At 46.4% G+C, this 57,671-nt stretch carries 49 protein-coding genes and 2 tRNA genes (1 of these 51 running past the window's edge); 13 read left to right on the forward strand and 38 right to left on the reverse strand.

The window, feature by feature from the left end; translation table 11 throughout:
* Window positions 1-118: 118 nt before the first annotated feature.
* A complete protein-coding gene (locus NSB28_RS22445; RefSeq protein ID WP_109625948.1) occupies window positions 119-826 on the reverse strand; it encodes a response regulator transcription factor in 708 nt (235 codons plus the stop codon).
* A gap of 15 nt (window positions 827-841) precedes the next feature.
* Entirely contained in the window at window positions 842-1,768 is a 927-nt protein-coding gene (locus tag NSB28_RS22450) for an alpha/beta fold hydrolase (protein WP_109625949.1), read from the reverse strand.
* 250 nt (window positions 1,769-2,018) lie between these two features.
* On the opposite strand from NSB28_RS22450, the gene NSB28_RS22455 reads away from it, so the two are divergent.
* Window positions 2,019-3,182, forward strand: coding sequence for an ROK family transcriptional regulator (locus NSB28_RS22455; RefSeq protein ID WP_109625950.1), 1,164 nt, complete (start codon window positions 2,019-2,021; stop codon window positions 3,180-3,182).
* Window positions 3,183-3,189: 7 nt separating this feature from the next.
* On the opposite strand, the gene rsmA is transcribed toward NSB28_RS22455, so the two are convergent.
* Together rsmA and NSB28_RS22465 are read right to left on the reverse strand one after the other, a co-directional pair.
* Window positions 3,190-4,053 (reverse strand): 16S rRNA (adenine(1518)-N(6)/adenine(1519)-N(6))-dimethyltransferase RsmA, encoded by an 864-nt coding sequence (rsmA, locus tag NSB28_RS22460; RefSeq protein WP_109625951.1) that lies wholly within the window; start codon window positions 4,051-4,053, stop codon window positions 3,190-3,192.
* A gap of 5 nt (window positions 4,054-4,058) precedes the next feature.
* Window positions 4,059-4,829, reverse strand: coding sequence for a TatD family hydrolase (locus tag NSB28_RS22465; protein ID WP_109626037.1), 771 nt, complete (start codon window positions 4,827-4,829; stop codon window positions 4,059-4,061).
* A gap of 430 nt (window positions 4,830-5,259) precedes the next feature.
* Here NSB28_RS22465 and NSB28_RS22470 point away from each other — a divergent pair, with 430 nt between their 5' ends.
* The gene (locus NSB28_RS22470) at window positions 5,260-7,926 is read left to right on the forward strand and encodes a cation-translocating P-type ATPase (protein ID WP_109625952.1); all 2,667 of its coding nucleotides are present in this window, start codon (window positions 5,260-5,262) and stop codon (window positions 7,924-7,926) included.
* Window positions 7,927-8,034: 108 nt separating this feature from the next.
* Here NSB28_RS22470 and metG read toward each other — a convergent pair whose 3' ends face one another.
* The 5 genes from metG to NSB28_RS22495 all read right to left on the reverse strand — a co-directional run bounded on the left by metG (window position 8,035) and on the right by NSB28_RS22495 (window position 12,829).
* Complete coding sequence (gene metG, locus NSB28_RS22475; RefSeq protein ID WP_109625953.1) at window positions 8,035-10,008, reverse strand: methionine--tRNA ligase; 1,974 nt, start codon at window positions 10,006-10,008, stop codon at window positions 8,035-8,037.
* A gap of 136 nt (window positions 10,009-10,144) precedes the next feature.
* A complete protein-coding gene (locus tag NSB28_RS22480) occupies window positions 10,145-10,387 on the reverse strand; it encodes a hypothetical protein (RefSeq protein WP_257497765.1) in 243 nt (80 codons plus the stop codon).
* A 131-nt stretch (window positions 10,388-10,518) separates the two neighbouring features.
* Window positions 10,519-11,292: a sulfite exporter TauE/SafE family protein gene (locus NSB28_RS22485; protein ID WP_109625955.1), complete on the reverse strand. Its 774-nt coding sequence runs from the start codon at window positions 11,290-11,292 to the stop codon at window positions 10,519-10,521.
* The gene (locus NSB28_RS22490; RefSeq protein WP_109625956.1) at window positions 11,282-11,725 is read right to left on the reverse strand and encodes a MarR family winged helix-turn-helix transcriptional regulator; all 444 of its coding nucleotides are present in this window, start codon (window positions 11,723-11,725) and stop codon (window positions 11,282-11,284) included. Before NSB28_RS22490 ends, NSB28_RS22485 begins: the two co-directional genes overlap by 11 nt.
* Before the next feature lie 123 nt (window positions 11,726-11,848).
* Window positions 11,849-12,829, reverse strand: coding sequence for an ROK family protein (locus NSB28_RS22495; protein WP_109625957.1), 981 nt, complete (start codon window positions 12,827-12,829; stop codon window positions 11,849-11,851).
* A 171-nt stretch (window positions 12,830-13,000) separates the two neighbouring features.
* On the opposite strand from NSB28_RS22495, the gene NSB28_RS22500 reads away from it, so the two are divergent.
* The gene (locus NSB28_RS22500) at window positions 13,001-14,758 is read left to right on the forward strand and encodes a DUF885 domain-containing protein (RefSeq protein ID WP_257497766.1); all 1,758 of its coding nucleotides are present in this window, start codon (window positions 13,001-13,003) and stop codon (window positions 14,756-14,758) included.
* Between the two features lie 128 nt (window positions 14,759-14,886).
* Here the strand turns inward: NSB28_RS22500 and NSB28_RS22505 are convergent, their stop codons facing one another.
* The gene (locus tag NSB28_RS22505) at window positions 14,887-15,327 is read right to left on the reverse strand and encodes a MarR family winged helix-turn-helix transcriptional regulator (RefSeq protein WP_109625959.1); all 441 of its coding nucleotides are present in this window, start codon (window positions 15,325-15,327) and stop codon (window positions 14,887-14,889) included.
* A gap of 394 nt (window positions 15,328-15,721) precedes the next feature.
* Between NSB28_RS22505 and NSB28_RS22510 the strand changes: the two genes are divergently transcribed.
* The 3 genes from NSB28_RS22510 to NSB28_RS22520 all read left to right on the forward strand — a co-directional run bounded on the left by NSB28_RS22510 (window position 15,722) and on the right by NSB28_RS22520 (window position 18,657).
* On the forward strand, window positions 15,722-17,329 hold the full coding sequence (locus tag NSB28_RS22510) for an MFS transporter (protein WP_257497767.1): 1,608 nt from the start codon (window positions 15,722-15,724) through the stop codon (window positions 17,327-17,329).
* Window positions 17,330-17,354: 25 nt separating this feature from the next.
* A complete protein-coding gene (locus NSB28_RS22515) occupies window positions 17,355-18,440 on the forward strand; it encodes a uroporphyrinogen decarboxylase family protein (protein WP_109625961.1) in 1,086 nt (361 codons plus the stop codon).
* A 146-nt stretch (window positions 18,441-18,586) separates the two neighbouring features.
* Window positions 18,587-18,657, forward strand: a tRNA-Gly gene (locus NSB28_RS22520).
* 497 nt (window positions 18,658-19,154) lie between these two features.
* On the opposite strand, the gene NSB28_RS22525 is transcribed toward NSB28_RS22520, so the two are convergent.
* The 7 genes from NSB28_RS22525 to NSB28_RS22555 all read right to left on the reverse strand — a co-directional run bounded on the left by NSB28_RS22525 (window position 19,155) and on the right by NSB28_RS22555 (window position 28,960).
* Window positions 19,155-20,513, reverse strand: coding sequence for an MATE family efflux transporter (locus tag NSB28_RS22525; RefSeq protein WP_257497768.1), 1,359 nt, complete (start codon window positions 20,511-20,513; stop codon window positions 19,155-19,157).
* The gene (locus tag NSB28_RS22530; protein ID WP_109625962.1) at window positions 20,510-21,517 is read right to left on the reverse strand and encodes a phosphotransferase family protein; all 1,008 of its coding nucleotides are present in this window, start codon (window positions 21,515-21,517) and stop codon (window positions 20,510-20,512) included. The genes NSB28_RS22525 and NSB28_RS22530 overlap by 4 nt, the downstream gene beginning before the upstream one ends.
* Window positions 21,518-21,633: 116 nt before the next feature.
* On the reverse strand, window positions 21,634-22,644 hold the full coding sequence (locus NSB28_RS22535; RefSeq protein WP_109625963.1) for an AraC family transcriptional regulator: 1,011 nt from the start codon (window positions 22,642-22,644) through the stop codon (window positions 21,634-21,636).
* Window positions 22,637-22,954 (reverse strand): hypothetical protein, encoded by a 318-nt coding sequence (locus tag NSB28_RS22540; RefSeq protein WP_109625964.1) that lies wholly within the window; start codon window positions 22,952-22,954, stop codon window positions 22,637-22,639. The genes NSB28_RS22535 and NSB28_RS22540 overlap by 8 nt, the downstream gene beginning before the upstream one ends.
* A 157-nt stretch (window positions 22,955-23,111) precedes the next feature.
* Complete coding sequence (locus NSB28_RS22545) at window positions 23,112-23,942, reverse strand: alpha/beta fold hydrolase (RefSeq protein ID WP_109625965.1); 831 nt, start codon at window positions 23,940-23,942, stop codon at window positions 23,112-23,114.
* Between the two features lie 81 nt (window positions 23,943-24,023).
* On the reverse strand, window positions 24,024-27,500 hold the full coding sequence (gene baiCD, locus NSB28_RS25260) for a bile acid Fe-S flavoenzyme BaiCD (protein WP_109625966.1): 3,477 nt from the start codon (window positions 27,498-27,500) through the stop codon (window positions 24,024-24,026).
* 248 nt (window positions 27,501-27,748) lie between these two features.
* The gene (locus NSB28_RS22555) at window positions 27,749-28,960 is read right to left on the reverse strand and encodes an AraC family transcriptional regulator (RefSeq protein ID WP_257497769.1); all 1,212 of its coding nucleotides are present in this window, start codon (window positions 28,958-28,960) and stop codon (window positions 27,749-27,751) included.
* Between the two features lie 390 nt (window positions 28,961-29,350).
* Between NSB28_RS22555 and NSB28_RS22560 the strand changes: the two genes are divergently transcribed.
* The 3 genes from NSB28_RS22560 to NSB28_RS22570 all read left to right on the forward strand — a co-directional run bounded on the left by NSB28_RS22560 (window position 29,351) and on the right by NSB28_RS22570 (window position 30,056).
* Window positions 29,351-29,608 (forward strand): GNAT family acetyltransferase, encoded by a 258-nt coding sequence (locus NSB28_RS22560; protein WP_109625968.1) that lies wholly within the window; start codon window positions 29,351-29,353, stop codon window positions 29,606-29,608.
* Window positions 29,609-29,673: 65 nt separating this feature from the next.
* A tRNA-Val gene (locus tag NSB28_RS22565) sits at window positions 29,674-29,746 on the forward strand.
* A 34-nt stretch (window positions 29,747-29,780) separates the two neighbouring features.
* Window positions 29,781-30,056, forward strand: coding sequence for a GNAT family N-acetyltransferase (locus NSB28_RS22570; RefSeq protein ID WP_109625969.1), 276 nt, complete (start codon window positions 29,781-29,783; stop codon window positions 30,054-30,056).
* A gap of 50 nt (window positions 30,057-30,106) precedes the next feature.
* Here NSB28_RS22570 and NSB28_RS22575 read toward each other — a convergent pair whose 3' ends face one another.
* Entirely contained in the window at window positions 30,107-30,508 is a 402-nt protein-coding gene (locus tag NSB28_RS22575) for a glycosyl hydrolase family 18 protein (protein WP_109625970.1), read from the reverse strand.
* Window positions 30,509-30,541: 33 nt separating this feature from the next.
* A complete protein-coding gene (locus NSB28_RS22580; RefSeq protein WP_109625971.1) occupies window positions 30,542-30,766 on the reverse strand; it encodes a helix-turn-helix domain-containing protein in 225 nt (74 codons plus the stop codon).
* A gap of 122 nt (window positions 30,767-30,888) precedes the next feature.
* Here NSB28_RS22580 and NSB28_RS22585 point away from each other — a divergent pair, with 122 nt between their 5' ends.
* Window positions 30,889-31,833, forward strand: a complete 945-nt coding sequence (locus NSB28_RS22585) for a recombinase family protein (protein WP_109625972.1) — start codon at window positions 30,889-30,891, stop codon at window positions 31,831-31,833.
* 39 nt (window positions 31,834-31,872) lie between these two features.
* Here NSB28_RS22585 and NSB28_RS22590 read toward each other — a convergent pair whose 3' ends face one another.
* The 16 genes from NSB28_RS22590 to NSB28_RS22665 all read right to left on the reverse strand — a co-directional run bounded on the left by NSB28_RS22590 (window position 31,873) and on the right by NSB28_RS22665 (window position 53,191).
* Window positions 31,873-32,742 carry a LysM peptidoglycan-binding domain-containing protein gene (locus tag NSB28_RS22590; RefSeq protein ID WP_109625973.1) on the reverse strand — a complete coding sequence of 290 codons (870 nt, stop codon included), beginning with the start codon at window positions 32,740-32,742 and terminating at the stop codon, window positions 31,873-31,875.
* Window positions 32,743-32,839: 97 nt separating this feature from the next.
* On the reverse strand, window positions 32,840-33,457 hold the full coding sequence (locus NSB28_RS22595) for an HAD family hydrolase (protein ID WP_109625974.1): 618 nt from the start codon (window positions 33,455-33,457) through the stop codon (window positions 32,840-32,842).
* A gap of 97 nt (window positions 33,458-33,554) precedes the next feature.
* On the reverse strand, window positions 33,555-34,751 hold the full coding sequence (locus NSB28_RS22600; protein WP_109625975.1) for an amidohydrolase: 1,197 nt from the start codon (window positions 34,749-34,751) through the stop codon (window positions 33,555-33,557).
* Window positions 34,752-34,814: 63 nt separating this feature from the next.
* A complete protein-coding gene (locus NSB28_RS22605) occupies window positions 34,815-37,586 on the reverse strand; it encodes an AAA family ATPase (protein ID WP_257497770.1) in 2,772 nt (923 codons plus the stop codon).
* Window positions 37,583-38,725: an exonuclease SbcCD subunit D gene (locus NSB28_RS22610; protein WP_109625977.1), complete on the reverse strand. Its 1,143-nt coding sequence runs from the start codon at window positions 38,723-38,725 to the stop codon at window positions 37,583-37,585. Before NSB28_RS22610 ends, NSB28_RS22605 begins: the two co-directional genes overlap by 4 nt.
* 105 nt (window positions 38,726-38,830) lie before the next feature.
* Window positions 38,831-40,159, reverse strand: coding sequence for an MATE family efflux transporter (locus tag NSB28_RS22615; RefSeq protein ID WP_109625978.1), 1,329 nt, complete (start codon window positions 40,157-40,159; stop codon window positions 38,831-38,833).
* Between the two features lie 198 nt (window positions 40,160-40,357).
* Window positions 40,358-41,101: an SDR family NAD(P)-dependent oxidoreductase gene (locus tag NSB28_RS22620; RefSeq protein ID WP_109625979.1), complete on the reverse strand. Its 744-nt coding sequence runs from the start codon at window positions 41,099-41,101 to the stop codon at window positions 40,358-40,360.
* Window positions 41,102-41,233: 132 nt separating this feature from the next.
* A complete protein-coding gene (locus NSB28_RS22625; RefSeq protein ID WP_109625980.1) occupies window positions 41,234-42,034 on the reverse strand; it encodes an ABC transporter permease subunit in 801 nt (266 codons plus the stop codon).
* Window positions 42,027-42,914, reverse strand: a complete 888-nt coding sequence (locus tag NSB28_RS22630; RefSeq protein WP_109625981.1) for an ABC transporter ATP-binding protein — start codon at window positions 42,912-42,914, stop codon at window positions 42,027-42,029. Before NSB28_RS22630 ends, NSB28_RS22625 begins: the two co-directional genes overlap by 8 nt.
* Window positions 42,892-43,533, reverse strand: a complete 642-nt coding sequence (locus tag NSB28_RS22635) for a TetR/AcrR family transcriptional regulator (RefSeq protein WP_109625982.1) — start codon at window positions 43,531-43,533, stop codon at window positions 42,892-42,894. The genes NSB28_RS22630 and NSB28_RS22635 overlap by 23 nt, the downstream gene beginning before the upstream one ends.
* Before the next feature lie 192 nt (window positions 43,534-43,725).
* Window positions 43,726-47,475 carry a diguanylate cyclase domain-containing protein gene (locus NSB28_RS22640; RefSeq protein ID WP_109625983.1) on the reverse strand — a complete coding sequence of 1,250 codons (3,750 nt, stop codon included), beginning with the start codon at window positions 47,473-47,475 and terminating at the stop codon, window positions 43,726-43,728.
* Between the two features lie 117 nt (window positions 47,476-47,592).
* A complete protein-coding gene (locus tag NSB28_RS22645; RefSeq protein ID WP_109626039.1) occupies window positions 47,593-48,123 on the reverse strand; it encodes a spore maturation protein in 531 nt (176 codons plus the stop codon).
* A gap of 187 nt (window positions 48,124-48,310) precedes the next feature.
* Entirely contained in the window at window positions 48,311-49,927 is a 1,617-nt protein-coding gene (locus NSB28_RS22650) for an MBL fold metallo-hydrolase RNA specificity domain-containing protein (RefSeq protein WP_109625984.1), read from the reverse strand.
* A 168-nt stretch (window positions 49,928-50,095) separates the two neighbouring features.
* Window positions 50,096-51,142 (reverse strand): hypothetical protein, encoded by a 1,047-nt coding sequence (locus NSB28_RS22655; RefSeq protein ID WP_109625985.1) that lies wholly within the window; start codon window positions 51,140-51,142, stop codon window positions 50,096-50,098.
* Between the two features lie 460 nt (window positions 51,143-51,602).
* Window positions 51,603-52,094 (reverse strand): DUF6147 family protein, encoded by a 492-nt coding sequence (locus NSB28_RS22660; RefSeq protein WP_109625986.1) that lies wholly within the window; start codon window positions 52,092-52,094, stop codon window positions 51,603-51,605.
* A 92-nt stretch (window positions 52,095-52,186) separates the two neighbouring features.
* Complete coding sequence (locus tag NSB28_RS22665; RefSeq protein ID WP_257497771.1) at window positions 52,187-53,191, reverse strand: DUF4367 domain-containing protein; 1,005 nt, start codon at window positions 53,189-53,191, stop codon at window positions 52,187-52,189.
* Between the two features lie 227 nt (window positions 53,192-53,418).
* On the opposite strand from NSB28_RS22665, the gene NSB28_RS22670 reads away from it, so the two are divergent.
* The gene (locus NSB28_RS22670) at window positions 53,419-54,492 is read left to right on the forward strand and encodes an undecaprenyldiphospho-muramoylpentapeptide beta-N-acetylglucosaminyltransferase (protein WP_109625988.1); all 1,074 of its coding nucleotides are present in this window, start codon (window positions 53,419-53,421) and stop codon (window positions 54,490-54,492) included.
* On the opposite strand, the gene NSB28_RS22675 is transcribed toward NSB28_RS22670, so the two are convergent.
* Both NSB28_RS22675 and NSB28_RS22680 read right to left on the reverse strand, forming a co-directional pair.
* Window positions 54,484-54,999: an RNA polymerase sigma factor gene (locus NSB28_RS22675; protein WP_148411999.1), complete on the reverse strand. Its 516-nt coding sequence runs from the start codon at window positions 54,997-54,999 to the stop codon at window positions 54,484-54,486. The genes NSB28_RS22670 and NSB28_RS22675 overlap by 9 nt on opposite strands.
* A 30-nt stretch (window positions 55,000-55,029) precedes the next feature.
* Complete coding sequence (locus NSB28_RS22680) at window positions 55,030-55,440, reverse strand: HIT family protein (protein WP_109625990.1); 411 nt, start codon at window positions 55,438-55,440, stop codon at window positions 55,030-55,032.
* Window positions 55,441-55,562: 122 nt separating this feature from the next.
* On the opposite strand from NSB28_RS22680, the gene NSB28_RS22685 reads away from it, so the two are divergent.
* Window positions 55,563-56,330: a sensor histidine kinase gene (locus NSB28_RS22685; RefSeq protein WP_109625991.1), complete on the forward strand. Its 768-nt coding sequence runs from the start codon at window positions 55,563-55,565 to the stop codon at window positions 56,328-56,330.
* Entirely contained in the window at window positions 56,323-56,946 is a 624-nt protein-coding gene (locus NSB28_RS22690) for a rhomboid family intramembrane serine protease (protein WP_109625992.1), read from the forward strand. The genes NSB28_RS22685 and NSB28_RS22690 overlap by 8 nt, the downstream gene beginning before the upstream one ends.
* 8 nt (window positions 56,947-56,954) lie before the next feature.
* Here the strand turns inward: NSB28_RS22690 and NSB28_RS22695 are convergent, their stop codons facing one another.
* Window positions 56,955-57,671: the 3' portion of a DUF6382 domain-containing protein gene (locus tag NSB28_RS22695; RefSeq protein ID WP_109625993.1), read on the reverse strand. Its footprint extends 900 nt past the window's final position; the window shows 717 of its 1,617 coding nt (coding positions 901-1,617); the start codon falls outside the window, past its right edge; it ends in the stop codon at window positions 56,955-56,957.

Genomic DNA, 57,671 nt, shown 5'->3' on the forward strand with positions numbered 1-57,671 from the left:
TATGCCGTCTTTGCGCACCGCATAATAAACTACGACGGTGACCAGCAGCAGACATAAGACGCCAACTACATATGTAGCGATTATTGAGGCGGCCTTCACGATCCTGGAATAAAACCATTTATTCATATTTCTCCACCTTATATCCCCAGCCCCAAACCACCTTCAGGTACTGCGGATTCTTTGGATTTACCTCTATTTTTTCCCTTATGTGCCTGATATGGACGGCCACCGTATTATCAGCTCCAAATGCTTCTTCATTCCATATGTTTTCATATATCTCATTGATAGTATATACCTTGCCCTGGTTCTTCACCAGGAACAGCAGAATATTATATTCCAGCGGCGTCAGTCTCACATCCCGGCCATCCACCGTGACTTTCTTTTTGTCATCACTGATCACAAGTCCCCCTGTCCTGTAGGAGTTTGCCTCATCTGCCGGCATAGCGCCCAGCTTAGTATAACGCCGCACCATGGAATTTACCCTTGCCACAAGCTCCCTGGGGTTAAAGGGCTTGGTGATATAATCATCTGCCCCGATCTGCAGCCCCTGTATCTTATCCTCATCCTGCGCCTTTGCACTCATAAAGATAATGGGGATCCCGCTCTGCTCCCGGATCATCTTTGTCACCTCAAGCCCGTCCATTACAGGCATCATTATATCCAGAAGCACAAGGTGGATCTGCTCCTTTTGAATAATATCGAACACCTGCGCTCCATCATATGCTTTATATACACTGTACCCTTCACCGCTCAGATAGATGCCGACCGCATCCACTATGGCTTTATCATCATCACATATCAGTATGTTATATCCCTCATAGCCCATTCCAGTCTGATTCTCCTAAGTCAAATTTAATATCCACTGCGTAATATCCCCATAAACTGTTTCCCTGTCCAGCTCATTTAAGATCTCATGCCTGTCGTCCGGATACAGCTTCATACTGATCTTTTTCATTCCAAGCTCTTCAAACTGCCTGTACACCTTTTTTACTCCCTCTCCAAAGTTCCCAACAGGGTCATCCTCCCCTGAGACAAAAAGAACAGGAAGCTCCTTTGGCATCTTCCCCACATAGTCAGCACATGACAGCTTATACAGGCTCAGAAAAAGATTATAATAGCCATTTAATGTAAACATAAAGGAACACCGTTTTTCCTTTTTATAAGCATCTACATTGGCCTCATTCCTGCTCAGCCAGTCCTTGTCTGTCCTTGCCGGCTCGAATTTTTTATTGTAACCGCCGAATGCCATATTGTCAATCAGTTTACTTCTGTAACGCCATCCCTTAACTGCTGCCATAACCTTTGTCAGGGCCATTCCCGTCATCGTGAGAGCCTTTGGCTGGTATCCCGTACCCATGATGACTGCGCCTGTAAGCCCCTGTCCGTAAACGCTGATATATTGTCTGGCCAGGAAGGAACCCATGCTGTGCCCCAGAAGAAAATAAGGGACATCAGGATACTCCTTCTCAAGCCTTTTTCTCATCTCATTGATATCTCTTAGCAGTCTGGTATTCCCCTGCTCCTCCGCAAAATATCCGAAATCCTCCTCGGTGCCGACAGAATGGCCGTGCCCCAGATGGTCGTGGCCTGCTGTCAGAATTCCATAACCTGTCAGGTGCTCTGCAAACTCCTCATATCTCTCAATATATTCCACCATACCATGAGAAATCTGAAGGATTGCCTTCACCTCCCCCTCCGGTATCCATTTTACAGCATGTATGTCTGTCTTCCCGTCGCTGGATCTAAAACTGAATTCTTCTTTTTTCAAAATAAATCCTCCCCTCTGCAAATATTACATATTTAGTAACTTTCAATACCGTCACAGTTACAATAATAGTACCTTTTTTCTCTATCTATGTCAAATTCTTTGGAAGATTTTAATATTCATTTATGCATATCCATGATATAATTAGTGTATTCATTAAACTAATTGTATCTGTCCTTCCGGCAGCTGCTGCACGGCATACAGCCTGTTCAGGGCTTATTTAAATAAAACAGATCGTATTGGAGGATTTCTTATGGTAACAGGAAGCAAAGAGCTCATCCGGGATATCAATTCCCATCTTGTACTGGAGGCTGTTGTCAATTATGGGCCTATATCCAGAGCTGACCTTGCAAAGCGTCTTGGCCTTACCAAGGCAACTATCTCTGCCATCGTCCAGGTCCTGATAGAGAATGACCTGATCCGGGAAATTGGCAGCAAAGCCACCGACAAAGGCCGCAAACCCATTCTGCTGGACTTAAACCAGGAGGCCGGATATGTATTTTCCCTGGATATCAGCGTAGAGTATGTCACACTTCTTATCTGTGATCTGAAGGGAAGGCACTGCCGTATCAAACAGCGCCCCAACAGCGCCTGCGGCGTTGAAATCCTTCCCATGATAAAGGAACTTCTAAAGGAATCTATAGATGAGCTCCCCAAAAGTGCATACGGGGTAGTGGGCATCAGTGTGGGCATCCACGGAGTTGTACACAATAATGAGGTCGTGTTCACTCCTTATTATTCCCTGGAGGGTGTGGATCTGGCCGGGGAACTGGCCGGCTGTTTTCATGTTCCTGTATATATTGAAAATGAAGCCAACCTTTCAGTGCAGGGCGAGCGGTCCTTTTATTTCCACTACCCAAATATTATCAATATCAGCGTACACTCCGGTATCGGACTGGGCATCCTGATCGATGATAAGCTCTATACGGGCAGCAATGGCTATGCCGGGGAGTTCGGCCACACTATCATCATGCCGGACGGACGTCCCTGCCCCTGTGGGAATCACGGCTGTATTGAGCAGTATGCCTCCGAAAGGTCTCTTATTCTGGAATTTGCACAAAAAAAGAACCGCCGGCGCGTGAGCATCGACGATTTTATGGATTACTACAGAAAAGGAGACAGTGATGCTGCCGATACTATCTCCAATTTTGTAAAGTATATGGGAATCGGAATAAATAATATATTAAATACCTTTAATCCGGACCTGATCGTGATCAACAGTTCCTTTACCATGTATATCCCTGATCTGCCCTCCATGCTCCAGGATTCCCTGAAAAACAGAATGGACAAATACTGCCGCATACTCCCGTCAGGGCTTCAGGATACGGCCATACTCTTAGGCGGCGCCTGTGTGGTCATACAGAATTTCCTGGGCATCAATACACTGCACCTTATCCCCGATGAGACAAAGAGCTGACAATATGTCAGCCCCTGGTGAGATTGTTAGTGAGCGCGGCGAACTGCTCAAGAGTGAGCGCTTCGCCCCTGACACTTGGGGATGTGCCCAGCTTTTCAATTGCAGCCACGATCTGTTCCTTTGTATAAGGCACCTCCGGAGAATTATTCAGACCATTCTGCAGCGTCTTTCTGCGCTGGTTAAATGATGCGCGGATAACAGAAAACATCATAGCCTCATCATCCACCTGCACCCTGGGCGCATCGTATTTAGTAAGCCTGATCACCGCACTGCCCACATTCGGCCTTGGAATAAAACAGTTTGGCGGCACATTTGCCGCAATATACGGCTCTGCATAGTACTGAACTGCAAGGGAGAGGGCGCCGTAGTCCTTTGTGCCCGGCCCTGCCTGCATCCTGGCTGCCACTTCCTTCTGGACCATCACCGTAATACTGTCCAGCGGCACATGTTTCTCAAACAGTCCCATGATGATAGGCGTTGTAATATAGTAAGGAAGATTGGCAACCACCTTGATCGGACGTCCCCCGTTCTTCTCTTCCGCCAGCGCGGCCAGATCTGCCTTCAGCACATCTACATTTATGACTGTGACATTATCATAGCCTGACAGGGTATCCTTCAGTATAGGAAGGAGGGCCTTGTCTATCTCAATAGCAGTCACCTCTCCCGCCGCCTCTGCAAGATACTGGGTCAGCGTTCCGATACCCGGCCCTATCTCAACCACGAAATCTTCTTTTGTTATATCGGCCGCCTTTATGATTTTTTCCAGCACATGGGAATCTATCAGGAAATTCTGTCCGAACTTCTTCTGGAAAGCAAACTCATATTTCTGGATGATCTCTATTGTCTTCTGCGGATTTGATAATTTTTCCATTCTTTCTACCCTTCTATCCTGTACATTTCTTTTGCATTCCTGCAGGTGATATCCTCCACCTCCTGAGGGCTGACCTGCTTGATCCTGGCTATCTCCTCAATTACATAAGGCAGGTTCAGGGATGAATTCCTCTTACCCCTGAAAGGTACCGGGGCCAGATAGGGGCAGTCTGTCTCCACCAGTATACGGTCCAGAGGCACATACTCAACCACCTCTTTCATCGTCTTTGCATTCTTGAAGGTCACCACGCCTCCGATGCCTATATAATACCCCATTTTCAGATATTCACGGGCCATCTCCCTGGAATTTGAAAAACAGTGTATAACTCCCCCTGTCTCACCTCTGTGCTCTGATTTCAGAATATCAAAGGTGTCCCGGGCAGCGTCCCTGCTATGGACCACTACAGGCATTTTAAGCTCTTTAGCCAGTTCCAGCTGCCTTACAAACCACTTCTTCTGGCATGCATGGTTTTCCTTATCCCAGTAATAATCAAGACCGATCTCTCCCACGGCAACAGCCTTTTCTCTCAGGCAGAGCTCCTTTAGTATCTCCATCTTATCATCATCCAGGCATCCTGCATCGTCAGGGTGTATTCCAATGGCTCCATATACAAAAGGCCACTTTTCCATCAGTTTCGCCGTATCCAGGACCCCCTTCATACTGGCTCCCACGTTTACGATATACCCTACATTATTCTCCCGCATTCCTGCAAGCAGGCTGTCCCTGTCCTCATCAAACGCCTCATCATCATAATGGGCATGGCTGTCAAAAATCATATTACTCCCCGGCTTTCTGTTATGATCTGTATTTATATGCAACTATTCAGCATTTGTATATTCCTCTCCCATTCTAACAGACCGGAGCGTATTTGAAAAGTGCTTTCCAGGAGATGTGCGTCACTGATTTTTCAAACACGCTCCGCAGGATTCCGCAAATTTTTTAATTTTCACCTTGACAAACCAGCCTGTTTATTTTATCATGAGGTCACAACATAGTTTTTCTTTCCTATTATAATAAAAGGGAGTAGCTTGCACCGGAAGGTGTGTGCGATGTCGTCAGTACGACAGGGCCTTATGTCTCTGTCCGTATCGCAACTAAGTAGCGAGACTTTTATTGCAGTTTACATATGCAATAAAATGTGTCGTTTTTTTATTGCATAAATTTCATTCATCCCCAGCGGATTGAAATTTTTGAGGAGGTCGCATTATGAAGCAGTTCTATAATCAAACAAGCAGTGAAGTTATCTCTAACCTCATCGGCCAGGCAGAATGCCTGTCATCGTCCGAGGCTGCCAGCCGCCAGGAAAAGTATGGTCTTAACCAGCTGGCTGAAGGCAGGAAAAAATCCCTGATACAGCTCTTTTTAGAGCAGTTCAAAGATTTTCTGGTCATCATCTTAATCATTGCGGCTGTCGTATCCGGTTTCTTAGGAGATATCGAGAGTACCGCAGTCATCCTGATCGTTATCACCATCAATGCAGTTTTAGGCACCGTCCAGACCGTCAAGGCAGAACAGTCCCTGGAAAGCCTCAAGGTATTATCAGCCCCCACAGCAAAGGTTAAAAGAGACGGCGTGGTAAAGGAGATCCCCTCCTCTGAAGTTACCATCGGCGATATTGTGCTTTTGGAAGCCGGAGACTATATACCTGCTGACGGACGCATCATTGAAAATGCCAGCCTGAAAATTAACGAAAGCGCCCTGACAGGCGAGAGCATCAGCGTCGAAAAGTCAACAGATGCCATCTTCCGGGAGGTGCCTCTGGGCGACAGGATCAACATGGTCTTCTCCGGAAGTTTTGTCACCTACGGGCGCGGTTCCTTTATTGTCACAGCCATAGGCATGGAAACGGAAGTTGGCAAGATAGCTTCTCTTCTGAAGACAACATCTGAAAAGAAAACCCCGCTCCAGGTCAATCTGGATAATTTCGGCCAGAAGCTGGCTATCCTTATTCTGGCTGTCTGTGCGCTTGTATTCGGCATAAATGTATTCCGCGGAGGCAATATAGGTGATTCCTTCCTCTTTGCCGTGGCCCTGGCAGTCGCCGCTATACCGGAGGCCTTAAGCTCTATCGTTACTATCGTGCTCTCCTTCGGCACTCAGAAAATGGCTAAGGAACATGCTATCGTCAGAAAGCTGCAGGCGGTGGAAGGCCTTGGAAGTGTCTCCGTCATCTGTTCAGACAAGACAGGCACACTTACACAGAATAAAATGACAGTAGAACACTATTATGTTGACGGCCGTTCCATTCCCGTCAGCCAGATCGATTTAAATAATGCAGCTCAGATGGAGCTTCTCACCTTTTCCATCCTCTGCAATGACTCCACCAATTATGACGGCCAGGAGGTGGGTGATCCCACAGAGACAGCCCTGATCAGTCTGGGAGACAGACTGGGACAGCATTCTCAGGATATCCGCAGGAACTATCCCAGATTGTCCGAGATCCCCTTCGACAGTGACCGAAAATTAATGTCAACTTCACATACCCTTGACGGAAGGACCATTATGATCGTGAAGGGCGCTGCAGATGTTCTCTGTAACCGTGTAAGCTATATCCAGAAAAACGGAAAAGCCTGTCCCTTTACAGGGGATGACGGCCGCACACTTGACAGGATAAATAAGGGCTTCTCTGAGAATGGACTGAGGGTTCTTGCTTTTGCATACAAAGAGGTCGCTCCTGACCATAAGCTGACGCTTGAAGACGAGGATGACCTGACCTTCTTAGGCCTGACAGCCATGATGGATCCGCCCCGTGTGGAATCTGCAGAAGCTGTGGCAAGATGCAAAGCGGCCCATATCAAACCTGTCATGATAACAGGTGACCACAAGATCACTGCTGCTGCCATCGCCAAAAGGATCGGCATCCTGGAAGATATGTCTGAAGCCTGCGAGGGCGCCCAGATCGACCATATGTCTGATGAAGAACTGGAGAAATTCGTTGAGAAGATATCTGTATACGCCAGGGTGTCACCTGAACACAAGATACGTATCGTCCGCGCCTGGCAGAACAAGGGCAATATCGTATCCATGACAGGGGACGGCGTAAATGATGCGCCCGCACTTAAACAGGCAGATATAGGCGTGGCCATGGGCATCACAGGAAGTGAAGTTGCAAAGGATGCAGCCTCCATGGTGCTTACGGACGATAATTTCGCTACAATCGTCAAGGCTGTGGAAAATGGAAGGAATGTGTACGCCAATATTAAAAATGCCATTAAATTTTTGCTCTCAGGCAATTTCGGCGCTATCCTGACTGTTCTCTATGCATCACTGATGGCCCTGCCTGTGCCGTTTGCACCTGTCCATCTTCTTTTCATCAACCTGCTGACAGACAGCCTGCCTGCAATCGCACTTGGCCTTGAGCCTCATACAAGCGCAGTCATGAATGAGCGGCCGAGGCCTAAAAACGAATCTATACTGACTAAAGATTTCCTCCTGGGGATCGGATTTGAGGGCTTGTGCATCGGCGCCACAACTACTATCGCATTTTTAGTTGGAAATATGCAGAGCGGAGCCCTGGCCGGAAGCACTATGGCATTTGGCACTCTCTGCATGGCCAGACTGATCCACGGATTTAACTGCAAGTCAGAAAAGCCGGTGCTCTTTACAAAAAAATTCTTTAATAACCTGTACCTGATTGGCGCTTTTGTACTTGGCATGGTCCTGATAAACGGAGTTCTGCTGATCCCCGCTCTCTCCGGCGTATTCAAAGTGGCCTCTCTTGGGAGCAGCCAGCTGCTTCTCATGTATGCTCTTGCATTTATTAATCTCCCGTTCATTCAGATCATTAAATGGATCAGGGGGAGGGTACATATGAGAAAAGAAAAGGCAGAGGCAAAGAAGCATTCTTATGGAAAAAATAATGTAACTGTTTAGGCCTTTAGAATATAATATTACCCGCAAAAAGTCCGGGCAGCCAATTCAGGCTGTCCGGACTTTTATCACACTATCCGCAGGTTGCTTTTCACTTCGTGACCAGTAACATCAGCATATCTCTGCGCCTGAGGGCATCTTCTTCTCAGGTACCATAAGCGCCAGTTCTCCGTTTTCATCTTCTGCACAGAGCAGCATTCCTTCTGAAAGGACACCTGCCAGCTTCGCAGGTTTTAAGTTGACCAGCACCATCACTTTCTTGCCTACCATCTCTTCTGCACTGTAATTAGCCTTTATACCAGATACGATCTGTTTTACCTGGCTGCCCACACGCACCTGGGAGCAGAGGAGTTTCTTAGATTTTTTCACTTCCTCACAGGCGATGATCTCCCCAACCTGAAACTGCATTTTCATGAAGTCATCGTATGTGATCTCTTCCTTTGCCTCAATATCAATGACAGGCTCCGCCGGCTTCTCTTCCTCAGCCGCACCGCCTGCTGCTTTTACCTGCTCTTCTCTGAGCTTCTCCACCTTTTCCAGTACTTCCTTCAAGTCAAGCCTAGCAAATAAGATCTCCGGCTTTTCTGTCACCTTTGTCCCGGACACGTAAGCTCCGTAGCTGTCCATATGGTCAAATCCACGCTTCTTCGCATTTAGCTGTCCCAGGATCTTTTCTGATGTTTCAGGCATAAATGCTTCCAGCAGCTCTGCACCGATGGAAATACTCTCTACCAGATTATAAAGTACTGTTGAGAGGCGGTCCTGTCTGCTCTCATCCTTAGCCAGGGCCCAGGGCATTGTCTCATCAATATATTTATTGCAGCGTTTAAATAAAGTAAAGATCTCTGTTATAGCGTCTGCCACACGCAGTTCTTCCATCTTGGCTGCCACCTTTTTAGGCGTATCCAGCGCAACTGCCTTAAGCTCCTCGTCAACAGGCTCTGTCACGCCCTTGTCTGCCACCACTCCGCCAAAATACTTGTTTGACATAGAGATCGTCCTGTTTACAAGATTTCCCAGGGTATTTGCCAGATCAGAGTTCATCCTCTCGACCATCAGCTCCCAGGAAATAATACCATCATTTTCAAACGGCATTTCATGGAGTACAAAATAACGCACAGCATCCACACCAAAGAAATCAACGAGATCATCTGCGTAAAGCACATTTCCCTTAGATTTGCTCATCTTGCCGTCTCCCTGAAGCAGCCACGGATGCCCGAATATCTGCTTAGGCAGCGGAAGGTCCAGTGCCATCAGGAAAATAGGCCAGTAAATAGTATGGAAACGGATAATATCCTTTCCAATCAGGTGAAGATCTGCCGGCCAGTCTCTCTTAAACTGCTCTGTACACTCCCCGTCACAGTCATATCCAATTCCGGTAATATAGTTTGTGAGGGCATCCAGCCACACATAAGTCACATGCTTTGGATCAAAGCTCACCGGAATGCCCCATTTAAATGAGGTCCTGGATACACAGAGATCCTGAAGTCCCGGCAGCAGGAAATTATTCATCATCTCATTTTTCCTGGAAACAGGCTGTATGAACTCAGGATGGGTATTAATATGCTCAATAAGCCTGTCGGCATATTTACTCATTTTAAAGAAATAAGCCTCTTCTTTTGCCGGCTGTACCTCCCCACCGCAGTCAGGACATTTGCCGTCCGCCAGCTGGGACTCTGTAAAAAAGGATTCACAGGGTGTACAGTACATCCCCTCATAATGCCCCTTGTAGATATCTCCCTGGTCATAAAGCTTCTTAAATATTTTCTGGACCTGCTTTTCATGATAGTCATCTGTTGTCCTTATAAATTTATCATAAGATGTATTCATAAGGTCCCAGATCCTCCTGACCTCAGAAGCCACATTATCCACAAACTGTTTTGGAGTAATGCCGGCATCCTCAGCCTTGATCTCAATCTTCTGTCCATGCTCATCAGTACCTGTCTGGAAGAAGACATCATATCCCTGCTCCCGCTTAAACCTTGCAATACTGTCTGCCAGCACGATCTCATAAGTATTGCCAATATGAGGCTTGCCTGAAGTATAGGCAATAGCCGTAGTTATATAATATTTTTTCTTGTCCATGGGAATTCCTCCTTTAACCCTTTTACATTCAGAATAAAAAACCTGCCTTCTCAATTTGAGAAGGCAGGATCATCCCGCGTTACCACTTCACTTTATCCATTCCTCACAGAACAGACCTTATCAAGTATACGGCCCGTCATGACTTCCTATCCAGGAACATAACTCCTCCGACAGAACCATTACACTCAGCCGCTATAACAGGCGGCACCTGTTGCAGCCTTGCAGGACCATCCTGTTCGGTGCACCACTCAGAAGCCATCTTCCGTCTGCGCTCACATATCCCTCTCAGCATTGACCCGGGGCCCCGGTAAATCTTCCGGTGTGCTCCGTCCGGCCTTGGGATTTCTCTGTAATGCTCCCGCATACGTACTCTTTTCATCACTGCGTTTTTCTAACCTTAAGGCTAACACAAGGCAGCATTTCTGTCAAGGCTCACCTTCTCTGATTTTGAAGCTTACGCACGAAAACACCTCGCGGGACGGTGACGTGTGAATAGTAACCCGGATTTCGCTACTTTGTCAGCAGATTCACAACAAGCATCACCACTCCAAGCACAAACAGCACAGCTCCTGTGATACGGTTTAAGACCTTGGGGGATGCATCATTTGCGATCCTGGCCGCACCCTGGGCGCCCACAAGCGTTGCGGCAATACAGATCAGCAAGGCCGGAATATCAGGCAGCCCGCCTATTACCATGTGGGATGCCGCCCCAGTAAATGCAGTAAATGACATGATAAATACACTTGTTCCAACTGCTGTTTTTAATTCATAGCCAAGGACGCTTGTGAGTATGAGCAGCATCATCATTCCTCCGCCTGCACCGATAAACCCGCAGACAAAGCCAATCATAATACCGCATACTATTGACTGGATCACTTTAGTCCTGACGCTCTTTCCCTCCTGCACATCCTTTGTGGTCATTACAGGTTTCAGGATAAATTTAACGCCCAGCAGTACTGTCATAATAATTGAAAAATTGCCCATTGACCTGTTTGGCACAAGAGAGGCAATAAAACTCCCCACAAGTGTAAAGACAAGGACTGCACCCATCATAATAAACCCATTCTTAACATCCAGGTTCTTATTTTTTCCATATGTGTACGCTGACGCCGCTGATGCCAGTACATCTGAGGCAAGTGCTATCCCCACTGCCTGATAAGCGGGAAAGCCCAGAAATGTGATCAGCATGGGCGATATGACGGCTGCCGCGGACATCCCTGCAAATCCCGTTCCAATCCCGGCTCCCAAACCTGCAATTATGCAGACAATGATCTTAGTTATCATATGTAACTGCCTCCCTTATATTTTCTGCAAACTTCTTTGTGATCTTCTCAAAAGCCTCCCGTTCCTCAGGCGATACGCCCCTGTATATGATCTCCAGACATCGCTTCTGGGCATTTTGGGCCGCCCGGCAGACCGGCTCTGCTTCCTTTCGCACCTGAATATGCACAAGCCTGCGGTCTTCTTTATCACTTCTGACATCCAGATACTTCTTTTTTACCAGAATGTCAATTCCCTTGGACACACATGACTTTGCAAGTCCCCTGTATTCAACAATATCCTTTGCCGTATCGTATCCGGGGTTATTAACCAGGAACAGAAGTATATCCACCTCATTTCTTCCCAGTCCGTACTCGCTGCAGACCTGGCCGATCACTTTTTCATACAGCCTGCGCAGCCGCTGTCCTGACATAAGAACCTCTGTCATATCCCGCATTTTAAAGCCTCCTTACCGCCCAAAATTAAACCTCCGCTGCCCGTGGAAACAATAGTTCTTCATCGAACTGTTTCTTCACGAACTATATTATCAGACATCCGGCTCAAAAGCAAGTATTAATATTTAACGCGCTGTTACATCCTCATGGCGCAGTCTCGCATACGCCGCTGCCCCTTCCATTCCGGCCGCATCTCCCAGACGGGCAGTAACGATTCTGCACGCATCTCTGGCCAGTTTCAGGGAATGGGCTTCTACTGTTTTCCTGGTGCTGCATAAGAGCCGCTCTCCTGCCTGTGACATCCCGCCCCCGATGATGATCATCTCAGGGTTTAAAAGATTCATAGCTGTTCCCAGGGCAAAGCCCAGCAGCTCTCCTGTCTCCTCAAGCGTTTCAATTGCCGTCCTGTCACCCATATCGTAGGCCTCTGAGAGCATATCTGCCGTCACCTTAGAGTAATCTCCTCCTACCCAATCTGTTATGATGGAGGTCCTGCCTTCCCCTATTTTTTCACGCAGGGTATTTACCATTCCAACGGCGGATACGTACCGCCCCAGGCATCCGGAGCTGCCGCAGTTGCAGGGGCGGCCCTCCCGGAACATATTCATATGGCCGAATTCATTAGCGCTCCCCCCGGCTCCGTACAGCATATGTCCATCCACAATGTACGCTGCCCCAAGTCCTGTTCCCAGTGTCAGCATCATCAGATTTTTCATCCCTTTTCCGGCCCCGAAATACCACTCGCCATACAGGTTCACCCTTGCATCATTGTCTATATAAACCGGTATTCCCAGCCGCTCCCCAAGCCACGAAGAGACAGGCACATCCTCCCAGTCGGGAAAGTTTGGCGAAAACCTGGAAACTCCCGCCTTTATGTCCATAAGCCCGGGTACGCCGATACCCATAGCTTCCACTTCTGAAACACTGATTCCCGTTTCCTCCAGCAGCCCTGTGATACCCTCATACATCCTTTCCAGCACATGCTGCGATCCGTATTCTTTTTCCGTATCCAGGCGCCTTTCCCCTGCCTTGGCCAGCCCTTCATCAAATATGGCCAGTTTAATATTCGTTCCCCCCAGATCCATTCCTACATAATATTTCTTCATATGAGCCCCCTTATTAGATGGATTTTGGCACACTTGTATCATGTTTTCACGGCCTGTGCAGCAATTTCACAGACCTGCTGACTATTTTACAATATTTCAATTGTAATGTAAATGTTACGCATAGGAGTTATTTTTTATGCATATCCTGACTACAAAGGCATAACAGGTGACATGATGCGCAAACCTAAATTATCTACCGTACTAAGGCTGCTGTTGATTCCGGCTGCCGCCTTCCTTATCTTCTCTGTCTGTTTCTACATACATAAAAGGTCTGAAGCCGGAGAGAACGAAAAATTCACTGATTTTACTACTAATATGTTCTGTCAGGAACTGCTGGGAAACACACTTAACCTTCACTACACTGTCTCAGATCCTACCATGTATGGCATACAGGATTACCAGGTCACACTGGGAAGTGCAGAACCGGCAGCCCTGGAGGCTTCCTTTGCAGTCCTGGAAAATTATCAGAACGCCCTGCATGATTTTTCCTACAGCTCTCTCTCAGAAGATAACCAGATCACTTATGACATTCTGGACGCTTACCTGAGCACCCAGGAGACTTCTAAGGATTTTCTTCTCTATGATGAACCCCTCGGTCCTACCATCGGTACCCAGGCACAGCTGCCCGTACTGCTGGCAGAATACAGCTTTCACAGTATAAAGGATATTGAAGACTACCTGGGGCTGCTGGAACAGATGGATGTTTACTATGGATCTCTTTTACACTATGAACAGGCGAAATCAGCTGCAGGGCTTTTTATGAGCAGCCGTGTAGCTGACAATATCATTGCACAGTGCCAGGCATTTATCCAGAATCCTTCTGATAATTTTCTGATAACCACCTTTAATGCCAGGGTGGACGCTCTCTCCGGGCTGTCAGAGGAGCAGAAAGCTGAGTATAAAAAAAGAAACGGGGATATGGTGTTAAACCATGTCATCCCCGCTTATAAAAATCTTATAGAAGGCCTCACCGCCTTAAATGGAACCGGAAAGAATGATAAGGGCCTCTGCTGGCTGCCCGACGGCAAAGCATATTACGAATATCTGGTCCATCAAAGTACTGGCTGCTATGCATCCGTGGATACAATACAACAGCGTATCCAGTCTCAGCTGACTGCTGATTATCAGGCGCTCATGGATCTTGTGGCCCAGAACCCATCCATTTTGAGCACTGCTTCTGCTTATACACAAGGCCCTTCTGACCCGGACGGGATGCTGAAAGACTTAAAGCAGAAAATTGCCCAGGACTTTCCTGACCCTCCTGAAGTAAATTTTGAAGTCAAATATGTCGACAGCTCCCTGGAGGACTACTTAAGCCCGGCGTTCTATCTCACACCGCCAATTGATGATATCACTTCCAATGTTATTTACATTAACAGAGGCTCCGGTTACACACCTCTGGAGCTGTATACTACACTGGCACACGAGGGTTATCCCGGACACCTGTACCAGACTGTCTATTCAGCAGAAAAGACCTCCAATCCCATGCGCAGCCTGCTCAGCTTCGGAGGCTATACGGAGGGCTGGGCCACATATGTGGAAATGTATTCATACGGCCTGGCAGACGTCAAAAAGGATAACGCAGAGCTGTTCCGCCTGAACCGTTCAATCATGCTGGGAGTCTCCTCTCTGCTTGACATTGCCATCCATTATCACGGCTACAGCCGTGAAGACACTGCAGCCTATTTAGAAAAACTGGGACTTAAGAACTCAGATTCATTTTACGACATGATCCTGGAAGCTCCGGCTAACTATCTGAAATATTATGTGGGCTACCTCTGCTTTTCTGATCTGAGAGACAGTGTGAAAAAAGTACAGGGAGAGAACTTTTCCCTCAAAGATTTCCATGAGGAAGTCCTGACGATCGGCCCGGCCCCATTTTCTGTTCTGGAAAAATATATGAAAAAGGCTTATTCTAACGCAGGATAATTACCACTTGCCTGGCGGCGGAAGCCGGACGTATATTGCACAAACCTAAAAACAGGAATCCCAAACACCGGGATTCCTGCCAACATATCATATTTTGCCGGGCTTCAGGCATCTGCCCGCTGTCACGCCTATTTCCCATAATTCCGGAAGAATTCTTTTAAATTAGTCAGAGAGTGTACCAGCACCTCTGTCTCTTCCGGGTCCAAGCCCTGGATCGTAGCCTCTATCATATCCTCATGGAATTTTCTGTGGTGTCCAAAGGCTCTTTTTCCCTTTTCAGTCAGAGATATGAGCACCACCCTTCTGTCTTTTTCACTTCTCTCCCTGTTGACATATCCTTTTTTCACCAGGTTATTGATGGCGATAGTCAGCGTACCAACAGTCACGGAAAGGGCTTTGGCAACTGTAGACATACTCTTAGAGCCATCCCGCCCGATTGCCTCGATAACATGCATATCATTATTTGTGATATCCTTAAATTCATCTATGATGATAGCTTTTTCCTCTATTGCCATTATATCATTAAATAATTTAACCAGTACCTCATTGAGAGTCTCATAAGTATCCACACAACCACCCCTTTCTGACCTTACTTATCCCCATTATACACTACAAAAATAAAAATGTCACCGTATTTTCTTGATTTTCAAACTATTAACAGCAGCTAATGTTAAATACGTATTTTTGCACCCTTGGATCATTTTCTTACGGTCTTTGCATTTACTGCGCAGACCTGCTGAATAGTTACTATTTTTCCATGATACATGTATCATTTTTTGCCGCACCGCCAATTTGCTATTTATTACAATCGAATTTGTTGTTTTTGAAATACTCTTGTATATTTTGTCTATATAAATTTTTATTTCTTAAATTTTATATTGTGATTATATCTTGTTTTTTATTTACTTATTCCATATTTTCTGTTATATTTTATTTATGTATGCGGAGGCCCAAGGACAGGAGGTGAATACTGAAGGTTTTATACATCCTGCAGGATGCGGGATACTTACAAATGATACGTCAAATACCCCGGGCAGACTGCGGGGCACCAAATTTGCATCGCAGAAAGCTGCGGGGTATTTGACCCCCTGCGGCAGCCTCCGGATCAGGCAGGCTGAACTCCGGCTCGCTGCCCGCGGGAAAAAATGGGAGGGGGAATATGTAATGAGTGACACTACCCAAGTCACAATCAAAAAAAATGTACCATGGATGTTTTTTACTGCTTATTTTACAAATCAGATCGGTTCTGCTCTGACCATGCTTTTCCTGACAGTCTTTATCACAGAGTATATGGGGATTTCGCCTGCGCTCATGGCTGTCAGCCTGACTGTGGCCCGAATCGCGGATCTTGCGGTCTCACTATTTGCAGGAGCGATCGTCCAGAAGACCAATATGCGTTTTGGACAGTTCCGTTCCTGGCTGCTTATCATCATGCCAATTGTTCAGGTTGCAACTTTCCTGATCTTTGTAAACCCGAATATTGGCACAACAGGAAAAGCAGTCCTGATCGGTATCGCTTATTTCTTCACAAGCGCGCCAATGAATATCTTTGTAGTCGTTCATAATTCACTTATGGCCAAAATATCCGGCCCCAATATGGCAAACAGGATGGCAATAACCCCCAGGCTCGTGCAGGGAATCCAGCTGGGAAATATTGTAGCATCCATGATAACACTGCCCCTGGTCCAGTTCTTTGGCGGAAGTGAAATGACGAAGGGATTTCCAGTAGTGGCTGTATTATTTGGTGTGATAGCCCTCAGCGGACAGGTCCTGATGTTCATAGGAACTAAAAATTATGATGTTTATAATCCAAATCTCAAAAAGGTGGAGGGCAGTACCCAGTCAGTCAAACTTACCGCAATGTATGGTGAGACTCTGAAAAACGGCCAGCTCTGGATCCTGCTCATAACAGATATCCTGCGCCAGACATCAGTATTCGTGCTTTCCGGCATGCTGGGGTATTTCTTTACCTTTGCCGTGGGCGACTTTACTATGATGAGCAACGGCCTTTTGATCAACAGCCTGGCTGCCTGCGCAGGCGCCTTCTTTGTCGGCCCCTACATAGCGCGCAGGATCGGCAAGAAAAACTCCAGTATACTCTCTGCAGGCATAGCCTGTATTGCTTACCTGATCCTCGCTTTCTTTGCAAAAGACAACTGGATCATCTACATAAGCTGTACTGCATTTGCAGCTCTCGGACTTTCTATCGTAGGTTCTGTGGGCATCAATCTTTACCTGGATGCCGGTGAATATCAGTTCTACAAGACTGGCAAGGATAACCGTCCTTTTGTTATGTCACTGCAGACAGTACCTATGAAGATAGGCATGACTCTCTCCGGCTCTATTGTAGCTGCCATCCTGTATGAGGCAGGCTACGTACAGCATGAGGGTGCTGCCGCAACTATGTCCGACCCGCTGCGCATGGTATTCCTGACCGGTATGCTCGTAGCCATCCTGTATGGCCTGTCTGCAATACTGGTGTCCGCATTTAAGATAAACGAAGAAAAATCTAAGGAGTATGCAGCCGAAAATGACCGCACACTGAAGGAACGCATGCAGAAACGGCCGTAAATTTATAAGAAAAGAGGTTAATGATATGTCAGAAAGAATATATAATGGAATGCTGCCTTTAATGATCGATATGGTGTCTGCCACCGCCGGTCCGGAGGTTGGCCAGATGCTTAAAAATGCTCCCCTTGGCACAAAGCCATACAATCCTGATCTGCCCTGTTCACCGCGTGAGAACATGAAACTTCTGCTGGAGCATAAGATCCCTAAATACCTGCCCATGTCAGGCGATACATACCCCATCACTCCTGATATTGTATGTGAGCGCTCCTATGACAATAAGACAGGTCCTGACTGGTTTGGATGCAAATGGAGCTATGAACCCGGCATAGGCGCCACCATCGTGAAACCTGGTGATGAAATGCTGGATTCTATAGAAGACTGGCAGAATAAGATAACATTTCCTGATATAGATGCACTGGACTGGGAAGAATGTGCCCAGGGTATCGCTAAATACTATGACGATAACCGTATGTCAGACTGGTGGTTCCAGGTAGGCCTCTTTGAAAGGCTCCACTCTCTGCTGGGCATGCAGAACGCTCTGGAATCCCTGATCATTGATGAAGACGAGGTCGCTGAGTTCTTTGACGCCCTGACTGAACATAAGATCCGCGTTATCAGAAAGCTTACCAGCCATTTCCGCGTGGAGATGATCTGTTACCATGATGACTGGGGCTACAACAAAGACGGCTTCATACCTCCGGAGCTCTTCAAGAGGCTGATCGCGCCAAACCTGAAGAAAATCGTGCGCGCAGCGCATGAAGGCGGCGCTTACTTCAACATGCATTCTGACGGACGTATAGAGCGCTACATCCCCTATATGATCGAGGCTGGCGTAGACATGTGGAATCCGGCACAGACCGTAAATGACCTGGCCGCTATCAAGCGTGAGTACGGTGACCGTCTTGTATTAAACGGCGCCATGGATGAAGGCTGGACAAATGACCCTGCCGCAGATGAAGAAAAGCTTCGCGCTTATGTCCGCGACAAAGTAGATCTTCTGGGTGCGGGAGGCGGTTATCTGGCAAGCCCCGGAACTTTCAACGGGCGCAACAAAGCAATCATGACAGATGAACTCCGCAAATATGGAAGACATTTCTACGACGGCAAATAATCATATAAGACCCGTCTGATCAGTCAAAGGCCACCGCAGCCTGCTGCGTGGTCTTTGACTGAAGTCTTTTATTGAGTTTTTTTTTGATTCAATTTTTTACACAATTTTTATTGACTAATCTCCAAAATGAGATATAATAGAAACATGCAGATATAGTTCATCGGTAGAACGCTAGCTTCCCAAGCTGGAGAGACGGGTTCGATTCCCGCTATCTGCTTTTTTTGTTGCCTTCAATACCTATCCGGGTTACGGGAGAACAATAGCTTCGGCTATCGTCCGTTTCCAGACGCCGCCCCAAAACAGCGCACCATCCAGAGTTTCGGTTACCTCGAAGACCAGCAGGGTCTGGATGCCGGAACAGCACCATGACAATAATATACTTATGAAGAATTTATGGTCATCCTGACCGCTGGTATTTTACTGGTCGCAATTCTTACTTATGTGCATAAAAAATAGCCGTCCTGCCCTAGCAAAGCTGACGACTATTTTTTAGTTAACACCTTTCGCCAGAGCGGGTGATGTGCACTCACCTTCCGGCTGTTCTGTTAAGTATATTATAGCAAAATATACATAAATGTCAACACTGTAAAACCGGCCCCTGCGCCAACAGAGACCGGAATGTTACTGTTCACTCCGTGACCAGTAACGTTTGTATAAACTGAGCTGCTGTTTTGACCCCTGATTGGCTCTGATCCGTTCTATAGAAGGGGTATTCTATTGTGCAGCTTTATTTATCTTGAACTGCGTCCCTTTCATAAGCAGGACACAGGACAGGGCAAGTGTGAGTATGGCGGATGACGGAAGTGCGTACCAAACCCCGTCCAACCCGTAAATTTTGGTGAGTACCAACAGAAGGGGAAGAAACCCGATCACATAATTGCATAAGGCCAGCAGCAAGGATGTCCATTTCCTGCCCACTGCCTGAAAGTAGGCGGCCTGTACATACTGAGGCCCACTGAACAAAAGCCCGGAATTTATAATGGTCAGTATTCGTGTCCCTAAGTCAGCGACTTGTGTATCTGACACAAAAATCCGCAGAATTTCATTTGAAAACAAAAAGGTAATGACACACACAGCGATACCGTAGCCAACCGATACACAGGAAGAAAGTTTCAGCGCCTCCCTCACTCTATCCGGTCTCCTAGCGCCTTTATTATACCCTATGACAGGCTGCAGCCCCTGGGTGAGCCCGGTAATGGGGATCAGAAAAAATGTATAGATCTTGCTGGCAATCCCATAAGCGCTTATGGGCAGGGTTCCCCCGTAAGCCTTCAGGAAACGGTTAATTATAATAATAGACAAACTCATCCCTGACATTTGTATGAACGAAGGAATACCAATGAGAAGAATCTCACTGATCAATTTTCTGTCCGGGATAAAATGGCGCAGGGACAAGTGAAGGACACTCTTACCTGAAAGAAAGAAATAGTAAATACTCATCCCCATTGAAATGCACTGGGAGAGTACAGTTGCCGCCGCTGCCCCGGTCACGCCCCAATGAAGCGCCAGAATAAATATAAAATCCAGTACAACATTAGTTACCATTGGAATCAGCCAGATGAGCATTGCATAGGTACTGCTGCCCTCTGCCCGGATCAGGCTGGAAAAACCGGTGCTTGTTACAGCTCCTATCAATATAATCTTCGTATACGCTCCTGCATAGGGCAGAAGCTCTTCTGTGATTCCCATCATAAGCAGAAGATCGTCTAAAAAAAGCAGGCCCATAACCGTAGTGAGGATGGCCATGGTATAAAATACTAAAAAGGTATTTGCAGCCGTCTTGTTGGCTTTCTCGTAATTTTTCTCTCCCAGGGCCCTGGACATGACAGAGGCCCCTCCGCTGCCCAAGGTGGAGGACACTGCTGACAGAAACAGGAACAAGGGAAAGGATACGGACACTCCGCCGATGGCATTGATACCTGCCCCTAACGAAATAAATAAGGTATCAAAAATATTGTATAAATTATATGCCATTACACCAACAATGGACGGTATGGTCATGCTCCGCAGCAGTTTTCCCACGGGTGCTGTCCCCAGATCAGCCTGATGATCCTTTTTCATTGTTCCGGTCATCTTTTATTTTCCAATGCTTTCAAACATTTTTTTATCTGTCTCTTTGCCCATGCACCCTGCAGCCTGGAATACACAAATCCATACCGGAAGGTTTCTGCTGCCATGATCACTGCAATATACAGGCGATAGAGCTGGTATCTTTTTACATCCTCCTGTGTATAGGCTGTCCGGCGGCTGGCTTTTAGATAGCTCTCCAGAAAAGCCTTCTCCCTGCGGATATCATCCACAAAAACAAAGGCCGTGGGAAAATCTGCAAGGGGATCACCCCAAAAGGCACGTTCAAAATCAAGGATCCCCTCAATCTGGTACCCCTTTTCAGTCTCTTTTACAAAAACATTCCCGTCATGGCAGTCATACTCCACAAGGGAGGGTGCCGCCAGATCATGCAGATATTTTTCATTGGCCTTCAGGGCCTTTTCAATCCTTTCGTAAGGAATACGGACTTTGTGTCCCCTGGCATCCTGTAAAAGCTGCCCAAACATATGGAAAAAGGCATCCTTCCAGGTCTGATACTGCTGTTTGGGATCCTGGCTGAAATATCCGTAGTAAGAACCCGTGATCTCATGGATCTGGGCCAGATACTCTGCAAGCCTTCTTTTGATCTGCTCCAGATTCTCTTTATCCATCTTCCTGGATGCCTTTGCTAAGGCAGTTCCTGTAAGGGCAGTCATAAAAAAGTAGTTGCTCTTAATATGTTTCTTGCTGAAATCATACGCAAGGACCGTGGGAACCGGCACACTTGTTTTTTCTTTGATCATTCTGTAACATGCCACCTCTGTTGGCATGATATCTCTTTCATATGTTAACAGAGGGGTTCCGGAAATCACGCCCACCTTTAAAACAATCTTCTCCTTCTCCCCTGCCCGGCTGATGAGATAGATGGCATTGAACATGCCGCCTTTTAATTCTTCAATGTGCGTGACCTGATGGGAATCCTTAAAATTAATTTTCACGAGATTTTTTATTTCCTGGTCCGTGAGCAAATTTTTTGTCCTGCTTTTCATTAGTCCTGATCTCTCCTTGATTTCTCGTAAGCATCATTCTACCTTACGGTATCATAAAGTTTCATTATGTACTATTTTCACAGAGGACATTTTCTTATGCTCATGGGACATATTTCTCATTCATGTGGGCGGGCATATATTTTCCGGTATGCTGCAGGCGTCATATGGAAAACCGCACAAAACCTTTTATAAAATCCAGCTGTACTTTGGTAGCCTACGGTTCTGGCAATCTCTTCAACCTGAATATCGGATTCATTCAAAAGCTCTGCCGCTCTCTCCATCCGTGTTTTCCAGAGAATATCTGTAAATGTACCGCCGGATAACTCCGTGATTTTCCGCCGAAGCTGCCTGCTGCTGTAGCCGAGCAGTTTTGCCGCTTCCTCAAGATTGGCATTGCGGATATTCTTTTGAATGTAAGCAGAAACCTTTTGTAACAGGTTTTCATTTGACTGTTCCGGTATACTGCGGCCCAGGGTGATCAGAAGCAGCTCAACCAAACACTTTACAGCCGGGTTCTGCAGGGCAGTTCCCCAGTAAGCTTCATGAAGAAGATCATACATATATGATTTTATAGAATAACTAACAAGGGAAGTTTTGGCAAAAATATAGATCTTGTTTTTGACTTTTAAATATTCCGTTATAGATTCCTGACTGCTTTTTTCCTGTTCCAGTTCATCTGTAATCTGTTTCATCATGGGATTGGGTATAATGATTTTTAAAATAAGATCTGTTTCAGAACACGGCAGTATGGCATGTACGGTCCCCGGGTTCAAAATACACAAATTCCCTTCTGACATAATCAGTTCCTGCGCTTCTCCGGCTATCCTCTGCCTGCATGTTCCCTGCCATACATAGATCATTTCATAGAAATCATGACTGTGATAATACGGTACCAGGCAGGTGGTATGCTTTCTGATGCTAAACTCTGCCGATACCCGGACAATGGCTTCCCGTATAGAAAAATCATAGGCCTCCGTAATCCCACGCAGTCCATCTCTCTTCATTGTTTCAATAAGATATGCTGGATCACCCAATTCCCGGTTAATGGATGCTTCCAGCCCTTCTGTGATTCTGTAAGCATCCTTTTTTTCCTGTTCTGCAAAAATTTCTTCTAATTTTTTATCCATTGCCGATTACATTCACCTGTTCCCCAACATCATTAATTGTCTGATACATGTTTTTCAGGAAATCCATGTCTCTCACAAATAATCCCTCAATTATTTTAGGAGTTATCATTTCTAACTCTCCTAACTTAGTTATCACCTTAGACAAGAGTACCACTGACATATACTCCGGATTACTAAGTACCCTGGGGGCACGCGCAGCCTCTATCTCATCAGCGGCAGTTGCCAATCTCATTTTTCCGTCCCTGTGGATCTGTCCCCTGTTGTCTATGTATCCTCCCGGCAGTTTAAAATCATATTCTGTTTGAATCATATTATCCCTCCCGTGTCTTTTCTTTCATTATACGTCAAAACTCTCTGTCATTCTACAGCATTTATCCTTCAGCAAAAAGATATACACAGAAAAAAACAGCCATCCAGCCCTTGTAAGCTGATGGCTATTTTCTGAATTTTGTACTGACACATTTTCGTCAGGAAACAGTGGGGACTTCTCCTTTTACAGCGCCAAGAAAGATCCTGTTGAACTTTTCCAGCTCATCATACACAATGCCGTGTCCGCTGTTTGCCAGGTTATACAGCTTTGAACCTTTTATTCCCTTCTGCTGGATCATTGCCAGGTCGTTTGACACGACTGTGTCTTTTGCGCCATGGATGATTACTGTGGGCACATTGACACACGCCAGGTCTGCCCTTCCGTCCTCATCCCTGAGAGAGCAGGCCGCCTTGATCGTCCCCACGCCGGAGGCTTCCATGGCAATATCCTGGAACCAGTCTTTAATCTGCTCGCTCTGGGCAGATGCAAAGAGCTGCTTGTGGCTGAACGTCCAAGCCAGCTTTGCCCTGTCTGTGCGTGCCTGGCAGATCAACTGATCCACATATTCTCTTGTAAGACCGTAAGGAAATCCTTCCCTCCTGGTCCAGGACGGGGCTGCTGCAGAGAGCAGGATTAATTTTTTTACTCCATATCCCCTGCAGCAGTTCATGTACCGAAGCACGATTGCCCCGCCCATGGAAAATCCCACCAGGATAAAATCTTTCAGATCCAGGGCACAGACCACCTCATAGATATCATTTGCCATCCTGTCATAAGAATAACCCCGGGCAGGCGTATCTGAGGCTCCGAAGCCTCTTAGATCTAAAGCTGTCACCCTGTACCCCAGGTCCAGCAGACAGTTGATCTGGTACTCATACATTTTGTGGGAAAGCGGCCATCCGTGAACAAGGAGGACCGTCTGCTTTCCCTTGGGGTTATAATCATATACAGCTACTTTTACACCATCTGACACTTCTACAAAAAACATAATGGAATTTCTCCTTTTAAAAATAAAGTCCTATTCCAATATATGCATTGTGCCCCATGTATTACTAATATTTGCTGATATTTATAATCCCAGTTCTTCCTTCAGTTCGTGATATATCTTGTACGCACTGAATTTCATCGGAATATGATAGTCGTCTTTATCACCATGGGTAGGAGTCCATACCTGTGCATAGAACGGATTTACTTTGGCGATCTCACCATAATGCCATTCATCCTTTAAGCACTCCGGACACCAGTGTCCTCCCTTCAAAACTGCATTTGGCGACATCTCAAATTCATGGCCCAGCCCACATTTCCATTTCAGCGGAGTTGTGAGGTCACCTTTTACCATAGTGTCTGACAGACACTCGCCTCCCCTGAATGCAGCAGCCTTCTTCATGTCCTCCAGATCCAGCTCCGCTTCAGGCTTATTCTCGTCATATCCGTGATCCAGATAAGACGGCTCTTCACTGGGGCGGTACATTTCAAAGCCTTCCTCAAAGCTCTTGATGGCATCATGGTTCTCCCTGGAACCAAAGAATGCTTTGATCCAGTCTTCCTGATCTGTCTCAAACATCCACTTAGGTCCCATCTCCTTGTGAGCAACAGCTTCATTGTCTGCTCTCATTTTTTCTGCATCCGGCATCATCGGCCCGATCATTGGATTAGCTTTCAGAGCCTTTGTATCCTCCTGAGATTCCTTCCAGTATGTCTTGCCGTCCACAAATCTAAAGTGGAGATACTCATCCAGCTTATCTGCATCTGTATACCACTGCCCATGGAAGTTAAACAGAGCCATATCCCTGGAATCCATGGCATCTTCAAACTTGAATCCCAGCGGCTCATACATAATATTCTGGAATTCCCAGCATGTCAGCCTGAAATCCCTGCCGCTGCTTAAGTTATATGCCTTTCTCCAGAAGCTCTCATCCACCCAGTCCTCGCAGAGATTTGCCATACAGCTGCCTGACTCCTGGGATGCACACCACTCCAGCACGTTATTTACCGGCTGGTGGAAGATAATAGGCTGCCCCACAGTTGCCTCATTGCAGGGGAACTGTCCTGTCTGGCGGATAGACACCCAGTGCTTCAGGCCAGACTCAAATACTGCCATCTCTGAGAATACCTTGGATATCCCGTAATAATCATGAATAGACGGATTGATCGGGTCTCCGCACCTGCCCCAGTGGATGGGATCCAGACGGCTTCCGGTCATAGCTACTGTTGCCACATATGCCAGATGTATATCGTCAGGATTCGGCTGTGCCTTGATAGCCTTTATGATCTTAAGGGTTGAACCGATATTTGTCTTCAGTGTTTCCTCCGGGTACAGGTCGGCCGCCGGAGAAACCATAGCTCCTATGTGGAGCACATAGTCCGCCCCTGTGACACATTTCAGTATAGTATCATAGTCATTCATGTCGCCCCAGATAACTTCCAGGTTCGGATGTGCAATTTCTCTCATCTTCTGCCTGTTTTTATCACTTGGACGTGCCAGAGCCCTCACCTTGAACCTGGGGGCACGTGACAGCAGCTTAAGTATTGTCTCTTTGCCCATCGTGCCTGTTCCTCCGGTTACAAATACCACCTTTGGCCGTTTGCAGGCATCCTCATGCATCTCCTTCTCATCAAAATGCAGCGCCACATCAAAAGCTTCCCTCGTGGCATTTATTGCTCTGCGGGCTGCCGCAGCATCTCCCACAGCAAAATATGCAATGCCGTTTTTCCTGCATGCCTCCTCCAGTGCACTGCCGTCCCGTGACCTGGCCCCTATAGCCATAACTGCATAATCACACGGATATTCCACACTCTCTCCGTCTTTCTTTGCAATTACCTTTCCCTGGCAGATCTCAGTTACAGTTACATCTGTGACAGGTGTGATGCCTGCCGCATAGACATTCTCAGTCACGCAGATTTTTCTGGTGGAGCCCATATCCTGACAGAACTCATGAAGCATCTCCAGGTCAGTTACCTTACATCCCTTCTGTGCCAGATATTCTGCTGTCTCCATTCCCACCATGCCGCCGCCGATGACTACTACATTTCCTGTACATCCGGCTTTTCCTGAGAGGACATCATGGGAATCAACCACAAACGGAAGGTCCCTGCCCGGAATATTCGGGATCGCAGGCACAGCGCCGATAGCATTAATAAATGTGTGCGGTTTTATTTCCTCTATCAGCTCCGGTGTCACTTTTGTATTCATGCGGATATCTACGCCCATATTGTGAGCCATCTCTCCCATGTGGATGACAGCTTCCTTCATCTCCGCCTTTCTCGGTGCCTCACCTGCAAGCAGGAACTGGCCGCCCAGCTTATCAGAAGCTTCACAGAGGATCGGGTTGTGCCCCCTCTGCTTCAGAGTAATAGCCGCTTCAAGTCCGCCGATTCCGCCTCCTGCGATCAGCACAGTCTCCGGTTTGTCAGTCTTTGTAATCCTGCATGCTGCCTCACGCCCAAGAGCCGGATTCCTCATACATGTAATGTGAGGGCTTAACTGGTTCTCAAACCCGTCATAGCATCCCTGGTTACATCCTATACAGCGGACAATCTCGTCCGGGCGTCCCTCTGCGGCCTTCCTGACAAATTCAGGATCAGCCAGCTGGCCTCTTCCTATTACAACCATATCCACTTTATCCTTCTCCAGGATATCCTCAGCCAGATCAGGCGTATTTATCCTACCCACGCCAATAGTAAGCATTCCCGTTTCTTTCCTGATCCTGGATGCATTTTCAATGTTAAAGCCCCTTTCCAGGTCGATGGGCGGAACTTCAAACTTCAGCCCTGCGGTGATAATATTTCCTCTGGAAATGTCCAGCACATCCACACCTGCCTCTTTAGCCAACTTACAGAATGCGATGACATCTTCAATTGTGAGGCCGCCCTCCAGATAATCGTCGTGGGCATCTATCCTCATAAGCACCGGCATGTCCTCCGGGATATTCTCCCTGACTGCCCGGATGATCTCCAGCGGAAATCTGGCCCTGTTCTCAAAGCTTCCCCCATACTCATCTGTCCTGTGGTTAATTCCCGGTGACAGGAAGGAATGGGGCAGATAATTGTGGGCTACGTGTACCTCCACACAGTCAAATCCCGCCTCTGTGGCACGTTTGGCTGCTGCCCCGAAGCATTCCACGATCTCATGTATCTGCTCTTTAGATATACCGGGCAGAGTCATCTGGGGTGAGATGGGCATATCACTTGCCACCAGTATCATAGCCGCCTGGTCCATACTCACTGCCAGGCTTCCCTGCCACAGCTGAAGCCCTGCTTTGCCGCCGGCATCATGGATCGCATCTGTCAGAGCTTTAAGCCCCGGTATGTATTTATCCTCCCCTATAGCCAGGAATTTCCTGGGAGAGCTTAACGGATGGACACTGCACACCTCCACAATATTCAAAGCAGTACCGTTTTTTGCCCTTTCCACATGATAATCGATCAGCTGCTGTGACACTGTCCTGTCCTTGTTGGCAAATTTAGTTCCCATTGCCGGCAGGATGATCCTGTTTTTCAGCTCCAGACCTCTGATCTTGACAGGCGTAAATAATTTTTCGTACATAAAATCCTCCTTTTCCCCATTTCAAATACTTGGTATTTGATTGATTTTTTTATCCGCGCCGGATAAATTGTATGTTTTCTTGCCCCTATATATGTTATTATACTAAAACAGCCTGAGGATATATGTGCCTTTTTAGCACAAATATCCTCAGGCTATTGTTCAAAATAAAGCTATATATGTCTGTTTTTATGTGCATATTTCTTTAAATCATTCCCATTTTCACCAGCTATCCATCCGTTCCCATGGTCTTAGGGACTGTCCTGTTCCTGCATAGAACGCCTGTATTCACCTGCCGTTTCTTTCATGTACTCCTTAAAAGCCCTGTTAAAGGTAGATATGTTCTCAAATCCTGTGAGTACGGCGATATCGCATACAGGCATCTGTGTGGCACAGAGCATCACTGAGGCATAGCGGACTCTGACCTCCGCAACCAGCTCACTGAAAGAGCATTTAAAATGACTTTTTATGATCTTCTGCAGAAGACTTACACTGATATGGAAATCCCTGGCGGCCATAGCCCCTGTAAGCTTGTCCCTGTAATTGCTGTGAACATACGCCAGCAGCTCCAGGGCTATGCTCTGGTATGCGGCTCCCGGATGCCGGGCATGCCCCCTGCCCTCATTCCTGTACTCCTCAGGCGTGAGCCCTGTATACTTTTTAAACTCCCTGTAAAATGTATTCATAGAAGAATAGCAGAAGAGCTTTGCTATAAAAGCAATGGAGAGATCCTCAAATTCTAGAAGGGAACAGACATTAAACATTCTGCTCAGATGTATGAGCTGCCTGAAACTGTAGCCTGTGGCTATCCTCAGCTTCTGGTTCAATTCCTGAGGCTCCATACCGTAATCACGGGCCATCTCCTCTAACGAGAGGTTCTGATGTGTTGTCAGCATGATGGTGCCTACAGCCTTCCACTCAGCAGACGGCATCTGGGGTGACTCACATGCATCCATCAGCGAATACCTTTTAAATAGCTCCTCCAGCTCCATAAACTTGTAGCAGCTGATGGACTCATACCCCAGCTCTTTCTCCTCATATTCTCTGAGTATCTCCTCAAACGCTGTTCTGACTTTCTGTGCCCTGCTGCCTGTGCACAATACTACAGGTGCGCCCTCATATAGAAAATCTGATATATTTTCATTCACAAAACCATGCAGGGTGCTTGTGACCGGCAGCGCCAGAGAACCGGACAGTGAATACAGCCGCATTTCCTCATCTACCTTGATGCTGTAGAAATGATACGGATTCAGATTTATAAAGCTTCCTCCCTCAATACCATACGTCAGCCCATTTACCGTGATACTGCCCCGTCCCGAAATAATAAAGATCTGCTCAACTCCCTCATGCTGGTGCAGAGGCACGTTCCTTGTTATCGATTCCCGCCTGGCGGCCATATCCAGCCTGCTTTTACCGAGCTGATAGTATTCACTGGCCGTATACCATTTATCCTGCTTTTTCAAGCCATCCCCTCCTTGTGCTGTCCCACCCTCACGCTCTAGCAGTGTCCCGTCCTGCGCAAAGCCAGTGTGCATTTACGCCTGATCTTATTCTTGATTATACAGCAAACCTGTATTTACGGTCAATTGTAACTGTTCCGTACCTTCACAGACCTTCTAATAGTTACAGTCAGTTTACATTTACTTTATAGAATATTTAATCTTTTACAAACTCTTCAGTTTCCTATCACACTTTCTTCACATTTCTTTTGTATAGTATTACTTGTAAACAACAAGCAGCACTATTAAAAAATTTCTTTTCATAACCCGCCAGCATCAAAAGATGCTGGCTCTCCCTCCCTTTAGGGAGTTTTTTGTGTTTCTATAAATGATGAACCAAGAAGGAGGATCCAAATGGTACAAAAAGAAGATCTGCTGAACCTGAACTTCTATAAAAAAACTGATTACACAGGAAGTATACGCCGTCTCTGCTACAAGATCGAGAAGGACGGTGACAATTTTCTAGTTACCTCATGGCCCGGGCCATACTGCTTTGACAAAACCCCGGGGGAAGTAAAATCTTTCCATACATTTGAATTTACCATGGATGCTCTCCAGGATATAGCCGACTATCTGAACAGGGAATCGGAAAAACTTGATGGCCAGAATTAATGTTACAAATTAATCTCTTTTCTTTTAAAGAGACACATGTTATAATACCAGTAGATTAACTATATGGAGACATAGCTCAGCTGGGAGAGCATTTGCTTGACGTGTAAAGGGTCGCAGGTTCGAGTCCTGTTGTCTCCATTAGGATTATTCTGAGCAGAAAGGAGTTATTATAATGAATTTCGAACATGAGTCAAACAGAATCGTGCTTTATGATGCTAACAAGAAGGTACTCGCCGAGGTTACCTTTCCCAATATCGACCAGACTACAGTAAACATCAACCATACTTTTGTGGATGACTCCCTCAGAGGCCAGGGTGTTGCCGCACAGCTGATGGAGGAAGTGGCCCGGCAGCTCCGTTTTCAGAATAAGAAGGCTATTCCCACATGCTCCTACGCTGTTGGCTGGTTCTCCAAAAGAAAAGAAAATTATAGTGATATACTAAGATAAACAGGGATGCTGCAAATGCAGCACCCCTTATTTTTTTCCGCGCGCCCGTCCTAAGTGTTCCGCAGCTGGTCCAGCAGCATCCAGTTGGCTCTGAATGGCTTCATGAGATTCCAGTAACCCATGCCCTTCAGCCCGTAAAATACTGCCAGCTCTGCCTTTGCAAGAATACTTCTCACATCTTCAAACCATACCTCGTGTGTCACGCCGTTCCTCTGATAAGTAAACCATGGGCTCATTGCTGTCTCATCAAACCTGATCTGTGCCCCTTCATTATCTGCTATCAGGACGGCATCTACATTTCCTATTGTGGTTGCCTTAGATTCCCCCCGGATAAATGGCAGCACCCAGTCGTAAGCATAATTGGGCATCCCCATATATATCTTGTCTGGGCTGATCTCTGAGACACCGTATTCCACTACCTCACGGACCTTATTGAGGGGAGCCACCGCCATTGGAGGGCCATATGTGTAAGGCCGCCCAGCCTGTCATTTACACTTAAAGGAGAACAGTTTTTCTATCGGCACCTCCAGCGCATCAGCTATCTTAAAAATCACATCCAGTGACACCCCAGTCTCAACTCCTATGGCCTCAATATTGCTCATATGAGTCCGGCTGATACCCACATCCTCAGCCAGCTGCTCCTGAGTCTTTCCCTTCAGCTTTCTGTAATAACAGATCAACAGTCCCACCTGTGCATATCTTGTATCCATACTAGCTCCTCCCTTAAAATTCAGCTTTACCAGTTACTTTTATTATAACATAGCATGGCTTTGCCCGCCAGAATCACTGCACCTTTTTCTCCCAAAGCTCATAGAATACACAGGGTGATTTTATGGATTCTGAGGAATATTATATCTATCTGAGAAAGTCCCGGACAGACCGGGAAGCAGAAATGCACGGAGAAGGTGAGACACTTGCCCGCCATGAACGCATACTCATGGAATTGGCCCGCTCTATGAATCTGAATATAACAAAAGTTTTCAGGGAGATCGTGTCAGGAGAGACCATTTCTGCCAGACCCGAGATGCAGAAACTGCTCTCCTGCGCAGAAGAGGGCAGATGTGCCGGGGTCCTGGTTATGGAGATAGAGCGTCTGGCGAGAGGCAATACTAAGGACCAGGGCATCGTGGCAGAGGCTTTTCACTATGGAAAGGTAAAAGTCATCACTCCTCTTAAGACTTACAACCCGGATGATGAATTTGATGAAGAGTACTTCGAATTCGGGCTGTTCATGTCCAGGCGTGAATACAAGACCATCAACCGCCGTCTCCAGCGGGGACGGACTGCTGCCGCATCGGAAGGCAGATATATCGCGGCAGGGGCCCCCTACGGCTACAGAAAGGTCAAGATCCCCAATGACAAAGGCTATACTCTGGAGATCATACCTGAGCAGGCTGATACAGTCAGGCTGATCTTCCAGCTGTATACAGAAGGCTGCCGGCTCCCAGACGGGACACAAAAGCATATGGGAATGCAGAAGATCTGCCGCTATCTGGACAGCTGCCATATCAGGCCTCCGAGAGGGGCGCAGTGGTCACGGTCCACTGTAAAGGATATCCTGCATAACATAACGTACACCGGAAAAGTCCCCTGGCAGCGCAGGATATGTGACAAAAGATATGTAAACGGCCATCTCACAGAGCACCGCTGCCGCTGCAGAAGCCCCCTCATCTCTGACGGGCTGCATCCTCCCATTATATCTGAAGAGATGTTCGCACTGGCTGCCCGCATCATGGAGCAAAACGCACCTCGCAAACTCCCTGCTCCCAAGCCCTGAACGGCGCTGCCTATGCCGGGGATATGCTGCTGCATGGCTTTATGTGTAACCCCACTCATATGTCATGAGCAGCACCGTGTCCGCATATTCTCCCAACAGGTGGTAATCCATCCCCTCATAAAGAAGACCCGGCTGATCTGCCGAGGTCTTCGGGGCCAGGGCCACGCTCACCGTATATCCCATTGGGGCGAGCCTTTCCCTCATATTTCTCACAAAGGCCGCATACAGCTCCCTGTCCTCCGGAAGTATATATTCAAAGTCCACATCAACCCCTGCATACTGCTTCTGCTGCAGCGCTAAGTGCAGGTTCGCGATTAACTGCTCCTGGACATACATATTTTCGGACACCAGCTTCACCAGCTGATTGTTAAATGTCCCTGTCTCACCAAAAGGTGTAAGCACAAGAACAGCCGGGACTCCAAAAGCCCTGGCCTCATTCAGAAGATACTCTTCCCCATCCGGAGGCAGCAGCTGCCCGGATGTAGTAAATCCATAGGAGAAGACAAGCAGTTCATCAATATACAGCAGAGACTCCTGCAGAATATCCCGGCTTATAAAAGGATATGCATAGCCCTCCACCCTCAGGCCGGCAAACCTCTGCCCACCCAGATCATTTTCATATGTGACTGCAACTTCCTCCCCCGCATAGGGGTATGGCTGCTGTAAAAGCCAGGGGTTGTTCCGGAGAAGGCGGCGCACAGTGATCCCATATGCACCTGCTATATCTCCCAGACTTTCCCCTGGCTTTACTATATGAACGGTCTTTGGCCGAAGTATAAGCAGGGACTGCCCGACGGCCAGCCCCACCTGCGAAAAAAGCTGATTATCATAACGGATTTTTTCTACGGAGACACCATACATCTGTGAAATTGAATAAAGTGTCTCACCCTGACTGACAACATGAACCATAACGAAATCCTGTTCGTAACCTCTCAGCAGCTGATCAGTTACTCCTTTTTCAATTATGATATGCCCGGACAGGCAAGAAAGTCCCCACGCCCGCTTCTTACCACAATTCTGTCAGCTGGCCTGCCGTATGGATCACGTAATCCGGTTCTGCGGCCTCACCCAGACCGTATGTTACATATGCAAACGGAATACCCGCTTCTCTGCAGGCCTCCTCGTCACCTTTTGTATCACCTACATAGACAACCTCATTCAGCCCATTTCTTTCCATGAGTATCCTGATATTCTTTCCTTTAGACAGCCCTGTGTCATCATAGCAGATAAAGTCCTTAAAATACTCAGAAAGGCCGGTGCTCTTTAACAGGACCTGTATATAACCATCCTGGCAGTTGCTGGCTATGAACAAAGGATATCGTGTGGATAATTCCTTAATAGCCTCCATGATCCCCGGATATACAGTCCCCGGCTCATCATAGAGATATTCATTCTCACGCTCATAGCATCTTGCCGCTACCCTGCCCCGTTCCTCCTCAGGCAGATCTCCAAAAAGCGAATCCCTTATCTCAGTCATTGGCTTTCCAAAAAGTCCTGTCAAGATCTGTGCATCCACTCTTATATCAAGATCTGTCTCATTTTCAAGCACATCATTCCATGCCTTTGCAACAGGCTCCCTCGAATCCCAGATCGTTCCGTCAATGTCAAATATGATTCCATCCATCTCTATACTCCTCATCAGCGCTTATTCTAATAATACAGAGCCAGTATATCATGGATCTTTCTTCTTTGGTAGCCATATTTACGCCTATATAATGTCTTCATATAACATCTTCATCCCTTCCGGTTTCCTCCCCGTCATATACGATTTCCCCGTCTATGATCGTATAAAGAGTCCTTGTAAATGTCTCCATGGGATTTCCATTAAATATGGCAATGTCAGCATCCTTCCCCTCTTCCAGGCTCCCCAGCCTCCCATCTACCCGGCAGATCCTGGCAGCATTTATAGTGATCGCCTTCAGGCCCTCTTCCATGGGAAGCCCTTCTTTAACCGCCAGGCCTGCGCACAGAGGCAGATAATTGATCAGGGAGACAGGATGATCTGTGGTAATAGCTGTCAAAACTCCGGCCCTGTGCAGTACCCCGGCTGTTTTGAAGCTCAGATTCTGGACCTCTATCTTGGATCTGGCCGTAAGGTCCGGACCCACAATAGCCGGAAAACCTGATTCCGCAATCTCCTCCGCGATCAGATGACCCTCTGTACAGTGGTCCAGAGTCAGTTCCACGTCAAATTCCTTTGCTATCCTTATGGCTGTCATGATGTCATCTGCCCTGTGCACATGGGTCTTCATGGGTATCTCTTTTCTGATCACAGGACCCCAGGCCTCCATTTTCAGATCCCTCTCCTGCTCCTGGCTGTCTTCCTGCTCTAATGTATATTTTCTGGCACGTTCCAGCTCCTGCCTTATAAGGAAAGCCGTGCCCATTCTTGTTGACGGACAGACATTCTGATCCCCGTAAGCAGTTTTTGGATTCTCGCCGAATGCTGTCTTCATGGCTGCCGGTTCCAGCACTGCCATCTTGTCAATACACCTTCCCTGTGTCTTCATAAAGACAAACTGCCCGCCAACAGGATTTGAACTTCCGGGTCCTGTCATTACCCCCGTTATACCTGCCTTGATCGCATCATGAAATGCAGGATCCATGGGGTTCACAGCGTCAATGGCCCTGAGCCCCGGCGTTACCGGCTCTGTGCACTCATTGCAGTCATCCCCGATGATCCCCCGTTTCTCCTCCACGATCCCAATATGGCAGTGGGCTTCTATGATGCCCGGCATCACAAATGCCCCTCTGACATCCAGCACCTGCTCCCTGCCTTCCCCGGAAATCTTCCCGTTTTTCTCTTCCAGCCGGGACATATCCCCAACATCTGCGATTTTTCCATCTTTTATCCACAAATATCCATTGTTAACCACATCACCGCACATGGTGTGCAGTTTTCCGTTTATTATGAGCATTCTGGTCACCTCTTTTTTGGTAAGTTTCCTCCAAAAAACAGGTTTTTATTCATCTCTGCTGATTTAGACCACAATTTTTACTGAGCTGCCCCTGGCTTTTTCTTTGCTCACTACTATCTGCCTGTCTATCCTCTCCTTCAGCTCCGAGACATGTGAAATAATGCCCACCAGACAATTCCCCTCTGTCAGATGGCTCAGCACATTTAATGCCATCTCTAAAGACTCCTCATCCAGGCTTCCAAATCCCTCATCCACAAACATGGTATCCAGCTGTATCCCTCCTGCCTGAGACTGTATCTCATCCGAAAGTCCCAGGGCAAGGGAGAGGGAGGCCTTAAATGATTCTCCGCCCGACAATGTCTTTACGCTGCGCAGTGTGCCATTATAGTGATCTACCACATCCAGCTCCAGTCCGCTCTGGCTCTTCAGATTGCCGGCCTCCTTTCTCCGCTTCAGTTCATACTGGCCTCCTGTCATCACCATGAGCCTTGTATTTGCCCTTGAGAGTATCCTCTCAAAATATACCATCTGGATATATGTCTCCAGCATTATACGCTCCTTGCCTGAGACTCCCCCGTTAGCAGTATCTGAAAGCGCCTTCATCCATCCTGCCCTCTTTTGGGCCTCCAGCAGCAGCTTTTCCCTGCCTGCGATGGCTTCGGCTACGCCGGTGTTTGTCCCAAGCCTTGTATATACCTCCCTGGCAGTCTCCTGCAGCCTCTCTTTCTCCTGAGATATTTCACTTTCTCTGTCTCTCAGCTGATCAGCGTCCTGCACCTCACCTTCCGTCTGCTGCCCCTTCAGTGCACTGATCTGTGCCTTAAGCTCGTTTATACGAATATTTTGGTTCTCATATTCACTCTTGGATTTCTCAAAAAGCCTGTCAAGCTCAGCTTTTTTCTGCTTTTGTTCCTCCAGTTTCTCCCTGGCTGCCTTCTCACTCTCGTAGTCCAGTGTCAGCAGCATTCTGGCGCGCTCTTCTTCCTTTGCTTTTTGCTCTGCCTCCAGGCCTGCGGCCAGCTTCTCAATCTCACCAGTCTCCTTCTGCTCCCTCTCTATCCGCGCCTCCAGCTCGGGTATCTCCTTCTCAAGCTCACTGCGCCTTTTCAATCCTGCCGCGAGAAGCTGTTCCTGCTTAGATATCTCTCCTTTAGAAGCAGACTGCCTATCAAGCAGAGCGCCTGCCCCGGCTCTGACTTCCCCCGGCTCCTCTCCCAGCTGCCAGGACGCTGCCAGCTCTGTAACTGTCCTGCGAAGTGTTTCTGCCCTTCCCTTAAGCTCACCTGCGGAGGCGCTCAGATCATATGCCTTTTTCTGGGCAGTATCCCTCTTCTTCTTTGCCTTTTCCAGCTGTTCCTGAGAAGGAATACTCCCCTCATGGGCCGCCGGTAACGGATGGGAGAGGGACCCGCAGACAGGGCAGGGCTCATTCTCTCTCAGATGGGCCGCCAGTACCCCTGCCTGTCCATCCAGATATTCCTGCTCTAACTTGTCATATTCCATGCCTGTGGCTCTTGCTTTCCCGGCTTCTTCCATATATTTTTTCTGAAGCTCTCCCAGCTGTCCATAAAGCCCCTCAAGCTCCGTACATTTTTTTTGAAGCTCCCGAAGCCTGCCCTCTTCTTCCTGCAGGCGTTTGAGCTCGTGTTCCAGTTCTGCTTTCTTCATGGGGATGTCCCCAAGCCCCGCAAGCTCTGCCCTGGACTTCTCCAGCTGCCTGGGCAGCCTCTCAAGAGATCTTTTCCTGTCTTCCCTCTGCTGCTCAAGATTTTTCAGCCTTGCTGCCGCCTGCCCGGCCTCCTTCTCTATCTTTTTAAGGATAAGATACTGCTGGATGCTCTCCTGGAGCCTTGTAACAGACAGTGAGAGCTCCTCCCTATGTCCTGCCATACTCTTTTGAGTCTCGTATGCCGCCAGTTTTTCTTCCAGCAGGGGCTTCTCCTTCTCCAACTGCCTCTCTTTTTCCTCTATGCCATCTCTTATCTTTTTTTCCGCCAGAGCTTTTTCCAGCGCCCTGTGGATATCTGCCAGAGTTTTATCCAGCTCTTTTTCAGCCTTCTTATATTTCTCCCAGAGTGCAGAGTCCTCCCTTATCCTGCAGTCCAGAAACTCCCTTGCATCCTCCAGAACAGTGATATTCCCTGCTGATTTTATCCTGTCCAGCTTTTCCTGCTCTTCCTCTTCTGCAGTTCCTTTAATGCCGCCCACATACTGGAGAATGCTCCTGCACAGCTCTTCATATTCTTCCCGGGCCGCTGATGCATCTGCCTTCAGTCTTTCCTGAAGCCGCTGATAAGGACCTGTGTGGAAAAGCTCCCTGAATATTTCTCCTCTTTCCTTTGTGGTAGCCAGAAGGAGCTTCAGAAATTCATCCTGTGCTATCATGGCTATCTGCATAAACTGGCTTCTGTCTATACCCAGCAGCTTTTCCGTTTCTTTTGTCACATTCTTTGCTCCGGATACTACACGGCCGTCCGGAAAGGTCAGAAGGGCGTCCGCCTTCTGTGAAGTGAAGCCTCCTCCTTTTCTGGAAGGGCGCATGTACTCAGGATTCCTCCTGACCGTATATATCTTCTGGCTGTACAAAAATTCCATCTCCACAAATGTGGGCGTCTCAGGATCAGCGTATTTGCTCCTGAACATATCCGCCTCCCTGTTCGCTCCGCTGGCTTCACCATACAGGGCAAATACAACAGCATCAAAGATCGTCGTCTTTCCGGCTCCTGTATCTCCGGAGATCAGATAGAGCCCTCTGTCTCCCAGCCTGTCCATATCCACGGTTACTTCCCCTGCATATGGGCCAAACGCACAGATCGTCAATTTTAATGGCCTCATCTTCCATCCTCCCATATATCTTCTATAAGCCTCTGCAGGTATTCCTTCTGCTCAGCCCCCATCTCCTGGTTATTCTGCAGCTCATACAGCTCTTCAAAAAACCCGGCCGGCGATTTATCTGTCCGGCCCTCATCTCCCGGCCCGCTTACAGACTGCATCTTCCTTGTTCTCATATTGTCATAGTCAAGCTTCATGATATTCGGATAGACTGAACGAAGTTTTCCTATGGCATCCAATATCTCTTCCTCATCCGTCAGGGTGATATGAAGGTAATCGTCAACTGCCGTATCCTTATAATTCCGCCTGTCAGTCAGCTCTTCATAGCTTCCCCGGAGCTCTCTCATGTCATGCAGAGGGATGAGCTGCCTTGTGCTGATATTGATTTTTCCTTTGCCTTCTATCTCCGCCACTGTCACTGACTTTTCATGGGCTGCCTCTGAAAATGAATATTTCAGCGGGCTGCCGCAATAGCGCATATTTTCCCCTCCTGCCTGCTGAGGCCTGTGGATATGGCCTAAAGCCACATAGTCAAAATCTTTAAATACTGACGAATCAATATTATCAAGGCCTCCCACACTCACCTCTTCAGAGTCAGAGCGCCCTGCCCCCGTAATAAACTGGTGGGCCACAAGCACGTTGCATACACCAGGTTCCAGTTCCATGTTCCCCACAACTGTCTCAAGGGCCTTTTCATAAGAATCTATTTCCGTCTCCGGAAAATATCTCCTCACGTGGGCGGGCTTTAAAAACGGAAGAAGGTAGATACGCGCCTCTGTCCCGCCGTTAATCAGAGTTACGTATTCCACTGTGCCGTCATATACAGGCGCTATATGCACTCCCTTATCCCTCATCAGCCTGCAGCCAAACGAGAGCCGCTCCGGGCTGTCATGGTTTCCGCTTATTATAAATACGGGTGCGCTGCCGTCAGCCAGGTTTGTGAGAAACCTGTCAAAGAGCTGTACTGCCTCTGCCGGGGGAACAGGCTTGTCATACACGTCTCCTGCTATAATGACTCCGTCCGGTTTTTCCTCCCGGACAATACCAAGTATCCTTTCAAGTATATATTCCTGATCCTCCAGCATTGAGAATTCATTGACTCGTTTTCCTAAATGCAGATCAGATAAATGTATCAGTTTCAACTCAGACCTCTTTTCCGGAATCCCTCTGATTCCTTTTATTTAACCAAAATTCCCCAAAAACAGATTCTGGCGCTTCACCTTGTCTGTCCTTGAGGAATCCTTATGTTACTTCAGAAGCTTCTTTGTCCAGTGTATGTAGAATGGGATCAGGGGAACCAGGGCAAAGATCCATGCCAGGGGCTCTCCCAGGCAGATACCCAAAAATCCGATCCGGGGAGCCAGTACCGCGGAGCTGATAGTCCTGGCAAGCAATTCTCCCACTCCTCCAAGCATGGGCACAAATCCATTTCCCATCCCCTGCAGGGCATTCCTGTAAAGGAAAATAGCGCTCAGGAACGGGTAGAAAAACGGTACCAGATGAAAATACTGGCTGCTGGCATCAAGTATCTCCTTTGTCATATCTGAACTGAAGATCTGTACAAGATAATATCCGGCGAAATAGAGGAACAGCATTGCCACGCCGCTGAATATGAGCGCGGCTATCTGACAGTCCCTGACTCCCTCACGTATACGCTTTACTTTGCCTGCCCCCATGTTCTGCCCTACATATGTAGAAAGCGCAGCGCCAAGGGAACTGAACATACTCATAAATATCCCCTGGATCTTGCTGGAAGCCGTAAATGCCGTTATGTAGACAGTTCCCAGCATATTCAGAGCTGACTGTATCAGGATATTTCCAATAGCAGTGATAGAAAACTGCAGGGCCATTGGAACTCCCAGACCCAGCAGACGCTTCATATACCGGCCTGATATAGCATCCTTTGGCCTGCTTTTCCAGAGCAGCGGGTACTTCTTTATAATAAAGGCCAGACACAAAAGCCCTGCGAAGAGCTGTGAGACTACTGTTGCGACAGCGGCGCCCACAACTCCCATCTTAAGCCATGCCACGCACACCAGATCCAATCCCAGATTTCCCACCACAGAGATCCCCAGAAAGATCAGGGGAGTCTTTGAATCCCCCAGCGCCCTCTGGACACTGGAAAGGATGTTGTACAGAAATGCCGCTCCTATCCCCCAGAAGGATATCCTTATATACTGGGTCACCTCTGCCTTCAGTTCCTGCGGCGTATTGACCACATCCACGATCCAGGGAAGTATGATCTGAAGGACCGCCGTCATCCCTGCCGTCATCAGAATACACAGAAGCAGAGAATTCAGAAAATAATCTGATACTTTCTTCTCATCCCCGCTTCCGAAGCTCCTTGCCACCATGATTGAAAATCCACTCGTCAGTCCTCCGGCCCAGCCTATGACCATCGTAATGATACCGCCGCATGACCCAACTGCGGCCAGAGCATTTACTCCCACGAACTGGCCCACTATCATAGTGTCTGTGATCTGATAAAACTGCTGCACTATGCTGCTGAGCATGATCGGCACTGCAAATGCAAGTATGAGCTTCACCGGGTTTCCTGTTGTCATATCTCGTGTCATTGTCTTGTCCCCCAAATGCTTAATATCTTTTCAGCGAAAAAGACCCTGTTAATCAGGGCCTTGATCTGCTATCCAGTATTAAGATTATCCTAAATTTCAGGATCAGTCAAGCGGGCTCACAAGCCTGAGATCACCAGATTCAGCAGGCGTGAAAATTTGTCTGCCCCATGTGAGAAATGTATGTCCTGCGGATCCATCTCAGCTCATAGCCGCCCCGTCAACCGAAAGGATCTCCCCAGTGATATAGCTGGCCATGTCACTTGCCAGGAACAGGAATGCATCTGCCACCTCTTCCGGCTCACCTATCCTCCTTAAAGGAATAGAATCCATGATCGGCTTGATCACCTGCTCAGGGAGGGCTGCCACCATATCAGTACGTGTAACGCCCGGCGCTACCGCATTTACTCTGATATTATCTTTTCCAAGCTCCCGTGCAAGTGACCTGGTAAGACCGTTGACGGCAAATTTGGAGGCCGGATAACCTGATCCTGCCGCCTGCCCGTACAGGCTTACCATTGAGCTTGTATTTATGATCACGCCCCCGCCCTGGGGTTTCATGATCCTGGCTGCTGCCTGGGAGGAGATAAACACTGAATTCAGGTTCAGATCAATAATATTTTTAAAATCCTCCGGCTTATAGTCATAAATGCTGTCTCTGGCTGAAATGCCTGCGTTATTTACAAGTATATCAAGCCTGCCCCACTTCCCGATAACCTCATCAAATGCTGCAGTCACCTGCCCCGGATCTCCCAGATCCGGATAAAGCCCCATCACTTCATATTCTTTTCCTTCCTTTGACAGTTCTTCCAAAGCTTTGTCCACTGTCTCTTTTCTGGAACCGAAAAGAGCTACTTTTGCCCCATTTTCCAAAAACTTCTTTACGACTGCAAAACCAATTCCTCTAGTACCGCCTGTAACTATAGCTGTTTTATTCTTTAGCATATGACAATCCTCCTGTGTTTATATTAATAATAGTAATTATTATTATATTATTTCCTATCACTATTATAACAATTATTACTATTCTGTCAATAGTTTTAAAAAAAATTCACAGGATATGCCATTTTTACCTTTTTATACAGACATGTCTTTTCTTTTAAAGATCACGATTCCGGCAGCTATCATCACCAGTCCCGCAGCGTACAGGATCACGCACTGTACCAGCGCCCCTGTATCACCTGCAATGATTCCGCGCGGGTCGAACAGTGTCAGCGGTGTGATATATTTCAGGTTCTCAAATTTATCTCCCACCTGTGATATCATCTGGATCAATATGGAAGCGATCACAATTCCCGCCCCTGTCCCGTATGACAGCCTTGATTCATTAAACAGGCAGGAGGCCAGGAAACAAACACCTCCAAAGAACAGGTGCATTCCAAATAAAGCCACGTTTACGAGCAAAAACTTGCCCATATCCAATTCCCCCGGAAACATGATCTGGGATACCACGATGATCAGAACCGCCACATATGCGATCAGTACAAAGATCCCTGCCGCCATGGCCAGCGCCTGTGTCACCGCTATCTTAGTTCTTTTATTTGGCGTAGCCAGCAGATATGCCATAGAACCCTGATCTACATATCTGGCCACCAGACGGTTGGCGAGTATGATGATGAATACCCCCGGAAAAGCCACAAGCAGTATGCCATATAGATACCCCACCACAAACTCCAGCAGTGTTGTTCCCACATTGAGCATCCCTGCTGCCGCAAAAATCTCCGGCATACTCTCTGCCATAGACTTCAGCCCGTCGCCCATTCCCGGACCGTACATGGCTACAATCATGGCAGAGTACATAGTCAGCACTCCCATGAAAATAATCAGAAGAATATAATTTGCCCTGATCTCCCTTTTAAATAATGTTCCGCTAATCATTGCTGCCACCTCCATAAAAATGCATGAACAGCTCTTCCAGGCTGGCAGTATGTACATCCATATCCACCACTGTAAACTGTGAGGCCTGCTTTAACAGCCCGTCCATACTTCCTTTTACCTTTGCTGTAACTGTCTTCTTTTTGACCAGGGCACCCGGCACCAGAGCGGCCAGCCTGGCAGCGCTGTCCTCAGAATCCAGCCTGAATTCCACTGTCTTGCTCTTGCCTGAGCGCAGCTTCTCTATGTCCTCCACAGCCATCAGCCTGCCGTCTTTTATAATGGCAGCCCTGTCGCATGTCCTCTCCACTTCCTCAAATATGTGGGATGACATGAGTATAGTCTTGCCTCTCTGCTTTTCCTCCATTATAAGCTCTATGAACTTGTTCTGCATCAGAGGGTCAAGGCCGCTTGTGGGCTCATCCAGTATGAGTATATCCGGGTCCTGCATAAACGCGCAGACAATACCTATCTTCTGCTTCATTCCCTTGGACATCTTCTTGATCTTGCCGGATGCATTCAGCTCAAACATCTTTTTCAGCTCCTCCATCCTCTTCAGATCCTTAAGCCCCTTCATATTGGCCACAAAACGTATAAAACTGTCCCCCGTCATGCTGTCTATAAATGCGATCTCCCCAGGCAGATATCCCAGATTCTTCTGGATATCCTTTGCTTCAGAAAAGCAGTCCATCCCCGAAATCGTAAGGCTTCCCTTATCAGGCTTTGTAAATCCCATCAGCTGGCGGATGGTCGTTGTCTTTCCCGCACCGTTTGGCCCCAGAAACCCCAGTATCTCGCCCTTTCTCACATTGAAGCTCACATCAAAGACACCCTTCTGGTTTCCATAGTCCTTTGTGATGTCATGTATCTCTATTACATTCATGTAAATATTCCTCCTTATACATCATGGTGCGCAGCATCTCCATCCACTCTTCAAACTCCTTCATCATCTGCTCCAGATCCAGTGCATCCTCCTTCATCCTCTTAGAATGAATATAGCCGTCTGACATCCAGTTCATCATCTGATAGACCTTTTGGGCACTGACTCCATCCTTGAATTTCGAACAGTCAATACCTGCAAAATAACTTTCAGCGGCATTATCTGTAAGCTCCGTATTCATGCTGTTTAACTGTGAACTCACTGCCTCTTCCTTTGAGTAAAAGCAGCGCACGCAGAAATCCAGGATATGGGGATTCTTTTTTAAGATTCTCACCTTACACAATGCCCCATATCTAATCCGCTCAAACAGGTCCGTGATCTTCCAGAAATCCTTATCCAGAATCTGACTTTTCATAACATTTGCCGTATAATCATAGAGATACAAATACAGATCCCTTTTATTGTGGAAATAATAAAACAGACTGCCCTTGGAAATGCCTGCCCTGGCAGCAATATCATCTGTATTTGCCTGCTTATACTCATTTTTAGAAAAAACTTCCATAGCTGCATTGATGATACACGTCTGCTTTTCAACAGGCAGCTCATGAAACTTCTCGTACATATTTCCTTCCTTTCTGCCAGGATGACAAGTGCACATCATGATCCTGATATTAGTACCAAAATATCACATTGACTATTTTTTACAACCCCCAATAATAAAAATATTCTGCTGACGCCTTTTCACAAATACAGCCGGCTGTTGGGCCGGCCGCATGTGCATGCAGATCATCTCATGAACAGTCTTAAAACTTCTTTAATCCTGCTTATAATCCGTTATATCCTGGCATGTGAGGAGAATATTCTTTTTATTTTTCCAATTTATATAAGAAGCGCCGGTTAGGGTCCATACCCTCAGTATGGGGTTATATATTTCAATAGGCTCCCTCTCATTTGCTTTCAGCCGCCTGGCGGGACATCGCTCACATGGCTCATCCCTTTTAAAATAAGCCTTATAGCACTTCATGCCCTCTCTTGCCTCAGGCACTATGGCGTGTGTCTTTGCATTGATATATTCCAGGCTGTATGTATCACTGTCGATGGCATATATCCAGAGATCCTGGCCATCAAGTATATTTTCCAGATCTGCGGCCGTGCTCTCCGCCCTGTCCTGGGCTCTTTTCTTGAGCAGGTAGACTGACAGCAGCTTTGATATAAATGTAAGGGCGCTGATCTGTTCCTGTGTCCACAGACGCCTTACCAAACAGTCGTCAAACCCTACAAATCCTTTAAATACCCCCATATCACGTATTGCACACTGAAGCATGGACTTTACTCCCTGCTTCATAAAAAAATCTCTTTGTTCCTTCACAAGCAGGTTCACATCAGGACAGTAAAATATGCTGTCCTCATTAAACAGTGACTTATAAGCCATGCCAAGATCTTTATATTTCACATGCTGAAGAATCTCCTTTTGTACGGAAATCCCCTCATTGCACCACTCATATGTATTATCACAATATGCCCCGTCACAGGAATCTTCAAACACATAGGCACGGCTGACCCCAAATTCCTTTCCTGTAAGCTCCAGAATATCGGAGATGGCCTCATCCATACCGTCAGAATCATATATTATTTTCAGCACCCTCTCGATCAGAACAGTATCCAGTCCATTCGTCTGATCATTTGAGTCTATCCGGGTGCTTGTATTCAGCATTCTTGACCTTGCCCCATACGTATTGGTAAGGGCTGATTTCCCGTATACCGTAAAGCAGTTCTTTCCCCTGGACTTGGCATCATACAGGGCAATATCGCTGTTGTTGAACAGCACCTCAAACTTTTCCCCGTCCTGGGGGCAGAACACAATGCCTACGCTGCATGACGGATAGAACGGCAGTACATTTTCACTGAACATGGTGGAAAAGGCCTTAACGATCCTCTCAGCCATCAGAACAGCCTCTCTGTCATCCTTAATATCCCTCATAAATATAAGGAATTCATCTCCGCCTATTCTGGATATGATATCCCTGCTGCTGAACAGTTCTCCCAGGACAGAAGAAATCTCCTGAAGCACAGCATCTCCAAACATATGCCCATAATTATCATTTATATTTTTAAAATCATCCACATCCAGAATAAACATGGCTGATCTGTCCCTCTCACCGCGCCGTTTCAGATATCTCTCTATCTTATCCCTGGCTGTCCTTTTATTATAAAGCCCTGTAAGCTCATCCCTCTCTGCTTTATTCTTAAGCTCCTGGGATGCTCTCTTTTCCTTGTCAATATCACTTAGCACGCCGACAGCCTTAAACGGCCTGCCGGTCCCGTCAAACTGTGCCGTAGCTCTTATCCTGCACCACCTGTACCGGCCATTCCCGTCAGCTATCCTCAGCTCCGTCTCCTTATAATGAACACCCTTTTCCAGTTCGCTCATAAACCCGACCAGTTCAGATACATCCTTGGGATGGACATGAGAAGTTTTTCTCAGCCTTTTCTTCACATCGTTTTTTATAGGCTCATATCCGAATTTTTCCCGCCAGTTGGAAGAATAGCTTAGCTGGTTCTTCAGGATATCCCACTCAAATATAATATCATTTGTCTGGTCCATAATAATCTTATGGCGCTCCAGGGTCAGCCGCAGCTGTTCCTGCTCCTGCTTAGACTTTGTAATATCCAGCAGAGCCCCGTACAGATACTCCAGTCCGTCCTCACCCGTGATGATGCGTCCTTTTCCCAGGATCCAGACCCTTCTGCCGTCTTTTGTCACCACCCTGTATTCCAGTTCCAGAGAAGTTCCCAGCTTCAGCTGAGATTCTATCTGGCGCCTCAGGTCCTCTCTGTCAGGCATATATATAAGGTCTATAAATCTGTTATCAAACTTCTCCCTGATCTCCGCTTTTGTATAACCCAGCAGCTCTGAGAGCCCGTCACTCACCTCCGGGAGGGTAAACCACTGGTTATACCTGAATTTCTGAATGCAGATCAATACACTGCGCAGTATCACATCATTATAAAACTGCCTCTCAACCTGTGAGGAAGTTAATTCCTCCCCGCTCTCACGTTTCCATATCAGCAGGATCTTCCTCCTTCTGGGGTTGTCCGTATCTGCACGGAGCAGTGTATTCCTGCACCAGAAATACACTCCCAGGTTCTTATCATACACGCGGTACCTCTCGCTTTTCTTCATCAGTCCGTTGTCAAAAAAGTCCTGTATATATTTGTCCGTGATCCTCATAGCTGTCTGCCTGTCCTCAGGATGCACAGATTCACAGGCAAAAGTCCTCACTGCATCTTCAAAACTATATCCATTCTTTAACGGTGCAAAGCTGTCATCCGCCAGATATACAAGATGGTAGAGGCCTGTAGTCAGGTCCAGCTCCATAACTGTATCTTCTGCATATCTGAGCATGGCAAAATATTTCATCTGCCCCATCTGAAGCGTGTCCATCTCCGGTATCTCAGGAATGGCCGGCTGCTGTTTCGGACCCACGCCTTCGCCTTTATGCATGTTGCCGTCAGCGTACTCCTTAGAGAGCAATGCAAACTTTTCCCTGACATTCTTCAGGCACTCCAGAAGTTTGGGCGAAAATACACCGCACTCTCCATTCAGGATCATATTAAACGCCTGCTGGGGAGGGATCGCTTTCTTATATACCCGGTTGGTAGTGAGGGCATCATAGCAGTCAGCCACCCCCACCACCTGTGCACAGACAGGTATATTATTGCCCTTCAGCCCGTCAGGATAGCCCCGCCCATCCCAGCGCTCGTGGTGATACCTGCAGATATTATAGGCATACTGCAGATACTCCTTATCACTCACCCTGTCCAGCCCTGCAAGCATCTCACAGCCTTTTACAGCGTGGGTCTTCATTATCTCAAATTCATCCCGGGTCAGCCTGCCCGGCTTATTCAGTATAGAATCAGGAATGGCTATCTTCCCTATATCATGCATGGAGGATGCGCTCACAATAATCTCGATCTTCCGCTTATCAAGGCCAAATTCCGGGTAGCACTGAGCCACATTTTCCAGAAGCAGCTTTGTAAACATCCTGATTCTCTGTATATGCTGCCCTGTCTCCACACTCCTGTACTCTATAATGGACGACAGGGCATCGATCATGACTGCATTCGACTCCCTCAGTTTAGCAGCCTGCTCTTCTATAAGCTCCTGCTGGTTTAACTTGCGCAGGTTCAGCTCAATGATATTCTGGACCCTTCTCCTGACCACAAAAGGCTCAAAGGGCTTCAGAATGATCTCCGATGCCCCCATATCAAAAATCTTAACTTCATTCTGGGCCGAATCCTCCGCTGTAATGATAATAACAGGAAATTCCTGAAGGAAACCGCGTTTGTCAACTTCTTCCATGACCTGATATCCATCCATGACCGGCATAACAAGATCCAGCAGCACGGTTGCTATCTTTCCATGGTACTGCCCCAGAAAGACAAGAGCCTGCTCCCCGTTTTCCGCTTCCAGGATATTATATTCTTTCTCAAATACATTTCTCAGTATTGCCCTGTTTATTTCTACATCATCTACTATCAGGATCGTATCTCTTTTTGTCATTGTTTTCTCCCCGTACTGTTGATCAACGGTACTGTCTCTGTTCCTCTTATCATATCATGTTTTACATAAAAAACTATATTTTTTTCATCATTGCCGCAATTTCCCGGCCGTAATCATCTACAGCCTCACTCCCCTGGCCAGAATCACACTTGCCACGATCCCGGCCAGAGTGGCCGCAAGTGCGCCTGTAAGTGTATACCTGGTTTTCTTTACCTTTGCAGTCATGAAATAAACAGACATGGTATAAAATATGGTCTCCGTACACCCCATCATAATAGATGTCATAGTACCAATAAGGGAATCCGGCCCGTACTCCTTAAATATATCCAGCACCAGCCCCGTAGCAGCGCTGGAAGAAAACATTCTCACAATGGTAACCGGCACCAGCTGGGAGGGGAAACCGGCACGGTTCAGGAACATTCCCAGGACATTGGATACCATATCCAGAAAACCTGACGCCCGAAGTATCCCCACACCAACCATCAGCCCAATCAATGTTGGCATGATCTTGATGACAGTCTGGAAGCCATCCACCGCTCCTTTAATAAAGGTCTCATAGATATTCCGCTTCTGCAAAAGGCCGTATCCAATAACGTACAGCAAAATAAAGGGGATTATGTAAGTGGATAAAAATATTAGAAAATCCATCAGCTGCATCCCGCATCTTTCTTTTTTACAGCATATTCATCAATTAGGAAGAATATGCTGCCTGGCCATCCTTCCCGGCCTCTACCCACAGAAAAAGGGGTATCCGCCCCGGCTTTTCTGTTTTCCCGAAAAACCGGCGGATACCCCTCTGCTCTATTTGTAACTGTTCAGTACTTTCACAGTTACCTTATCTGTCCCACTTCTCACAAAGTGAGATTATCTGGTCGGCAAACTTGCCAAGATCCTTATTTGCTCCGCCCTCATTATGGCGTATGACTGACATCAGCCTCTCTCCTGCAGACAAAAGCCTGCCAAAAGGCGTATTCAGCCGTACCTTCAGAGAAAGTTCAGCCTGCTCTTCAGTCTTCCTTACAAGTACAGGCTTCCCTTCTTCTATGCATTTGTTCTCAGCCAGATCGTATATTGTACCGCTGTAGGGCGCCATTACATCAAGCCCCAGCTCTGTCCTCAGCCTTGCGGCAAACAGATCACACACTGTATCTTCTCCGTGTGTTACAAATACTTTATCCGGCTTCTTCTCAAATGCAGATATCCACTTAATCAGTCCATTATTATCAGCATGACCGCTGATCCCATTCAGCTTCATTATTCTGGCTTTTACGCCGATCTCCTCACCGAACAGCTTTACCTTTGACGCTCCCTCAGCTATTGATCTTCCCAGTGTCCCATAGGCCTGGTAACCAACGAACAGAATTGTGGATTCTTCTCTCCACAAGTTGTGTTTCAGATGGTGTTTGATCCTGCCAGCCTCACACATGCCGCTGGCCGAAATAATAACCTTGGGCTTCTCGTCAAAATTGATCTCCTTTGATTCTTCACTTGTAATAGTTGTCTTCAGACCCCTGAATGTAATTGGGTTGATTCCCTGATTGATGAGATCCAGAGCCTCTTTATCAAAATCATCCCACATGTGTTCCATGAAAATACTTGTCGCCTCTATAGCCAGCGGACTATCCACATAAACTTCAAAATCAGGAATCGTCTTAACCATGTTGTCTGCCTTTATTTTACGTATGAAGTACAGCAGCTCCTGCGTCCTGCCTACTGCAAAGGACGGTATCACCAGATTTCCTCCCTTACCCAGGGTGGATTCGATGATCTCTGCGAGTTCTCCCACATAATCGGGGATCTCGCCATGGCTCCTGTCACCATAGGTTGATTCCATCACCACATAATCTGCTGTGCTGAGATATTGGGGATCCCTTATAAGGGGCTGTCTTTCATTCCCAATATCTCCGGAAAATACAATCTTCTTCGTGCATTCTCCTTCTGTTATCCAGATCTCTATTGATGATGAACCAAGCAGATGCCCTGCATCTACAAATCTTACTTCCAATCCGTCGGTGATGCAGATTTTCTCGTTGTACGGATTTCCCTTAAAACAGGAAATGATCCCATCCGCATCCTGCATGTCGTAGAGGGGTACATATTCGGGCTTGCCTGCCCTCTGTCCCTTCCTGTTCCTCCACTCTGCCTCAAACATCTGAATGTGTGCACTGTCACGAAGCATAATCTGACATAGATCTGCCGTACCCGCTGTCGAATACACAATCCCTCTGAAGCCCCTTTTATACAGCAAAGGCAGCCTGCCTGAGTGATCAATATGTGCATGTGTCAGCAGTACTAAATCTATTTCTCCGGCCGATACCGGAATGTCCTGATTCTCAAACTCATCAGGACCCTGTTCCATTCCACAATCAATTAAAATTTTCTTATGACAAGCTTCCAGATAATAACAGCTGCCTGTCACCTCATGCGTTGCCCCCAAAAAAGTCAGTCTCATAAATTCTGCCGCTCCTTTCGCCCAATAATACAATAAGTTATTCTCATAATATTATATTATACGCTCATTTCCCTTCATTCGATAGGAAATTTTTTCCCTGGAGCAATCACACTTTTATTTATTCATGTTTTTCTTATATACTTGCCTGTCTATGTTGTTGTCTCTAAATCAGTCCATCCTTGATTTCAGATAACCTGATGCACAAATACCGTAAACTTTGCCGGTCATTACCAGCTGATGATATGGATCTGACGCCGATATATCCATAAGTGTCTGCGCTGACGTCTTTTTACAAGATGGAACTACGAAGTACTGCTTAAAATGTGCTGTCTCTGGATTGTTCTTACTAAAAATGTCCATCGTCTTTTCAAAGAACAGCTTATCCCAGTTTTCTTTTGCACCTCCGTTAGGTACTGACATTACCCGCAGGCCTCCGATCTCTTCTTCAAAATCACTCAGTATCTTCTGCCCGCACTCTTCCAGTTTAACGTTTCCCAATAACAAAGTTCCAAGAATAAATTGTTCACAGTCTTTTTCGCTATGTCTTCTGCAGATATCATAGTCATTATAAAGGCAGCATTTCATTGCACAATGATGGTTTTCCCCATCTACACACATGCTGCATTTCATCTCTTTTGTAAAACTCTTCACTGCAAACATGGATTCCAAGTTTTTAGTTCCTTTTTCTGCCGGTCCGTAATACATGACAAGAGAAGCATTTTCTCCCTTTCCGTAGCAGGACACCTTAACTTTGAAACCACTGGACTCTGTACTGAACGTCTCTCCCTCGCCCAGCTCATAAATTTTTACCGCACCTTCGCGTTTCAGTACCGCTTCAGGCTCCTTTATAAGCTCTATGGCTTGGTCACAATGTTCTTCATCTGAAAGGCCTTTTACCAGTTTTGCCCTGACATCCTCATCACACTTTGGCAGCAGCACTTTTTCTGCCTTTGTCTTTTTCAGAAGTTTTAATGCTTTTTCCAGATAATGCGGTTCAAAATCCGCAATAACGAGCATATCAAGCACTTCCGGAAGCCCATTGACCACTTCCACGGATTCATCAATATCATTTCCCTCATCTGCTTTCATAGCGGCTGCTCCGCTCAGATAGCAAAACTGGAACTTTTCATCCTTTTCCGTGTCTACTATGCTTCCTGTGTTTACGATTCCGTCATTGGTATTTTCAAATAAAAACCGATAATAATTTGCCTTCATAATTTTCTCCCCTTTTAACTGCCAATAAAATGCAAAGAAAACCTGCCATGTCCTACCCTGCAGACAAGGGCCTAATTCATCTGCAGACATTCCGCACCCCGAAGTCAAGGTCAAAAGAACCAGACTTTGACTCACTACTCGCGAAAATTAACATCGCAGGTTATTGTTTTTATTCGACAGCTTCTGTAATTCATTAGTTTTCTATAGTTTATAAGTTACTCACCGTCTTCAGCGCGCAGCGCAAAATATGTAATGTAAGTCTGCTGTCAGCGTTTCCAACAGTGCTGAAACATATAATACCCTTCTCCATTGTCACTTCCCTCCCCATCCTGTTCCATTTATATTGTTAAGATATAAGATAGTTGAATCAACACAAGTGGTGAGCAAGTAGCAGATTCAATAGTTATGTTTTAATAATTTTTTTGGAACGTGGATGTTGGAGGGAAGGGACTTGCACTGGTTAACCTATCCAGATACCATTAGTTCGACTTGTTGAAGATTCATAAACTCCATTAGCAGATGCACTATGGCTACCTACAACCCGATAATAATATCCCTTGGATACAGTAAGATAGTAACCACCACTAACTTTATAATCATTACTATTGGTATAAGTATGTTGAGAAACTGACTCCCAGTTGCCATTTACCAAGCGCTCAACAAAAAGTGTGACTTGTATACTACTAGACAACCGATAGCAATTTGTCTCTCCTGATATAAAGAGCACTCCATTCCCACAATTCTGAAGATATGATGATCCGTTTGATAAATATGTACCTCTAGTTAAATGCTGTGCTATAGCCTCTGCTGATGTATCCGTTGTTAATAATGAACCATCGATGGTATCTCCAACCTGATATTCTCCTCCACTAGCATTTACATCCAGTGTCAGAGACACTACACATAGCATCAGGCACAAAATCAAGCTGACCCATGTCTTCCCATTTTTCATGATTACCCTCCTTCCTCTTTTGTATTTTACATTACATTATATAAAACGGTTCAAATCTAATTTTGTGACGCAATTTATTTAAAATAAATATGTTAAAAGCTAATATATTGTATCATCTTATCAAACTCATTCCTATCCATTATTGAAGATATTGAGTAATGAGTATTATTATATACCATTTGCGCTATATAACTCTTTTCTCCTGTTTCAGGATTTTCTATCACACTAACCTCGACCGTAGTAAAACCAATATTGATATCGTATGAATCTATTTTTTTCCCATCAAACGTTCTTGCATTTGCCTGTGATTCATCACCTTTATACATAAATACATTTGTAATTGTATCGTTATACAAATAGTACATTTGAGCACTCCTAGTAACTGTACTCATAGAATAATTATCATAAACTAGCCCTTGTGGTTTGTATAGTAACTGTAATGGCTTAATATCTAAGTGTTTTTTTATATCATAAAAAACCTCTAATTCATTATCCGTGGTCTTCAAGCTTTTATCATTGTCAATATTAATACTTAACCCCTCACTTACGATTGAATTCCATATACCTATTAGGTATTCTCTACTAGCATCACCTGTTATACTAGCTCCAAGAACTCCACCTAACACTACGATAATACACGCTACTTTTATCAATGGGCCTTGCCATTTTTTACGTCTATTTAGACGCCTTCCCAACGTAAGTGCCGCTCTATCCTCAGGCGATAACATCTGATATATCTCATCATCCGAGAGCCCTTCCGCTCCCGCTGCTTTTTTCATAATTTCCTGTTGTACCAATATATCTTCATCTTCTGCCGCATCTATCTCTGTCAGTTCTTCTTTTTGTCCCACACTTACCTCAGATGCTTCTTCGTCTTCCCAGTATCCCTGATTCTTCAGTGATGCAGTTATGCTGTCAAGCATGCCTGCAGGAGCTTCGATACCGTCCAGTTTCGGATCAGTTTCCAAAGCCTTCTCTATCTCTTCTGCATCTTCAATCATCTTGTCCCGTAGTTTGCTGTCGAAATTATCTTCCTCCAGCATCTCGTCTGAAATGAATATAGGCTCAATCTTAGAATTCTTCTTAGATTCACTCATCATTTTCCCCTTTTCATTTACCCTTAATTAAGTACCTTCTTGACTTTTTTTCATAAGAGTATAAGATGTAACTAGATAATCAAATACCCCGCTGCAAGCTGACAAGGTATCAAACTTTCAACGCTGCAGAGCAGCGGAGTATTTGACCCTCGCGGCAGTCGTCAAATGCACATGCAAGCATGTTTACCTGGCTCATTGCCCGCGGAAATTAATATTGGAGGATGAACATGAAACGAATAATCTTAACGGGCGGCGGAACCGCCGGCCATGTCACCCCGAACATCGCCTTAATCCCTACGCTGAAGGCGCACGGATATGATATTCATTATATCGGCTCTTTTGACGGAATCGAAAAAAAATTGATTGAAGAATTAGAAATCCCATATTATGGGATTGCCTCCGGAAAATTAAGACGTTATTTCGATCCCAAAAACTTCACTGACCCCTTCAAGGTTGTCAAAGGTTACAGTCAGGCAAAAAAGCTGATAAAAAAATTAAAGCCTGATGTGATCTTTTCCAAGGGCGGGTTTGTAACCGTCCCTGTAGTGCTGGCAGCCAAACACTGCCATGTTCCCGCTGTCATACATGAATCTGATATGACGCCTGGTCTCGCCAACAGGATATGTATCCCATCAGCAACCAAAGTCTGCTGTAATTTCCCTGAGACCCTCTCCCGCATTCCTGATGGAAAAGCAGTCCTTACCGGGTCTCCAATCCGCCGGGAACTCTTAAGCGGAAATAAACTGGAAGGCCTGAAACTATGCGGCTTTACAGCAAATAAACCTACACTGTTAGTTATTGGCGGCAGCCAGGGTTCAGCTGTCATAAATGACGCTATCCGCGGTGTGCTCCCTGAATTGCAGAAATCTTTCCAGGTCATACATCTATGCGGAAAGGGCAAAATTGACAATACGCTGAACTACCTGGACGGTTACGTACAGTTCGAATACATCCAAAATGAACTGGCCGATTTATTTGCTCTCGCTGATGTGTGCGTATCCAGAGCCGGTGCTAATGCAATCTGCGAACTTCTGGCTTTAAGAAAGCCCAACCTTTTGATCCCGCTGTCTGCTAATGCCAGCCGTGGTGATCAGATTCTTAATGCAGATTCCTTCAAACATCAAGGCTTCAGCGAAGTCCTCAGTGAGGAAGAGCTGACCCCTATCCTGCTTATGAATACTATAAACAAACTTTACAATGAGCGCAATACCTATATTGCCGCCATGGAAAAAAGTAATCAAGGCGATTCTATTGAAAAAATAGTTTCACTTCTTGATAAAGCATCCGGATCATCAAAATAGATCCCGGTATTCCTTTCCATATTTCTTACGGATATATTTTCTTGCACGATATAATCTGGCACGGAGCACCTGGTCTGTACAGCCCAATTGCTTCGTTGCTTCCTCGTGCGACAGTTCTTCAATGCATATAGCAACTATCACTTCGTACCATGTTACATTGGCTTTGTGAAGATCCTCCAAAATTCGAAAAGAAAGTTCCTTGCCCACCAGACGCTCGGGACATCTTTCCACACTATAGTCAAGAGCAATATTCTCTACATGTATAAGCGGACATTCTTTTCTTGACGTGATCTTCCTGTAATTATCTACGATTGCATTTTTCGCAGTCATGATCAACCACGGCTTGATCAGTTCGTCCTTTACCTTGTCCATGTGCAGATAGTAATTGAAGAATGTATGCTGACAGATTTCCTTAGCCAGCTCCATATCGCTGCTCTTGTCATAGACTAATTTCATAACCAACTTTTGATACCTCTCAAACACTTCAACAAATTTTTTGTTTCTCATCTTTAGTTTTCTCACTTTCTCTCCCCAGAATTATCTTTTGAATTTTTCTAGTATGAAGCTTTTATCTGCATCTGTCAACTGGCCCGGTTTCCAGGTTAGACCCACATTATCATTTTGATATCTTGGTATCAAATGAATGTGGAAATGAAAAACTGTCTGTCCTGCAGGCTCCCCGTTGTTCTGCAGAATGTTAAAACCATCGCAGTTCAGCGCGTCTGTCAATCGTGCGGCTATTTTTTTCGCCAGCACATAAGCTTTAGCCGTCATTTCTTCCGGCAGCTCATAAATGTTTGCATAATGGTCCTTTGGCAAAATCAGCGCATGACCTTTAGATGCGGGGCCAACATCGAGTATAACCCGAAAATCTTCGTCTTCATGAAGCGTTACAGACGGGATTTCCCCAGAAGCGATTTTGCAAAAAATGCAATTATCATTTTTCATGACCTTATCCTCCTTCTTAATTTGATAATACCTATAATGTAAAACTTTTGTAGAACGATGTCAATAAAATATGTTTGCTATTTTAAGTATTGGATGTTAGACTGTTGCTGGAGGTGTTTATTTTGCTGAAAGAAATCGATAAAAAACGAATTAAAAAAGTTATGAATGAAGATCCTGAACTGGATGAATTGATACATAAGATCCTGGATGACCACCAGATGGAGATCTCGCAGATATCCCATGAGATCAGAAATCCGGTCACTCTAATTAACAGTTCACTTCAGTTGATTGAAAAACAGCATCCGGAAGTCAGGGAATTTAACTTCTGGTCCCAGACCATGGATGATATGAGGAATCTGCGTGAATTATTAGATGATCTGTCCCATTATAACAATGGGATGCGTCTGAACAAGACCCGGGTGGATGTCAATTTCTTTCTCCATGATCTGGCCGCATCTGCCAAAGCATGGGGAGAGGAACAGAGCTGTCACATTCATGTCACTGTCGGGGAAGCCCTGCCTGATATATGCGCTGACCCGGTAAAATTAAGACAGAGCCTTACCAATCTTTTAAAAAATGCAATTGAATCATCCAGGGATAATACAGAAATATCTATACATGCCAAAGCTCTTTCCCTGACAGAAGACAGCGGCACGCAGCTGCTGGTGGAGATATGTGATAATGGAGATGGAATTCCTTCTGAATATCTCCCCTCCCTCTTTGAACCATTTGTCACTCATAAACAAAATGGCACAGGGCTGGGGCTGGCAGTCACTAAACGGATCATTGAGGCACACGGCGGATGCATAACTGTCCGCTCTGATGAAGGAAAAGGCACTTGTTTTTCTATCTTGATGCCTGTTTACAAAGGAGAAGATAAAAATGAATGAATTGCGTGATTTCATTAAATCGCGTTCTATTGTGAACCTTACTATTGTAGCTTTAAATATTCTTGTGTTCTTTATAATGGAGATTGGCGGCGATACGGAGAACGTAGGGTATATGCTCAGCCACGGTGCATGTTTTGTTCCCTATGTGCTGGAAAACGGTGAATATTACCGGCTGTTTACCTGCATGTTCATGCACTTTGGCATTCAGCACCTGATGGGCAACATGCTGGTACTGATGTTCCTGGGAGATACTCTGGAATGCGCTGTGGGCAAGGTCCGTTATCTGATCATCTACATTGTAGGAGGTCTGGCCGGAAATCTACTGTCTATGTACCATAGTATCCAGACTCAGGATTTTGCCGTGTCCGCCGGTGCATCCGGCGCAATTTTTGCCGTAGTCGGAGCTCTTATCTATGTGGTAGCTGTCAATAAAGGGCGTTTAGCTGATATTACAGGAAAGCGTCTTGTCCTTATGGCTGCTCTGACTCTTTTCCAGGGCCTGACCAGCATGGGTGTGGACAATTCTGCCCATATAGGAGGGCTGGCAGCCGGTCTGGTGCTTTCTGTCCTGCTTTACAGGCGCAAGAAGCCGCGCCCGCTGAATCCTGTTTTTTAAGGTATTGTCTAAATGGAGCGTCTTTCCACCAAAAAGGACCTGACTGCAAACCTGATCTCATCCCCATCCTTTAATGGGCATATCTCATCCGGGGAGAGCCTTTGCCCATTTAAGTACGTCCCATTTGTAGAATTCATATCTATCAGGGAATAATTTTCTCCTTCTCTTATAAGCCGGGCGTGGACCCGGCTTACTGAAGGATGGTCTACCAGGATATCCACCTGCTGCCCCAGCTTTCCTATGGTCATACTTTTCTGGTCAAGCCAGATCTCATGTCTGTCTTCCGTATTCTGGGGTATCAGGCAATAAGAAAATTCTTCCGAACCTTTCCCGTTTAGAAGTACTGTCTCTCCAAAAAATTCTTCTGAACCAGTCCTCTGATATTCTGTATACTCCTCAAAAATATCGTCCTTTACATTTCCGCTGTTCTCCCTGCTCTCAGAAATCCCACCTGACTTATCTGCAGACGGACGGTTTCGTGGTCTGGCATATTCCTGTTCCCCTTTCCTACTGCTCCCTGCCTTTGCTTCCTCCGCTCCCTCGTATTCCATCATCAGCTCATAACCCGCATTCTCTGTATATTCCTTCTTCTTTTCTTTCTTCTGAGGACCTGTCCAGACAGAGGTAAAATAGATGAGCAGCCCTAGTATCAGAAACAGCAGACCGCCCAGCTGTGTCAGGTTCAGCTCCCCAAACCATGCCGCAGCAAACAGCAGACCTCCAGT

Origin of the sequence: Murimonas intestini (genome assembly GCF_024622195.1) — a bacterium.
Classification (GTDB): Bacteria; Bacillota; Clostridia; order Lachnospirales; family Lachnospiraceae; genus Murimonas; species Murimonas intestini.

Excerpts from the sequence above, each read along its gene's own strand:
- NSB28_RS22535 (WP_109625963.1), bottom strand. The coding sequence starts at position 22,644 with ATGGATAAAAAATTAGAAGAAATTTTTGCAGAACAGGAAAAAAAGGAT.
- NSB28_RS22540 (WP_109625964.1), bottom strand. The coding sequence starts at position 22,954 with ATGATTCAAACAGAATATGATTTTAAACTGCCGGGAGGATACATAGAC.
- NSB28_RS22570 (WP_109625969.1), top strand. The coding sequence starts at position 29,781 with ATGAATTTCGAACATGAGTCAAACAGAATCGTGCTTTATGATGCTAAC.
- NSB28_RS22560 (WP_109625968.1), top strand. The coding sequence starts at position 29,351 with ATGGTACAAAAAGAAGATCTGCTGAACCTGAACTTCTATAAAAAAACT.
- NSB28_RS22600 (WP_109625975.1), bottom strand. The coding sequence starts at position 34,751 with ATGCTCATAATAAACGGAAAACTGCACACCATGTGCGGTGATGTGGTT.
- NSB28_RS22645 (WP_109626039.1), bottom strand. The coding sequence starts at position 48,123 with ATGGATTTTCTAATATTTTTATCCACTTACATAATCCCCTTTATTTTG.
- NSB28_RS22615 (WP_109625978.1), bottom strand. The coding sequence starts at position 40,159 with ATGACACGAGATATGACAACAGGAAACCCGGTGAAGCTCATACTTGCA.
- baiCD (WP_109625966.1), bottom strand. The coding sequence starts at position 27,500 with ATGTACGAAAAATTATTTACGCCTGTCAAGATCAGAGGTCTGGAGCTG.
- rsmA (WP_109625951.1), bottom strand. The coding sequence starts at position 4,053 with ATGGAAAAATTATCAAATCCGCAGAAGACAATAGAGATCATCCAGAAA.
- NSB28_RS22650 (WP_109625984.1), bottom strand. The coding sequence starts at position 49,927 with ATGAGACTGACTTTTTTGGGGGCAACGCATGAGGTGACAGGCAGCTGT.
- NSB28_RS22690 (WP_109625992.1), top strand. The coding sequence starts at position 56,323 with ATGAATGAATTGCGTGATTTCATTAAATCGCGTTCTATTGTGAACCTT.
- NSB28_RS22680 (WP_109625990.1), bottom strand. The coding sequence starts at position 55,440 with ATGAAAAATGATAATTGCATTTTTTGCAAAATCGCTTCTGGGGAAATC.
- NSB28_RS22490 (WP_109625956.1), bottom strand. The coding sequence starts at position 11,725 with ATGCGGGATATGACAGAGGTTCTTATGTCAGGACAGCGGCTGCGCAGG.
- NSB28_RS22480 (WP_257497765.1), bottom strand. The coding sequence starts at position 10,387 with ATGAAAAGAGTACGTATGCGGGAGCATTACAGAGAAATCCCAAGGCCG.
- NSB28_RS22485 (WP_109625955.1), bottom strand. The coding sequence starts at position 11,292 with ATGATAACTAAGATCATTGTCTGCATAATTGCAGGTTTGGGAGCCGGG.
- NSB28_RS22590 (WP_109625973.1), bottom strand. The coding sequence starts at position 32,742 with ATGGTTCATGTTGTCAGTCAGGGTGAGACACTTTATTCAATTTCACAG.
- NSB28_RS22640 (WP_109625983.1), bottom strand. The coding sequence starts at position 47,475 with ATGACAAAAAGAGATACGATCCTGATAGTAGATGATGTAGAAATAAAC.
- NSB28_RS22525 (WP_257497768.1), bottom strand. The coding sequence starts at position 20,513 with ATGACCGGAACAATGAAAAAGGATCATCAGGCTGATCTGGGGACAGCA.
- NSB28_RS22465 (WP_109626037.1), bottom strand. The coding sequence starts at position 4,829 with ATGATTTTTGACAGCCATGCCCATTATGATGATGAGGCGTTTGATGAG.
- NSB28_RS22605 (WP_257497770.1), bottom strand. The coding sequence starts at position 37,586 with ATGAGGCCATTAAAATTGACGATCTGTGCGTTTGGCCCATATGCAGGG.
- NSB28_RS22630 (WP_109625981.1), bottom strand. The coding sequence starts at position 42,914 with ATGAATGTAATAGAGATACATGACATCACAAAGGACTATGGAAACCAG.
- NSB28_RS22665 (WP_257497771.1), bottom strand. The coding sequence starts at position 53,191 with ATGAGTGAATCTAAGAAGAATTCTAAGATTGAGCCTATATTCATTTCA.
- NSB28_RS22515 (WP_109625961.1), top strand. The coding sequence starts at position 17,355 with ATGTCAGAAAGAATATATAATGGAATGCTGCCTTTAATGATCGATATG.
- metG (WP_109625953.1), bottom strand. The coding sequence starts at position 10,008 with ATGGACAAGAAAAAATATTATATAACTACGGCTATTGCCTATACTTCA.
- NSB28_RS22455 (WP_109625950.1), top strand. The coding sequence starts at position 2,019 with ATGGTAACAGGAAGCAAAGAGCTCATCCGGGATATCAATTCCCATCTT.
- NSB28_RS22660 (WP_109625986.1), bottom strand. The coding sequence starts at position 52,094 with ATGAAAAATGGGAAGACATGGGTCAGCTTGATTTTGTGCCTGATGCTA.
- NSB28_RS22635 (WP_109625982.1), bottom strand. The coding sequence starts at position 43,533 with ATGTACGAGAAGTTTCATGAGCTGCCTGTTGAAAAGCAGACGTGTATC.
- NSB28_RS22625 (WP_109625980.1), bottom strand. The coding sequence starts at position 42,034 with ATGATTAGCGGAACATTATTTAAAAGGGAGATCAGGGCAAATTATATT.
- NSB28_RS22575 (WP_109625970.1), bottom strand. The coding sequence starts at position 30,508 with ATGGCGGTGGCTCCCCTCAATAAGGTCCGTGAGGTAGTGGAATACGGT.
- NSB28_RS22670 (WP_109625988.1), top strand. The coding sequence starts at position 53,419 with ATGAAACGAATAATCTTAACGGGCGGCGGAACCGCCGGCCATGTCACC.
- NSB28_RS22580 (WP_109625971.1), bottom strand. The coding sequence starts at position 30,766 with ATGGATACAAGATATGCACAGGTGGGACTGTTGATCTGTTATTACAGA.
- NSB28_RS22470 (WP_109625952.1), top strand. The coding sequence starts at position 5,260 with ATGAAGCAGTTCTATAATCAAACAAGCAGTGAAGTTATCTCTAACCTC.
- NSB28_RS22655 (WP_109625985.1), bottom strand. The coding sequence starts at position 51,142 with ATGAAGGCAAATTATTATCGGTTTTTATTTGAAAATACCAATGACGGA.
- NSB28_RS22495 (WP_109625957.1), bottom strand. The coding sequence starts at position 12,829 with ATGAAGAAATATTATGTAGGAATGGATCTGGGGGGAACGAATATTAAA.
- NSB28_RS22445 (WP_109625948.1), bottom strand. The coding sequence starts at position 826 with ATGGGCTATGAGGGATATAACATACTGATATGTGATGATGATAAAGCC.
- NSB28_RS22675 (WP_148411999.1), bottom strand. The coding sequence starts at position 54,999 with ATGAGAAACAAAAAATTTGTTGAAGTGTTTGAGAGGTATCAAAAGTTG.
- NSB28_RS22545 (WP_109625965.1), bottom strand. The coding sequence starts at position 23,942 with ATGTTTTTTGTAGAAGTGTCAGATGGTGTAAAAGTAGCTGTATATGAT.
- NSB28_RS22500 (WP_257497766.1), top strand. The coding sequence starts at position 13,001 with ATGATGCGCAAACCTAAATTATCTACCGTACTAAGGCTGCTGTTGATT.
- NSB28_RS22585 (WP_109625972.1), top strand. The coding sequence starts at position 30,889 with ATGGATTCTGAGGAATATTATATCTATCTGAGAAAGTCCCGGACAGAC.
- NSB28_RS22595 (WP_109625974.1), bottom strand. The coding sequence starts at position 33,457 with ATGGATGGAATCATATTTGACATTGACGGAACGATCTGGGATTCGAGG.
- NSB28_RS22620 (WP_109625979.1), bottom strand. The coding sequence starts at position 41,101 with ATGCTAAAGAATAAAACAGCTATAGTTACAGGCGGTACTAGAGGAATT.
- NSB28_RS22530 (WP_109625962.1), bottom strand. The coding sequence starts at position 21,517 with ATGAAAAGCAGGACAAAAAATTTGCTCACGGACCAGGAAATAAAAAAT.